We start from the raw sequence: 56,852 nt of genomic DNA on the forward strand, positions 1-56,852 counted from the left end.
TCTCAGCCCTGCAGCAGCCGGTTCAGCTCGCCGTACGGCAGGGAGTCGGCGAGCGGTCCGTACGTGCCGCCGGAGACCAGCTCCTCGGTGGCGCGGCGGACCACGGCGTACGCGGCCGCGGCCACCCCGGATCCCAGGCTGACCCGCGCCACGCCGAGGGCGCCGAGCTCGGTGACCGAGGGGGCGCCGGGCCCGACGAGGACGTTGAGGGGGGCGTCGATGCCCTTGGCGAGCTCGGCCACGGTGGCGGGGTCGGTGACGCCGGGCACGAAGATGCCGGTGGCGCCCGCGCGGAGGTAGGCGGCGGCGCGGGACAGGGTCTCGTCCAGGCGGGCGGAGGGGTCGCCGAGGCCCTGCAGGTATGTGTCCACGCGGGCGTTGACGTACAGCGGGACCCCGGCGGCGTCCGCGGCGGAGCGGGCGGCGGCCACGCGCTCGGCGTGCTCGGCGGGGGAGCGGGCGCCGTCCTCGATGTTGATGCCGACCGCGCCGGCGGCGAGCACCCCGGAGACGGTTTCGGCGACGGCGGCGGCGTCGGTGCCGAAGCCGCTCTCGATGTCGGCGGTGACGGGGACGCGGACGGCGGCGGCCACGCGGGCGATGAGGTCGAGGGCGCGGTCGCGGGCCAGGGCGTCGCCGTCGGGCGACCCGAGGGACCATGCGACGCCGGCGCTGGTCGTCGCGACGGCCGGGGCTCCGGCCGCCTCCACGAGCCGGGCGGAGGCGACGTCCCAGGCGTTGGCGAGGGCGAGGGGCGCGGCCGGTGTGTGCAGGGCGGTGAAGTCGGCGGCCAGGCTGGCGAGGTCGAGGTTGTCGGTCATGGGTCCAGTGGAACAGAGCCGGCAGCCCCGGGCTCGCGGTTTTCCGACGCCGAGCCTTGTGCCCGGGGCGGGCGGCCGGGGATGGGGTGGTCCTCGACCGACCTTCGAGGCGGGGCTCGGCGGGTGCGGGGGCCGGTGCGGGTGCGTGGGGAACGGCCCGCCTCCGGCGTGCGACGGGGCTCCGCCCCGCACCCCGCGCCTCAAACGCCGGCGGGGCTGGATGTGCCGGGGGACGGGGCCCGCCCCCGGCCCCGCGGCTCAAGCGCCGGCGGGGCTGGATGTGCCGGTTCGGGGTCGGGGTCGCTGGGGCCGGCGGGCGGGCCGGGGTGTGCGGAGTGGCGGGGGGCGTGGTTACTTCGGGCCCGCGCCGCACAGGGGGAGGACCGCGGTGCGGCCCCGCAGGGGGTCTTCGGGGGCGAGTGGGCCCACCGCGGCCCAGCAGGCCGCCGCCGTCGGTTCCACCGACAGGCCGCGGCGGGCGAGGTCGGCCTGGGCCTCGCGCAGGCGGTCGTCCGGCACCGTCAGGAAGGTGCCGCCCGTCCTGCGCACCGCCGCCAGGATCTGCCGGGCCCGCGGCGGTGCGGGGATCGCGATGCCCTCGGCGCGGGTGGGCAGTTGCGCGACCGGTACGGCGTCCTCGGCACCCGCCGCGAACGCCGACGCCAGCGGGGCCACCGCCTCCGCCTGGACGGCGATCAGGGCCGGGGGCCGCACCCCGCGCCGGGCCAGCTCCTCCACGGCCAGTGCGGCGCCGAGCAGCAGGGTGCCGTTGCCCACCGGGACCACCAGCACCTCGGGCAGCCGGCCCGCCATGGCCTCCCAGATCTCGTACACGTACGTCTTCGTGCCGTGCAGGAAGTACGGGTTGAACACGTGGCTGGCGTAGAACACCCCCGGCTCGTCCGCCGCGGCCCGCGCCGCCTCGGCCGCCGCCTCCCGGCCGCCCGGAACCACCCGGACCGCCGACCCGTGCGCCCGGATCCGGTCCGTCTTGCGCTGCGAGGTGCCCTCGGGCACGAAAACTTCACAACTCAGACCGGCCCGTGCGCAGTAGGCCGCCACGGACGCCCCGGCGTTGCCGCTGCTGTCCGCCACCACCCGCGGCGGGGCGAGTCGCCGTGCCACCTCGGCGAGCATCACGGCGCCGCGGTCCTTGAACGACAGCGTCGGCATCAGGAAGTCGAGTTTGGCGTGAACCCGCTCCGTCAGGGGCACCACCGGAGTGTTCCCCTCCGCCAGGGACACGGAGAAGGCGCCCGGCAGCGGCAGTGCGGCCGCGTACCGCCACAGCGAGTTCGGGCCGGCGGACGGATCCAGCGCGCTGGCCGGATCCGGTGCGAAGTCGAGGTCCCACGGGCCGGCGCAGAGGGGGCAGCACCAGGGGGCGGTCCGGACGTCCGCGCGCGTCCCGTCCTCTGGGCAGAGGTATCCGGGGAGTGCGTGCGTCATGTGCGGGGCGCCTTTGCTCTTCCATGGCGGGCGTATGGCATGGATGTTACGCGTCGGCCTTCCTCTTGTGGGAGCTGGTGAGGGTGCGTCAGTCTTTTGCGGACGGCAGCTCGTCCGGCCGAATTGCTTGTCATGGGCACGGCAATCCCACGTGCCCGTGCGCCGGCCGGTGCGGCTCCGTAACCCCCCGCAACGCACCACCTATGAGGAGGACCCCTCACATGTCCGTGATGCGTCACACCCGCCGGAAGCTCGCCGGCATCAGTGCGACCGCCGTCGTGGCCCTCGCGCTCGGTACGGCCGCGGCGCTGCCCGCCTCGGCGGCAGACAGCGGCCCGCAGGGCGTCATCGAGAACGCCGGCGTCGCCGGAGCCGTCCCCGGCAGCTACATCGTGACCCTGCACGACAACGCCGCCCGCTCCACCGCGGACAGCGGCAAGGCCGTCGCCAAGCGCTACGGCGCGAAGATCGACCGCACCTACAGCGCCGCCCTCAACGGCTACTCCGTCGAGGTCTCCGAGGCGCAGGCCAGGAAGCTGGCCGCCGACCCGGCGGTCAAGTCGGTCGTCCAGAACCGGGTCTTCACCGTCGACGCGACGCAGCCCAACCCGCCGTCATGGGGCCTGGACCGCATCGACCAGCGGGCGCTCCCGCTGAACCAGAGCTACACCTACCCGGACAAGGCCGGTGAGGGTGTCACCGCCTACATCATCGACACCGGTGTCCGCAAGACGCACCAGGACTTCGGCGGCCGCGCGGCCGACGGCTACGACGCGATCGACAACGACAACACCGCCCAGGACGGCCACGGCCACGGCACGCACGTCGCCGGCACCGTCGGCGGCGGCGCGTACGGCGTGGCCAAGAAGGTCAGGATCGTCGGCGTCCGCGTGCTCAACAACCAGGGCTCCGGCACGACCGCCCAGGTCGTCGCCGGCATCGACTGGGTGACGCAGAACGCCGTGAAGCCGGCCGTGGCCAACATGTCGCTCGGTGGCGGGGCGGACTCCGCGCTCGACACCGCCGTCCGCAACTCCATAGCCTCCGGCATCGCCTACGCGGTCGCGGCGGGCAACGAGTCCACCGACGCCTCCACCAAGTCCCCGGCGCGTGTCGCCGAAGCGATCACGGTCGGCGCCACGACCAACACCGACGCCAAGGCGAGCTACTCCAACTACGGCTCCGTCCTCGACATCTTCGCGCCGGGCTCCTCCATCACCTCCACGTGGGGCACGGGCGACACCGCCACCAACACCATCTCCGGTACCTCCATGGCCTCGCCGCACGTCGCGGGCGCGGCCGCGCTCTACCTCTCGCAGAACCCGGGCAGCACTCCCGCCCAGATCCGGGACGGCCTGGTGAGCGCCTCGACCCCGAACGTGGTGACGGGCCCCGGCACCGGCTCCCCGAACCGGCTGCTGAACGTCGGCGCCGGCGGCACCGTCCCGCCCGGCCCGAAGTTCGAGAACACCGCCGACTACGCGGTCAACGACAACTCCACGGTCGAGTCGCCGATCACGGTCAGCGGGGTCGCCGGCAATGCCCCGGCCGCGCTGAGCGTGCCGGTGGACATCAAGCACACCTACGTCGGTGACCTGGTGGTCGACCTCGTCGCCCCCGACGGCAGCGTGTACAACCTGCACAACCGGACCGGCGGCAGCGCCGACAACATCATCCGCACCTTCACGGTCAACGCCTCGTCCGAGACGGCCAACGGCGTCTGGAAGCTGCGGGTGAGCGACAAGGCGAACATCGACACCGGCAAGATCGACTCCTGGGCGCTGCAGTTCTGAGGCGCCACGGCGATCCGGAGCACCGGAACTGAACGGCCGCGCTGAGCCGCGGTGAACGGGTGGGGGCGACCGACTGGGCGGTCGCCCCCACTGCGTACGATTCGCGCATTCGTTCGCGCACCCGTAAGGGAGTTCCCCCGCCCGTGAGCACCCCGCCGAGCCCTCCTCCCGGACCGGGCCACTCCTGGCCGCCGCCGTCCGCCCATGCGGGGTGGGGGCCGCCGCCCGGTTACGGGCAGCCGCGTGCGGAGCGGGGGCCGGGCGGCTTCGCACTCGCCTCGCTGCTGGTCGGGCTGCTGTGCCTGCCGCCGCTGGGCGCCGTCTTCGGCGTCGTGGCCCTCGTCCAGACCGCCCGGGGACGCCGGCCCGGCCGGGCGCTCGCGATCGTGGGCCTGGTGGTGTCGGTGGTGATGACCGGGGTCATGGTCGTCGCGGCCGACCGGGTCGCGTCGGCCGTGCGGCACCGGATGGACGCGGCGGCCGGGTCCGCCGATGTGCGGGGCGACCTCGACGACCTGCGGGCCGGTGACTGCTTCAACGTCCCGGGCGGGGACCTGATGGCCGACCGGCCGCTGACGTACCGGATCGACTGCGCGGAGCCGCACCACGGCGAGGTGACCGCCTCCCGGCTGCTGGACGGGGGGAGCGTGCCCGAGTCGGCCGAGGCGGACCGGGCGAGCGAGGACGCGTGCTGGCGGGCGCAGGACGCGTACGCGATGGACTCCTGGGCGCTGCCCGACCATGCGGAGATGTTCTACTTCGCACCCTCCCGGCAGTCCTGGCGGCAGGGCGACCGGAGGCTGGTGTGCGTGATCGCCACGACCGGGGAGGAGCGGCGGGGCAGCTTGCGCCAGGACGCGGGGGCGCTGACCCCCGAGCAGTCCGCGTTCCTGCGGGTGGCCAACGAGGTCGAGTTCGTGCTCGGCCGGCCGCCGGCGGGGGACCTGCAGGACACGCTCGCCGCACACCAGGCGTGGGCGCGCACGGTCCATGTGGCGCTTGGCGAGGAGGCGCGGGTCCTGGAGGCCGACGCGTCCCGGCCGGGGCTGCAGAAGGCGGTCCGGGCGCAGCTGGGTGAGATCGCGGCGGCCCGCGCGGCGTGGCAGCGCACCTCCCAGGCGAAGACGGCCGCCGAGTTCGACCGCCAGTGGGACCGGGCGCTGGCCGCCATGTCGGTGGAGACGGAGAAGGCGCTGCGCGGCGCGTACGGGCTGTCGACGACGGTGCCCCCCTGGCTGACGCGGTCGCCGGAGGGGCCCGACGGTGGGCCCGTCCGACCGCCCTCGGCGGAGGCGGCGTGACGTCGACCGGGTAACGCGCGGTAACGGGTTTGGGTGACCAGGCTTCATCACTTCGGGTGAAACTCTGGCCCTTGCTTGCGGTCTACAACCGTCGGTTGCCAGGGTGTAGCTGTCTGTCAACCTGATGGGAGTGGCCAGTGACTTTCGGTGAGCAGCCGGCCTACCTGCGCGTGGCCGGGGATCTGCGGCAGAAGATCGTCGACGGTTCCCTGCCCCCGCACGCCCGGCTCCCCTCGCAGGCCCGCATCCGCGAGGAGTATGGGGTCTCCGACACCGTGGCGCTGGAGGCGCGCAAGGTCCTCATGGCGGAGGGACTGGTCGAGGGCCGGTCCGGATCGGGCACGTACGTACGGGAACAGCCGGTGCCGCGCCGGGTCGCCCGCTCCGGATACCGCACGGGCGGCACCTCGACCCCCTTCCGGCAGGAGCAGGCGGAGTCGGGCGCGCGCGGAACGTGGGAGTCGAACAGCGAGCAGCGGGCCGCGCCGTCGGAGATCGCCAAGCGGCTGGGCATCGAGCCCGGCGAGCGGGTGATGCGGACGCGGTACGTGTTCCGCGACGCGGGTGAGGCGATGATGCTGTCGACGTCGTGGGAGCCGCTGGCGGTGACCGGCCGGACCCCGGTGATGCTGCCCGAGGAGGGCCCGCTGGGAGGCTCCGGGGTGGTCGACCGGATGGCCGCGATCGACATCGTCGTGGACAACGTGGTGGAGGAGGTCGGCGCGCGGCCGGGTCTGGCGGAGGAGATCATGCTGCTCGGCGGCGTGCCGGGGCACGTGGTGCTGGTCATCGGCCGTACCTACTACGCCTCGGGCCGCGCGGTGGAGACGGCCGACGTGGTCGTACCGGCGGACCGCTACCGCTTGGCGTACCACCTGCCGGTGCGCTGACGCCCCCGCCGCGGGCGCCCGCCACGGCAGGCGTCACCCCGGGCGTCACGCGGACCCGCGGCCCGGCTTTCCGGCGCTCCCCCCTTCAGGACCCCGCACCCCCCGCTGAGACGGCGGCGGTTGACGTTCCGTCGGTGCCTGACGGGTGGGACGTCAGCCACATTCCGGCGCCGTCGGCGGGCGCGGGCGCGGGGCCCGGCGCGGGACCCCGGGAGCGCGGCCGCACCCAAGCGCCGTGGTCACCCTGACGGGCCGTCATCCCGCCCTCTGGTACGCCGGTTCGCAACCGGCGCGCACGGCGCACTCGTACGCATGGCCGAATGCGTACGCCCCGGGGTACCTCTTGGTGAAAAACCGTATCCGCTCCGTTAAGTCCGGGCGTAAGCTCCGGCATATGCGCAATGCGGTTTCCCGGGCAGGTACGTCGGCGGAGGGTGAAACGCGATGAACGACAGCGGTGCCCTGCTCCCGTGGCTGGTCATACGTCAGGACGACAACGGCAACCGCTACCGGGTGGGCCGGTACTCCACCCGGGCCGAGGCCCAGAAGGTGGTCGACAGCCTCGACGACCTCGGACACAAGCAGCTCTACTGGGTCGAGCGGATCGGTCAGACCGCCACGATGAACTGAGCGTCCCGTGTTGACATAGGCTCCGCCCATGACTGTACGCGTGGTCGTGGGCGGAGCCCTCTGTCATGAGGGGCGCCTGCTGGCCGCCCGCCGCAGCGCACCCCCCGAGCTGGCCGGACGCTGGGAGCTGCCGGGAGGGAAGGCCGAGCCGGGCGAGTCCGTCCCCGAGGCGCTGGTGCGCGAACTGCGCGAGGAGCTCGGTGTCGAGGCCGAGCCGCTGGAGCGGATCCCGGGGGAGTGGCCGCTGAAGCCGGGCCTCGTCCTGCACGTGTGGACCGCCCGCCTGGTCTCCGGCGAACCGGCGCCGCTGGAGGACCACGACGAGCTGCGCTGGCTCTGGCCCGAGGAGCTCGAGACGGTGGACTGGCTCGACCAGGACCGGCCCGCCGTCGCCGAGGCCGGCCGCCGGCTGCGCGCCGGAGGGCGCCCGGCGCCGCACGACGGGGCGCCCGGGGGCGCATGATGCCCGCTTCCTGGGCCGTCTGCGCCACAGTGCGCCGGTGCCCGGGGGATCGGGTGGTACGACGTCCTGAATATCGGGTATGTCGCTATTAGTCCCTGTCTCGTTCCCCTTTCGTCTCCGACGAACCGGACTGGGGTCGCTGCCGGCCCGGGAAGTGATCGGCGTGATCGACACAGACGGTGAATGCGCCGAGTGGGCCTTTCCCGCTGAGCCCGGCGCCGTGCGAACCGCCCGCCACGCCGTGCGCGGCACGCTTCGGGACTGGGGGCTCGACTGCGTCGGCGATGTGACCGTTCTGCTGGTCAGCGAGCTGGTCACCAACTCCCTGCGGTACGCGTCCGGGCCCATCGGTGTCCGACTGCAACGGCGGATTCCGGCCGCAGGCAGTCCCGTCGGCGGCGCCGCCCTGCTCGTGGAGGTTTCCGATCCGCTTCCGGATCCGCCCCGCGAACGGGTCGCGCACGCGGAGGACGAGGGCGGCCGCGGACTCCACCTCGTCGCCGTCTCCTCGCAGCGCTGGGGGACCCGCCACGGGAAGTCGGGCAAGACTGTGTGGTTCGAGTTGGCTCTTCCTGGTCAGTAACAAGGAGACGGGTGGCCGACCGTCACACGGGGTGGCTCGAAACTAACGGGACCTTTTTGTGATCGTGAACGCCGTGCCGTCCGGGGCCGTGGTGCTGAATACTGCGGTCATGGCCGGTCCGGTTGCGGTGAGCTGGAGGGGACGGTCGCGTGAGCGAGATACCTGCGCAGGCACATCAGACCGGTGTGCCCGGGGAGACATGGCACGACTCCCTGTGGCACAGCAGTCCGCCTGGCTCGATATATGACTACATAAAGGTCGCGTCCTTCTCGATCGGCCCGGACGGGCTCATCGACCAGTGGAGCCTGCGCGCCGAGGAACTCTTCGGCCTGACCGCCGCCCAGGCCGTGGGCCGCGATCCGGTCGACGCCTTCATGCCGCCCGGCCTGCGGTCCGGCGGACACCGCCGGGTCGCCGAGATCCTCGACGGCAAGGAATGGACCGGACTCGTCCCCTTCCGGATCCCCGGTAGCGACGGCGAGCACGGCGTGGCCGAGATCTATGTGATGCCCACCCAGACCGAAGCCGCGGAGCGGGCCGCGCTCTGCGTCGTCGTCGACGTGCGCGCACTGCGGCGCATCGAATCCGATCTGGCGGCCTCACAAGCCATATTCGGCCAATCCCCCTTCGGATTCCTGCTCTTCGGCACGGACCTCACCGTGCAGCGGGCCAACCGCCGCTTCGCCGCCGTGTTCGGGGGCGCCGCCGAGGAGCACCGGGGCCGGACCGTCCACGACTACCTGCCGGCGCACGAGGCCGACCGGATGGCCGAGGCCCTGCGCCGGGTCCTGGAGACCGGGGACTCGGTGACCGACCTCCGCATCACGGGAGCCGCCCCCGGCAGCCGGGAGAACCGCCACTGGTCCATCAACCTCTACCGCGTGCACGGCGGTACGGGCCGGCCCATCGGAGTCGCCGGCATCGGCACCGACGTCACCCGGCGGCACCTCGCCGCCCGCGAGGCCGCCGGGGTCCGGCGCAACCTGGCGCTGCTCAACGAGGCGGGCCACCGCATCGGCAACTCCCTCGACCTGGAGACCACCGCCCGCGAGCTCCTGGACGTCACCGTCCCCGGCTTCTGCGACCTGGCCGCGGTCGACCTCTACCAGGGGCTGCTGCTCGGTGACGACGACCGCCCCGCACGCCCGCTGCGGGTGCCCCCGGCGGGGGCGGGAGGGGGCCCCGGGGTCCTCCCCGTGCCCGGGCAGGGCGCCGGGCGCGTCCCGTCCGCGCCCCTGCGCCGGGTCGCCTTCGCCTCCGCGGTCTCCGACGCCCCGCTGTCGGGGCCGGGCGCGCCGGTCTCCGTCGGCGAGGTGCACCGCTATCCGGCGGCGTCGCCGGGGGCGCTCGCCCTGCGCACGGCACGGCCCCGGCTCATCGAGGGCGGCGGCGCGGACGACCTGGTGCAGTCCACGCTCGTGGTGCCGATGGTCGCCCACGACACGGTGGTCGGGCTCGCCCAGTTCTCCCGTACCAAGGGCAGCGAACCCTTCGGGGAACGGGACCGGGCCGTCGCGGTGGAGCTGGCCGCACGGGCCGCGGTCTGCATCGACAACGCCCGCCTCTACCGGCGCGAGCACGAGCGGGCGCTGATCCTCCAGCGCAGCCTGCTGCCGCCGGGCGACCCGGAGGCGGCCGGCCTGGACATCGCCTGCCGGTACCTGCCCGGCAACGCGGCCACGGAGGTCGGCGGCGACTGGTTCGACGTTATCGAGCTGCCCGGCCACCGCACGGCGCTGGTCGTCGGCGACGTCATGGGCCGGGGGCTGCGGGCCGCCGTCGCGATGGGTGAACTGCGCACCGCGGTGCGGACCCTGGCGCTGCTGGACCTCGAACCGGCGGAGGTGCTGGCCGCGCTCGACGAGATCGCCCGCGGCCTGGGCGCGCCCGGCGGCTCCCAGCAGGCCTCGCGGGCGGCCCTGCACTCGCGGGACGCGGACCGCTCGGAGGTGTACCTCGCCACCTGCGTGTACGCCGTCTACGACCCGGTGACGCGACGCTGCACGATCGCCAACGCGGGCCACATGCCGCCCGTCCTGGTCGAACCCCCGGACGAGACCGGCCGGCCGCGGCCCGCGCTGCTGCTGGAGGTGCCGCCGGGGATGCCGCTGGGGGTGGGCGGGGAGCCGTTCGAGGAGGTCGAGGTGGAACTTCCGGAAGGGGCGCTGCTGGCCCTGTACACCGACGGGCTGGTCGAATCCCGCGACCATCCGCTCGAGGAGGGGCTGCGGGGGCTGCGGGAGGCCCTCGCCGATCCGGTCCGCCCCCTGGAGGACGTCTGCGACCACGTGCTGAACACCCTGGACACCCGGCACGGGGAGGACGACATCGCCCTGCTGATGGCCCGGGTCCAGGGACTGCCGCAGGAGGCGGTGGGGGACTGGCAGCTGCCGCGCGAGGCCCGTTCGGTGGGCCGGGCCCGGGAGCTGGCGCGGGCGAAGCTGCCCGCGTGGGGTCTTGAGGGGCTGCTGGACACCACCGAGCTGCTGGTGAGCGAACTGGTCACCAACGCCCTGCGCTACGGCGAGGGCGAGATCCGGCTGCGGCTGCTGCTGGACCGGACCCTGGTGTGCGAGGTGTGGGACGCGAACCTGGTGCAGCCGCGGCGGCGGCGGGCGCGCGACACGGACGAGGGCGGTCGCGGGCTGCAGCTCGTCGGCCTGCTCTCCGCGGGCTGGGGCACCCGCCGCACCCACCGGGGCAAGACGGTCTGGTTCGAGCTGCCGCTGCCGGGAACGGCGGCGGAGGCCGTGGCCGAGCTCTCGGCGGAGCAGCTGCTGAGCATGTACGGCTGAGGTCCGGTGCGGAGCCCCGCCACGCGGCTGCGCACCCGGCCCGCCGGGAGGGTCAGGCGGCCCGGCCCTGCTTGAGCGCGGCGAGCCTGGCATCGATCTCCGAGGCCGTGCCGAGGTCCTCCAGGGACTCGAACTGCGCGTCCAGGGAGGACGCCGCCAGTTCCTGCCTGCCCAGCGCCATGGCCTCCTCCCGGCGCACCTTCTCCTCGAAGCGGTTCAGATCGCTGGTCGGGTCCATCACGTCGACGTTCTTCACCGCGTCCAGCATCGTGTTCTGCGCCTGCGCGGTCCTCGCCCGCGCCACCAGCTCGTCGCGCTTCGCCCGCAGCTCCGCCAGCTTCTCCTTCATCGAGTCCAGGCCCGACCGGAGCCCGTCGACGACCTTCGTCTGGGCGGCGATCACCGGCTCCGCGGTCTGCGCCTCCTGCTCGGACCGCAGCTGCCGGCCCAGCGCCACCTTCGCCAGGTTGTCGAACCGGTCGGCGTCCGCCGTCGCGCCCGACGCCCGCAGCTCGTCCGCCTTCCGGCTCGCCGCCAGCGCCTTGCCGCCCCACTCGGCGGCCGCCCGTACGTCCTCCTCGTGGTCGGCCTCCAGCATCCGCAGGTTGCCGATCGTCGTCGCGACGGCCTGCTCCGCCTCCGCGATGTTGTTCGTGAAGTCCCGGATCAGCTGGTCCAGCATCTTCTGCGGGTCCTCCGCCTGATCCAGCAGCGCGTTGACGTTCGCCTTCGCGAGCTGGGTGACGCGGCCGAGGATGGTCTGCTTGCTCATGACGGGCCTCTCCTGGATCGGGGGTCTGTGGGGTGCGCACCGGCGTTCAGAAGCGGCCGCCGCCGCCCATCCGGCCGCGGGTCCCGGCGCCGCCGAACGAGCCCGGGCCGCCCCCGCCGCCGAACCCCCCGCCACCGAAGCCTCCGCCGCCCCCGAACCCCCCGCCGCCCCCACCGAAGCCGCCCGAGCCGCCCCGCAGGATCTCGCCGAGGATGATCCCGCCGAGTACGGCGCCGCCGTGGCCGCCGCCCGCCCGCCGCCCCCCGAACGGGTCCTGGTAGGCGCGTACGTCCTGCTCCGCCAGCTGCTGCGCCTGCCGGGCCAGCGCGTCCGCCCGCTGCGCCTCCGCCAGGGCGGCGGCCGGGTCCGAACCCGCCAGGGACGCCGAGCGCTCCATGTGCCGCTGGGCCTCCGCCAGCCGGGTGCGGGCCTGGCTGCCGACCGCGCCCCGGCTGGTGGTCACGTAGTCCGCGGCCGCGCCGATCGCGCTGCGCGCCGTGAGCGCGGCCTGGTCCAGCAGGGCCACCGCCCGCTGCCTGCCCGACTCCCGCTCGCGCGCCGCGGCCAGCGCCGCGTCCAGCGCCGCGTCGGCCTCCTCGACGCGCCGCAGCGCGTCGATCGGGTCGTACCGGCCCGCCGCCTCTTCCCGCCGTACGTCGGCCAGGACCGCCTCGGCGCGGCCGATGCGGCCGCGCAGGTCCGCCGTCGACGCGCCGTCCGCCGTGCCGCTGAGCAGCCCGCCGGCGTCGGCGAGGTCGGTCTCCGTCTCGGTCAGCGCGCCCGGCAGCTTCCCCGCCGCCTCGGCGAGCTCCTGCGCCCGCCGCTCCACCGCGTCCACCAGCGTCGCGGCCTGGTCCACCGCGCCCTCGGCGGCCCGTACGTGCACGGCCGCCCGGCCGTTGTCCCCCGCGTCGACGGCCGTGCGTGCCTCGCCGAGACGGGTGGTGGCGAACAGCAGCCGGTCCTCCGCCCGTTCGGGATGGGCGGCGACGGGCGCGGAGGCGGAGTCCGCGTAGCGCCGCGCCAGAGCGGTGACGGTGGCCGCGGCCGTCGTCGCGCGCCCCGACAGGTCCCGGACGTGCGCCTCCACGGTGGCCAGGGCTTGCGGGGCGTTCCTCTCCAGGTCCCGCAGCCGGTCGAAGTCCGCGCTCTCGGCGTCCAGCCGCCGGTTCGCCTCCGTGCACCGGGTGACGATCTCGTCCAGCATCCGGCGCCGGGCCGCGTCGTCCTCGGGGTGGGCGTCGTCGAGCTGCTGGCGCAGCCGGAAGGCGTGCGTCAGCTCGTCCTTGGCGTACTGTACGGCGGTCGTGAACGGGGCCACCGCCTCGTCGCCGAACTGTGCCTCGGCGAAGCCGAGTTCCTCGGTGCTGGTGCGCACCGAGTCGTCGGTCTCCACCAGCAGCGCCTTGGCCCGGGCGTCCAGCTCCGCCAGCGGGAGCCGGTCGGGCGCCCCCTCGGGCCAGCCCGGCCCGGTCCTCGCCCCCCGGCCCGCGCCCGCGCCGGTCCCGCGCCTGCGGCGGGAGTACGCGTACGCCCCGAGCGCCCCGGCCGCGCCCACCGCGATCACCGGGAGCACGTAGTCCCCGGCCCCGCCCTCCCCGCCGGATCGCCCGCCGGGGTCCGCCGGGCCGGGGGTGACGGCGGGCACGGGCACGGGGCGGCCGCCGAGGACCGCGGCGTAGCCGTCGGCGGCGCCGATGGCGGCGCCCGCCCAGTCGTTCTGCCGCAGCGCGGGTTCGACGGCCGTCCGGGCGACGTCCGCGAGCTGCTCCTCGGTGAACCCGGAGTCGGCGGCGGCGGAGTAGGCGTACTGGCGGGCTCCCGTGCCCACCGCCAGCAGGACGTCGTCCCGGCCCAGGCCGTTCTTCTCCGCGGTGGCGTCGGCCCAGCTCTGCGCCGAGCGCCCGGAGAAGTCGCGTACGTACACCACGAAGAGCTGGATCCGCCGCTCGGCGTACAGCCTGTCCAGGGCCGCGCTCACCGCGGCCGCCCGGTCGCCCAGCGCACCGACCCGGTCGGTGACCTGCCCCTGCTGCGCGAGGGTGACGGGATCCTCGGCCCGGGCGGGCGGCGCCCCGGCCGGGCCCCAGCCGCCGGCGGCCAGCAGCGCGGCGGCAAGGGCGAGCCCGGCCCGTAGGGCCAGGGTGCTTCTCGGCGCGGTCGCAGTCACATCTGGGACGGTAGGGGTGGTTCCGCCCTCCCGCACCCGGAGTCCGCCGAGCCGGCGTCCGGGCCGGAGGGCGTCGCGTACCCCGTACGGGCTACCGGGGGTCGGAACGGCGGCGGATCCTGCTCCCCAGCCACACCAGCGGGTCGTACTTCCGGTCCACCGCCCGCTCCTTCAGCGGGATCAGCGCGTTGTCGGTGATCTTGATGCCCTCGGGGCAGACCTCGGTACAGCACTTGGTGATGTTGCAGTAGCCGAGCCCGTGCTCCTCCTGCGCCGTGCGCCTGCGGTCCAGGCCCTCCTGCGCCGCCGCGTCCAGTGGGTGCATGTCCAGCTCCGCCACCCGCATCAGGAAGCGCGGACCGGCGAAGGCCGTCTTGTTCTCCTCGTGGTCGCGCACCACGTGACAGGTGTCCTGGCACAGGAAGCACTCGATGCACTTGCGGAACTCCTGCGAGCGCTCCACGTCGATCTGCTGCATCCGGTACGCGCCCGGCGCCACCCCCGCCGGCGGGACGAAGGCCGGGACCTCGCGGGCCTTGGCGTAGTTGAAGGAGACGTCCGTGACCAGGTCGCGGACGACCGGGAAGGCGCGCAGCGGGGTGACCGTGATCGTCTCGGACCGCTCGAAGGTCGACATCCGGGTCATGCACATCAGCCGCGGCCGGCCGTTGACCTCCGCGCTGCACGACCCGCACTTGCCCGCCTTGCAGTTCCAGCGCACCGCGAGGTCGGGGGTCTGGGTCGCCTGCAGCCGGTGGACGATGTCCAGGACCACCTCGCCGTCGTGCACCTCCACGGTGAAGTCCCGCAGCTCCCCGCCTTCCGCGTCACCCCGCCAGATCCGGAAGCTCGCGTCGTACGTACTCATTCGTAGAGCTCCTCTTCGGCGAGGTACTTGACCAGCTCTTCCTTCTCGAAGAGCGCGAGCAGGTCGGGACGGATGGGCTCGGTGCGGGTGCGGACCAGGGCGATCCGGTCGGCGGCCGGGTCCGCCGGGGCCGGGTCCACGGGGCGGCACAGCAGGTTCACCGGGCGCCAGTCGCGCTCCATCGCCGGGCAGTCCTCGCGGGTGTGCCCGCCCCGGCTCTCGGTGCGCTCCAGCGCGGCGCGGGCCACGCACTCGCTGACCAGCAGCATGTTCCGCAGGTCCAGCGCCAGGTGCCAGCCCGGGTTGAACTGCCGGTGCCCCTCCACGCCGGCCCGGGCGGCCCGCACGCGCAGCCCCGCCAGCTTCTCCAGGGCCTCGGCCATCTCACCGGCCCGGCGGATGATGCCGACGAGGTCGTTCATGGTGGTCTGGAGCTCCTGGTGGAGGGTGTACGGGTTCTCCGCGCCCTCGGCGGCGTGGAAGGGGGCCAGCGCCTCCGCGGCCGCCGCGTCGACCTCCGACTGCGAGACGTCCGGGCGCGGTCCGGTCCCCGAGGCGTACCGCGCCGCGTGCAGTCCGGCCCGCCGTCCGAAGACCAGCAGGTCGGAGAGGGAGTTGCCGCCGAGCCGGTTCGAGCCGTGCATGCCGCCCGCGACCTCGCCCGCCGCGAAGAGGCCCGGCACCCCGGAGGTCGCGGCGGTTTCCGAGTCGACCGCGATGCCGCCCATCACGTAGTGGCAGGTCGGGCCGACCTCCATCGCCTCGGCCGTGATGTCCACGTCCGCCAGCTCCTTGAACTGGTGGTACATCGAGGGGAGCCGCCGCCTGATCTTCTCCGCGGGCATCCGGGTGGACACGTCCAGGAAGACCCCGCCGTGCGGGGAGCCGCGGCCCGCCTTCACCTCGGAGTTGATGGCCCGGGCCACCTCGTCGCGCGGCAGCAGCTCGGGGGGACGCCGGTTGTGGTCCGGGTCCTCGTACCAGCGGTCGCCCTCCTCCTCCGACTCGGCGTACTTGTCCTTGAAGACGTCGGGGACGTAGTCGAACATGAACCGCTTGCCCTCGCTGTTGCGCAGCACCCCGCCGTCGCCGCGCACCGATTCGGTGACCAGGATGCCCTTGACCGAAGGCGGCCAGACCATGCCCGTCGGGTGGAACTGCACGAACTCCATGTTGAGCAGCGGCGCGCCCGCGAGCAGCGCCAGGGCGTGGCCGTCTCCGGTGTACTCCCAGGAGTTGGAGGTGGTCTTGAACGATTTGCCGATCCCGCCCGTCGCGAGGACGACCGCGGGGGCCTCCAGGACGAAGAACCGCCCCGACTCCCGTTCGTAGCAGAAGGTCCCCGAGACCCTCTCCCCGTCCTTGAGCACCCGGGTGACCGTGCACTCCTGGAAGACCTTCAGGCGCGCCTCGTAGTCCCCGTACTCCTTGAAGTCCTCCTGCTGGAGCTGGACGATCTTCTGCTGCAGGGTGCGGATCAGCTCCAGGCCGGTGCGGTCCCCGACGTGCGCGAGGCGCGGGTACTCGTGGCCGCCGAAGTTGCGCTGGGAGATCTTCCCGTCGGGCGTGCGGTCGAAGAGCGCGCCCCAGGTCTCCAGCTCCCAGACCCGCTCCGGGGCCTCCTTCGCGTGCAGCTCGGCCATCCGCCACTGGTTCAGGAACTTGCCCCCGCGCATGGTGTCGCGGAAGTGGACCTGCCAGTTGTCGCCCTCGTTGACGTTGCCCATGGAGGCGGCGATCCCGCCCTCCGCCATCACCGTGTGGGCTTTGCCGAAGAGCGACTTGCAGATCACGGCCGTGCGGGCGCCGTGCTCGCGCGCCTCGATCGCGGCCCGCAGTCCGGCGCCGCCCGCGCCGACCACGACCACGTCCCACTGCTGCCGTTCCACTTGGGTCATCTAGAAGATCCTCGGGTCGGTGAAGGCGCCGCTGGCCACCAGGTACACGTAGAAGTCGCACAGGGCGACGCTGATCAGGGAGGCCCACGCCAGCTGCATGTGCCGCGCGTTGAGCCGGCTGACCCAGCCCCACAGCCGGTAGCGCACCGGATGCTTCGAGAAGTGCCGCAGACGGCCGCCCATGATGTGCCGGCAGGAGTGGCAGGACAGGGTGTAGGCCCAGATCAGCACGATGTTGACCAGGAAGACGAGGGTGCCCAGGCCCATGTGGCCCCAGGCGTACGTCTCGTCGCGGAAGGTCAGCACGGTGTCGTAGGTGAGGATCCCCGCAACCGGCACCGCCGCGTAGAAGAAGTAGCGGTGCGCGTTCTGCAAAACCAGCGGCAAGCGGGTCTCACCGGTGTACTTCGCGTGCGGTTCGGCGACCGCGCAGGCGGGCGGCGAGGCCCAGAAGCCCCGGTAGTAGGCCTTGCGGTAGTAGTAGCAGGTCAACCGGAAGCCAAGCGGGAACACCAGGATCAGCAGGGCGGGGGACAGGCCCCACCAGCTGCCGAAGAGGTCCCAGTTGGGGCCGCCGCGCATCTCCTGGCAGTTCTCCGCGAGGCACGGGGAGTAGAACGGGGAGACGTAGGGGGCCGCGTAGTAGTCGGCGTTGGCGAAGGCCCGCCACGTCGAGTAGACGATGAAGGCGAGCAGCCCGGCCGCGGTGCCGGCGGGGGCCAGCCACCACCGGTCGGTCCGCAGGTGCGGGGCGGCGATCGCGGCCCGGGAGGCGTCGTGGACGCCGCCGGGCCGCTGCCGGGGTGGTTGTGTGCCTGTGGCCAAAGGAGACTCCGGGGGAGGAGTGAGGGGGCCCGGGAGGCCCGGCCGCCGGGGCGGCCGGGCCGGATGGGTGAAGGGCGTACGGGTGCTCGTGGGGCCGGGGCGTCAGGGCGCGCGGCGGTCGCGCGCGCCCAGGCCCTCGTCGTCGCTGTCCGTCCACAGCGAGCTGTCGTACGGGGTGTCCGGGACCGTCACCATCCCCGGCGGTACCGGCGGGACGGAGCCGGCGCGCGGGGCCGGACCTCCGGCCCGCTGTTCGAGCTGCTCGACCTTGCGGGTCAGCTCGTCCAGGTTGCGCCGTACGGCATTGAGATCGTCTTGCAGGGACATGATTCTTGCCCTCACTTCCGCAGGGTGCGGTGGCAACGCTCATGTGCGCCTGGCAGTGTCGCCCTTCGCGTCCCCGGTTGTGAAGGGACGTGCAGCGATTGCGGGCGCGCAGGCGCGAACTGTGCGCCCCTCCCTGGACCCCATTCTCATCCCCCGCACGGGGGAACGCCTCTTCGGCACGCACACGGCATTGGTCCGCACGGGTGGGGTTCGCGGCGTGGCGCGGGGCGGGTCCGGGGGGTGCGGCGGGCCGTGGATTTCAGTGGGATCCGGCAACCGGTGTGATCAGCTCCATATACCGCCGAACGTGATCATGCTCCCCCACGCCCCGCCCCGGAGGTACCACCCATGTCCCAGAGAAGGCGCAGGTCCTTGGCGCTCCTGACCTCGGGAGTCCTCGCACTGCCGCTGCTCGCGGGCTGCGGTGCGGGCGACGACGAGGGCGGGCCGGTCGCCGCCGGACCGGACATCGCGGCCACCGCGCGCGACAAGGTCGCCGACGGGGGTGTGCTGCGCTGGGCGGTGGACTCCCTGCCGGAGACCCTGAACACCTTCCAGGCCGACGCGGACGCCACCACCCACCGGATCGCCGCGGCCGTGCTGCCGCAGCTGTTCGTCCTGGACGCCAAGGGCCGGCCGGTGGCCAATCCCGACTACCTGGAGAAGGCGCAGGTCGTCGAGCGGGAACCCAAGCAGGTCGTGCTGTACAAGCTGAACCAGCAGGCGGTGTGGAGTGACGGGCGCGAGATCGGCGCACCCGACTTCGTGGCGCAGTGGCGTGCCCTGAACGGCAAGGACTCGGCGTTCTGGACGGCCCGGAACGCCGGCTACGAGCGGATCGAGAAGATCGAGCGGGGCAAGAGCGACCTCGAGGTCAAGGTGACCTTCGGCAAGCCGTACGCCGACTGGCGCTCCCTGTTCAGCCCCCTGTACCCCAAGCAGGTCACCGCCACCCCGGAGGCGTTCAACGAGGGGGCCCGCGGCGCCCTGAAGGCCACGGCCGGACCCTTCGGCCTGGGGGCCGTCGACAAACAGGCCGGCACCGCCTCGCTGACCCGCAACCCGCGCTGGTGGGGCCGGCCGGCCAAGCTGGACTCTCTGGTGCTGACGGCGGTGCCCCGGGCGCAGCGGCCGGCCGCGCTGGCCTCGGGGAAGGTCGACATGGCGGAGATCGACCGGGCCGGTGCCGAGCGGATCGCGCTCGCCCGCAGGGCGGCGGAGCGGGGCGGCAAGGGCGCGGGCGGGGCCCCGGCGCACGGCCCCGGCGCCTCGCTGACCGCTGCGCAGGCCACCTTCTCGTGGGCGGTCGCCTTCGGCGCGGACGAGGAGAAGGCCCAGGCGGAGGCGGAGAACCGCAAGAAGCACGTCGAGTCGGTCCGGCGGTACGCGGACGAGCAGGCGGCCCTGCGCCGCTTCGTCGTCCGCAAGTCCCTGGAGCCGGCCTACACCCAGCTCGCCATGAACGGCTCCGCCGGTCCGCTGGCCGACGAGCGGGTGCGCCGGGCGGTGGCGCGGGCGCTGAACCGCAAGGAGCTGGCCGAGATCGTACTGAAGCCGCTCGGCCTGCCCGCGAAGCCGGTCGGGAGCCATGTGGCGCTGGCCGGGCAGCAGGCGTACGCCGACAACAGCGAGGCGCTCGGAGGCCAGGACACCCAGGCGGCCCAGGCCCTCCTCGCGGACGCCGGCTGGCGCCGCGGCGGCAAGATCACCGAACCCGCGGGTGCGAAGGCGGGGCCGGAGAGCGCGCCGCAGGACGACGGGAAGACCCCCCAGGGCCCGGGGACCGGGAACGACGGGCTCTACATCGTGGGCCAGGACGACGGCGGCAACGGCGACCACGGCGCCGCGCACGACGCCGCCGGTGCCCGCGGCGAGGAGGCGGGCGCCTTCGGGCCGGACGCGGCCGGCGCGGCCCGGGACCGGCCCTCGGCGGTGCTGGCCCCGGCGCCGTTCGCGGCCCGGCAGGCGGCCCTGCTCCGGGTCCAGGCCGCCGCGGCGGCGGCCGCGGCGGACGAGGGCAAGGCCGCCGACGACGCGGCGGACGGCGAGGACGCTTCGGACGACGGCAAGGACGCGGACGGCGCCGAGGACGGCAAGGACGGCGCCGCGGCCGAGTCGGCGGACCCGGCGAAGGGCACCCCGGCCAAGCAGGCCGCCCGCACCTCCGGCGCGATGCTCGCCAAGGACGGCAAGCCGCTCAGCCTGCGCTTCGTGCTCCCGGCCGGTCCCGGATCGGAGCCGCTGCGCGCGGTCGCCGAGCGCATCGCGCAGATGCTGCGGAAGGTCGGGGTGGCCACCGAGGTCAAGAAGGTGGCCGACGAGAGCTTCTTCAAGGACCACATCGCCTCGGGCCAGTACGACCTGGCGCTCTACTCCTGGCCCGCGACCGCCTACCCGGCGACCGACGCCCGGCCGATCTTCGCCAAGCCGGAACCGGCGGCCGACGGCTCGCTCCTCGTCGAGCAGAACTACACCCGGGTCGGCACCGACCACATCGACCAGCTGTTCGATCAGGCGGCCGGGGAACTGGACGAGGAGCAGGCGCGCGAGCTGATGCGCAAGGCCGACGCCCGGATCTGGGCCGCCGCCGGGTCGATCCCGCTCTACCAGCGCCCGGAGCTGGTGGCCGTCAAGCCGTCCCTGGCGAACGCCGGTGCCTTCGGACTCGGGGCGCCCCGCTTCCAGGACATCGGTTGGAAGAAGCCCTCGGGGGCCAAGGGCGGGAAGAAGTAGGACGGCCGGACGGACCCTGGGCGAAGAAGTGGTGACAAAGGGGTTCCTGTCGGGTTGACCGCCGACTTCCAAGCTCAGATGTGACTCAAGTCCCTTGCCCGCCGGAACCCCCGGCGGGCAAGGTCGTGCGTACCCGTTGACCCGCAGATTTCCGGCAGGACAGACGGCCGGTGCCCCCCACCCCGCATCCGGCCGTGCTCATTCGTCCAGCCTCTTGACAGACCCCCCGGCAGCCGGTTCCCGCCGCGCGACGTACCATGGGGTAAGGCCGTGGCAGGTTTTCGCCCGGCCGAGGCGCGCGTGCCAGGCCGTACGTGACGCCATCCACGATCCCGGGAGAAGCGCCGAAGTGCCCACGCGCCACGACATCCGTAACGTCGCCATCGTCGCCCACGTCGACCATGGCAAGACGACCATCGTCGATGCCATGCTCAAGCAGGCCGGTGCCTTCGCCGCCCACCAGCAGCTCGACGACCGCATGATGGACTCGAACGACCTGGAGCGTGAGAAGGGCATCACGATCCTCGCCAAGAACACGGCGGTGAAGTATCACCCCAAGGACGGCGGGGCCCCGATCACGATCAACATCATCGACACCCCCGGCCACGCCGACTTCGGTGGTGAGGTCGAGCGCGGTCTGTCGATGGTGGACGCCGTCGTTCTGCTGGTGGACGCCTCCGAGGGTCCGCTGCCCCAGACCCGCTTCGTCCTGCGCAAGGCCCTGCAGGCGAAGATGCCGGTCATCCTCTGCATCAACAAGACGGACCGCCCGGACTCCCGGATCGACGAGGTCGTCAACGAGACCTACGACCTCTTCCTGGACCTGGACGCGGACGAGGACCAGATCGAGTTCCCGATCGTCTACGCCTGCGGCCGTGACGGCGTCGCCTCGCTGACCAAGCCGGAGGACGGCACCGTCCCCGCGGACAGCGACAGCCTGGAGCCGTTCTTCTCCACCATCCTGGAGCACGTCCCGGCCCCGGTGTACGACGAGGAGGCCCCCCTCCAGGCCCACGTCACGAACCTGGACGCCGACAACTTCCTCGGCCGCATCGCGCTGGTCCGCGTCGAGCAGGGCGAGCTGCGCAAGGGCCAGACCGTCGCGTGGATCAAGCGTGACGGGACCATCTCCAACGTCCGCATCACCGAGCTGATGATGACCGAGGCGCTCACCCGCAAGCCGGCCGAGGTGGCGGGCCCGGGTGACATCTGCGCGGTCGCCGGTTTCCCCGAGATCATGATCGGCGAGACCCTGGCCGACCCGGAGAACCCGATCGCCCTGCCGCTGATCTCGGTCGACGAGCCGGCGATCTCCATGACCATCGGTACGAACACCTCTCCGATGGTCGGCCGCGGCGGCACCGGCAAGGGCGCGGACGCCAAGTCCGCGGTCAAGGACCGCAAGGTCACCGCCCGCCAGGTCAAGGACCGCCTGGACCGCGAGCTGATCGGCAACGTCTCCCTGCGCGTGCTCGACACCGAGCGCCCGGACGCCTGGGAGGTCCAGGGCCGCGGTGAGCTCGCGCTCGCCATCCTGGTCGAGCAGATGCGCCGCGAGGGCTTCGAGCTGACCATCGGCAAGCCGCAGGTGGTCACGCAGGAGATCGACGGCAAGGTGCACGAGCCGGTCGAGCGCATGACGATCGACGTCCCCGAGGAGCACATGGGCGCGGTCACGCAGCTCATGGGCGTCCGCAAGGGCCGCATGGACAACATGTCGAACCACGGCTCCGGCTGGGTCCGCATGGAGTTCGTCGTCCCGTCCCGCGGCCTCATCGGCTTCCGCACGGAGTTCCTGACGGGAACCCGCGGCACCGGTATCGCGCACTCCATCCACGAGGGCTACGAGCCGTGGTTCGGCCCGCTGGTGACCCGTAACAACGGTTCGCTGGTCGCGGACCGCGCGGGTTCGGTCACGCCGTTCGCGATGATCAACCTGCAGGAGCGCGGTGTCCTGTTCACCGACCCCGGCACCGAGGTGTACGAGGGCATGATCGTTGGCGAGAACTCGCGCTCCGACGACATGGACGTGAACATCACCAAGGAGAAGAAGCTCACCAACATGCGTGCGGCGTCCGCGGACAACACGGAGAACGTGATTCCGCCCCGCAAGCTCTCCCTGGAGCAGTCCCTGGAGTTCTGCCGCGACGACGAGTGCGTCGAGGTGACCCCGGAGGCCGTCCGCATCCGCAAGGTCGTCCTGGACCAGAAGGAGCGCTCGCGCACCGCGTCGCGCGCCAAGTCCGCCAAGTAAGGCCCCGGGCCCGCAGCGGCCCACACCCCGGCCCCGCACGGAACTCCCGTGCGGGGCCGGGGTTTTGGCGTGTCCGCTCGGTTTCCGAGCGCGGGTCGCGGGTCAACTCGCCCCCGGGCGGCCGGTGGTGGGTCGACGGAACTGTGTGCAGTTCCCGTTTGTCAAGCGGATTTCTTCGTTCAGGTGTCCGCATACCGACCGTGACACTCCGGAAGTTGAGCTAACCGTCCGTTTCGCACGTGTCTGTCTCCTATCCGTTTGTCCGGATTTCGGGTTTTAGGCATGGAGTGATGTTGTGAAAACGAGACCACTTAAGTGTGGTTTACGGTCTAGGTGTCCCCGAGGATGGCTCCATTGAGCTCGGGTCAATGGGTCACGCGCTGTGGGGAGCGCCGACTCACGAGCACACACGATGGGGCCGGTTTTCGCTGTCAGGGGTGTCAGCGCCGCCGGGCCCTTCACGTATCGACAGTGACTCCTGAGGAGGCAATTACCCATGCGCGGAGCAACGAGCGCCAAGTGGGTCGCGGGTGCCGTCATCGTGGCGATGGCCGCCACGGCTTGCAGCACCAGCAAGGACGACGCCGGCAGCAAGGCCGGTGGCAACATCACCGTGGTCCTCGGCGAGCCGCAGCACGGTCTGGTGGGCCAGAACACCGCTGAATCCGAAGGCGCTGAGGTTCTCAACGCGCTCTTCAGCGGCCTGGTCGAGTACGACAACAAGACCAACGAGCCCAAGCTCGCGGTCGCGGAGTCCATCGAGACCACGGACTCGAAGGTCTGGACGATCAAGCTGAAGGACGGCTACACCTTCCACAACGGCGAGAAGGTCGACGCGCAGTCGTTCGTCCGCGCCTGGAACTGGGGTGCCAACCAGGACAACGCGGCCGAGGGCCTGCCGTTCTACGACAAGATCGAGGGCTCCGAGGAGCTGGCGCCGGGCAAGGACAAGAAGCCCACCGCCACCGAGCTCAAGGGCCTGAAGGTCGTCGACGAGAAGACCTTCACCGTCACGCTGAAGGCTCCGTTCTCCCAGTTCAAGACGATGCTGGGCTACAACGCCTTCTACCCGCTGCCCAAGGCCTTCGAAGCCGACCCGAAGAAGTTCGGCGAGGCCCCGATCGGCAACGGTCCCTTCCAGATGGACGGCGCCTGGGAGCACAACAAGCAGATCAAGATCAAGCGCTTCGACAAGTTCGGTGGCGACAAGGCGAAGCTCGAGGGCGTCACCTTCAAGATCTACGACAACCTGGACACGGCGTACAACGACCTTCGCGCCGACAACATCCAGATCGTCGACAAGCTCCCGATCTCGGCGATGGCCTCCGTCTCCCAGGAGTTCGGCGACCGCTACCTCTACAAGCCGGAGTCGGGCGTCGGCTACATCGGCCTCCCGCTGAAGACGAACGCCGAGGCGTTCGGCAAGGTCGAGATCCGCAAGGCCATCTCGATGGCCATCGACCGGGACGCCATCACGAAGACCATCTTCAACGGCACCCGCAAGCCGGCCGACGACTTCATCAGCCCCATCGTCCCGGGTTACCGCAAGGGCGCCCTGGGTGAGGTCGGCACGTACAACCCGACCAAGGCCAAGGAGCTCTTCACCCAGGCCGGCGGCCTCCCCGGCAACAAGCTGGAGCTCGGCTACAACGCCGACGGCGGCCACAAGGAGTGGATCGAGGCCGTCGCCAACCAGCTGAAGGCGAACCTCGGCATCGAGGTCACCGCCAAGCCGTTCACCAAGTTCGGCGACATGCTGACCGAGCTGGGCGACCAGAAGTACAAGGGCGCCTTCCGCATGGCGTGGTCCATGGACTACCCGGCGGCGGAGAACTACCTCCGTCCGATCTTCTCCAAGATCGCGATCGAGCACGGCTCCAACTACGGCGCCTACGAGAGCGCCGAGTTCGAGGCGCTGATGGACCAGGCCGACAAGACCGCCAACGAGGCGGAGGCCCTCAAGCTGTACCAGCAGGCCGATGACGTGATCATCAAGGACCTGCCGTACATCCCGGTCTTCACGTACATGTCTTCCTCGGCCTACTCCAAGTCCGTGAAGAACGTTGAGATCGACGCCCAGGGCCGCATGGACCTGGCCAAGGTCGAGCTCAACTAACACCCCTCTTCACACCAAGGGGACACCGGGGGCGGGCAGGCGGAATCAGGTTTCCGCCCGCCTGCCCCTTCCCCCTGCTCTTCTGCTGGAGGTCTGATGGGCCGCTACCTCATCCGCCGACTCATACAGGCGATCCCTGTTCTGCTCGGTGCCACGTTCCTGATCTACCTGCTGACCTTCGCCATGCCGGGTGCTGACCCGATCCAGCTTCTGGCAGGTGAGAAGAAGGCAGACCCGCTCGTCGCGGCGATGCTGCGCGAGAAGTACCACCTCGACGACCCGTTCCTGCTGCAGTACTGGAACTACATCACCGGTGTGTTCCAGGGCGACCTCGGCGAGTCCCTCAACGGCCGCAAGGTCCTCGACCAGTTCGCCGAGGCGTTCCCCTACACGGTGAACCTGGCCCTCATGGCCTTCGCCATCGAGGCCGTCGTCGGCGTGCTCGCCGGCGTCATGGCCGCCCTGCGCCGCGGCAAGTTCCTCGACCAGCTGGTCCTGATCTCCACGCTGATGGTCATCTCGATCCCCGTCTTCGTCACCGGCTTCGTGCTGCAGCTGACGCTGGGCGTGCACCTGAAGAACGAGTGGGGCGTCGAGATCTTCACGCCCTCGTTCAACGAGCACGACGGCATGATCGGCTACCTCCTCCCGGCGTTCGTCCTCGCGTCGACCTCCCTGGCGTACGTGGCCCGACTGACCCGTACCAGCCTCATGGAGACGATGCGCGCGGACTACGTGCGCACGGCGACCGCGAAGGGGCTCCCGCGCCGCAAGGTCGTGGTGAACCACGCGCTGCGCAACGCACTCATCCCGATCATCACGTTCCTGGGCGCCGACCTCGGCGCGCTCATGGGCGGTGCGGTCATCACCGAGCGGATCTTCAACATCCACGGCGTCGGCGGTCTGCTCGCCAAGTCCGTGTACCTCAAGGACGGCGCGGTCGTGGTGGGCGGTGTGACCATCCTGGTCCTCGTCTACCTCATCGCGAACCTGCTTGTGGACCTGCTCTACGCCGTGCTCGACCCGAGGATCCGCTATGCGTGACACGACTACGGTGGGGGACTCGATGACCGACACCCAGATAGCCGGAGCCCCCTCCGCCGGCGCCCCGGCCGACCGGCCGGACCCCAAGGAGAAGAAGAGCCGCGAGGCCAGCCTCTGGTCCGACGCCCTGAGCGACTTGCGGCGCAACCCGGTCTTCCTGATCGGTGCCTTCCTCGTCCTGTGCATGCTCGTCATCTCGGCGTTCCCGCAGTGGTTCACCAGCGGCAGCCCGTTCGACGCCGCGGCCTGCAAGCTGGAGGACTCGCTCAAGACGCCGAGCGGCGACCACTGGTTCGGCTTCGACATCCAGGGCTGCGACGTCTACACCCGTACGGTGTGGGCCGCCCGCAACTCCGTGATCGTCGGCATCGTCACCACCGCGCTGGTGATCGTCGTCGGTGGCTCCCTCGGCCTGCTGGCCGGCTGGGTCGGCGGTATCACTGACAGCATCCTGTCCCGCTTCACCGAGATCTTCTTCGCGATCCCGCTGCTGCTCGGCGGCATGCTGATCATGTCGGCCCTGCCGGGCAACGCCTGGACGGTCTCACTGGTGCTGGCCATCCTCGGCTGGCCGCAGATCTTCCGCATCATGCGGTCCTCGGTGCTGCAGAACAAGAACAACGACTACGTGATGGCGGCCCGCGCGCTCGGCGCCGGCACCCTGCGCATCACGATGCGGCACATCCTGCCGAACGCCGTCGCCCCCGTCATCGTGGTCGGCGCGATCAGCCTGGGTGTGTACATCTCCGCCGAGGCCGCCCTGTCGTACCTGGGCATCGGCGTCCAGCCCCCGGAGATCTCCTGGGGCCTCATGGTCAGCGACGCGTCCGTCCGCTGGCTCCAGGCCCCGCACGTACTGCTGTTCCCGTCGGCCGCGCTGAGCGTCACCGTGCTCGCGTTCATCATGGTCGGCGACGCGGTACGCGACGCCCTCGACCCGAAGCTGCGCTGAGGAAGGGCGTACGTTGACCATCATCGACAAGACCTCGAACGTCCCCGCGCCCCGTTCGGCGCCGGAGGGGACCCCCCTGCTCGAAGTGCGCGACCTGCACGTCGAGTTCCACACCCGCGACGGTGTCGCCAAGGCAGTCAACGGCGTCTCGTACTCCGTGAACGCCGGCGAGACCCTCGCCGTCCTCGGCGAGTCCGGCTCCGGCAAGTCCGTGACGGCGCAGGCCATCATGGGCATCCTCGACATGCCCCCCGGCAAGATCCCGTCCGGTGAGATCCTGTTCCAGGGCACCGACCTGCTGAAGCTCCCGGCCGAGGAGTACCGCAAGGTCCGCGGCTCGAAGATCGCCATGATCTTCCAGGACGCGCTGTCCTCGCTGAACCCGGTGCACACCGTCGGCGCCCAGCTCGGCGAGATGTTCCGGGTCCACCGCGGCATGTCCAAGAAGGACGCCACGGCCAAGGCCGTCGAGCTCATGGACCGGGTGAAGATCCCCGCCGCCAAGGCGCGCGTGGGCGACTACCCGCACCAGTTCTCCGGCGGTATGCGCCAGCGCATCATGATCGCGATGGCGATGGCCCTGGAGCCCGACCTGATCATCGCCGACGAGCCCACCACGGCTCTCGACGTGACGGTCCAGGCCCAGGTGATGGACCTGCTCGCGGAGCTCCAGCGCGAGATGAACATGGGCCTCATCCTGATCACCCACGACCTCGGCGTCGTCGCCGACGTCGCGGACAAGATCGCCGTCATGTACGGCGGCCGGATCGTCGAGAACGCCCCGGTCCACGAGATCTACAAGAACCCGGCGCACCCGTACACGCGCGGCCTGCTGGACTCGATCCCGCGCCTGGACCAGAAGGGCCAGGAGCTCTACGCGATCAAGGGCCTGCCGCCGAACCTGCTCAACATCCCCTCGGGCTGCGCCTTCAACCCGCGCTGCCCCAAGGCGCGGGACATCTGCCGCACCGACGTGCCGGTCCTGCACCAGGTGACCGCGCAGGACGGCACCGAGCTGTCCGGCCGCACCAGCGCGTGCCACTTCTGGAAGGAGCAGATCCATGGCTGAGCTCACCAAAAGCGTCACCGAGCGCGAGCCGATCCTCCAGGTCCGCAACCTGGTCAAGCACTTCCCGCTGACCCAGGGCATCCTGTTCAAGAAGCAGGTCGGCGCGGTCAAGGCGGTCGACGGGATCTCCTTCGACCTCTACCGGGGCGAGACCCTCGGCATCGTGGGCGAGTCCGGCTGCGGCAAGTCCACCGTCGCCAAGCTCCTGATGAGCCTGGAGACCGCCACCGCCGGTGAGGTCTTCTACAAGGGCCAGGACATCACCAAGCTGTCGGGCAAGGCCCTCAAGGCCGTGCGCCGCAACATCCAGATGGTGTTCCAGGACCCGTACACCTCGCTGAACCCGCGCATGACGGTCGGCGACATCATCGGGGAGCCCTACGAGATCCACCCCGAGGTGGCTCCGAAGGGCGACCGGCGCCGCAAGGTCCAGGAGCTCCTGGACGTGGTGGGCCTGAACCCGGAGTACATCAACCGCTATCCGCACCAGTTCTCCGGCGGTCAGCGCCAGCGCATCGGCATCGCCCGCGGCCTCGCGCTCAACCCGGAGATCATCATCTGCGACGAGCCGGTCTCCGCGCTCGACGTGTCGGTGCAGGCGCAGGTCATCAACCTGATGGAGAAGCTCCAGGACGAGTTCAACCTGTCCTACCTCTTCATCGCGCACGACCTGTCGATCGTCCGGCACATCTCGGACCGCGTGGGCGTCATGTACCTCGGCAAGATGGCCGAGATCGGCACCGACGCGGAGATCTACGAGCACCCGACGCACCCCTACACCCAGGCGCTGCTGTCGGCGGTCCCGGTGCCGGACCCCGAGGTCCGCGAGCACCGCGAGCGCATCATCCTCACCGGTGACGTCCCGTCCCCGGCCAACCCGCCGTCGGGCTGCCGCTTCCGCACCCGCTGCTGGAAGGCCCAGGACAAGTGCGCCACCGAGGAGCCGCTGCTGGCGATCCCGGAGCGCTTCAAGGGGCAGGACACCTTTGCCGCGCACGAGTCGGCGTGCCACTTCGCGGAGGAGAAGGCCGTCCTGGCCGTCTGATCCCCCGCGCAGCCGTACGGCGTTCAGGGCGCCCGGTACCGGAATCTCCGGTGCCGGGCGCCCTGCCGTTTCCCGCCCCGGCGCGCGGGGTGCGGCGCCGCCGCGGGGGCGCCGCACCCGAGTCCCCGCGCCACTCGGCGGACGGGTGGGACGGGCGGGGCGGGATGGTGCGCGCGCGAAGGGAGTTGCGCCCGTGGTCCGCGCCGCCCGACAGTGACCGGATGACCGACGAGATGCCCGTCCTGACCGGCCTGACCCACCGCCCCGCCGGACCGGGGGACGCGGCCGACATCTGCGCCCTGCTCAACGCCGTCGACATGATCGAGATCGGCCGGCCGGAGACCGATCTCGGCAGCGTCGAAGCCGATCTCAACCGCCCCGACATCGATCTGGCCACCGACTCGTGGCTCGCCTTCCACGGCTCGCGGCTCGTCTGCTACGCGCTGGTCTGGGCGGACGGCGAGCCCGGCCGCGTTGACGGCGACCACTACGTCCTGCCCGGCCACCAGGGAGCCGCCCGGCACCTGCTGGAGCTGATGGAGCTCAGGGCCCGCGAACTGGCCGCCGGGGCAGGGCGGGCTTGGCTGCGGATCCAGCTCAACGTGAAGCCCACCCTCGACCTCTCCCTGCTGACCGGGCGCGGCTACCGCACCGTACGCCGCTACCAGGTGATGACCCGCGGCCTCGACCCCGCCGCCGACCTCCCGCCCACCGCGCCGGCCGGGCTCACCCTGCGCGACTGCTCCGCGGACGGGACCGACCGCCATCGCGCCCACGCCCTGGTCGAGGAGACCTTCGCGGCCCACTTCGGCCATGTGGAGCGCGGCTACGACGCGTGGCTCGACCACCTGGACGCACGCGGGCTCGACTGGTCCCTGGTGTGGATCGCCTCCCTCCCGGGCGAAGGGGACGTCGCCGTCCTGCTCACCCGGGACGACCGCACGAGCATGGCCTGGCTCAGCCACATCGGCGTGCGCGAGGCGCTGCGCGGCCGGGGCATCGGCGGGTACCTGCTCCGCCACGCCTTCGCCGCCTACGCGGCGCGCGGCCGCGACACCCTCGGCCTCGGAGTGGACGTCCACAACGAGACCGGCGCCCTCGCGCTCTACGAGACGCACGGCATGGGCCTGCACTACGCGGTCGACACCTGGGAGCTGGCTTTGCACCCCCAGGGGTGACAGGCGGGGGGCGCGCGGGTGCAATCGGTCGAACCAGGGTGTGCGGGGTCGTACATAGGGTGACATTGGCCCCTAAGCGAGTCTTGGAACCCCTAGGAGGCACTCCATGCGCGGAGCCACCCACGCCCAGTGGGCCGCATGTGCGGTGGCCGTCGCCCTCGCGGCGACGGCCTGCGGCGGTGGAAGCGACGCCGGCGGGGGCGGTCGCGACGGCGCGGGAATCGTCAGTTCCTCGTGGGGTGACCCGCAGAACCCCCTGGAGCCCGCCAACACCAACGAGGTGCAGGGCGGCAAGGTACTGGACATGCTGTTCCGGGGTCTGAAGCGCTACGACCCGAAGACCGGTGAGGCGGTGGACTTCCTCGCCGAGAAGATCGAGACCACCGACAGCCAGAACTTCACGATCACCCTGAAGGACGGCTGGACGTTCAGCAACGGCGAACCCGTCACCGCCCAGTCCTTCGTGGACGCCTGGAACTACGCGGCGGACGTGCGCAACAAGCAGAACAACGCGCCGTTCTTCTCGGACATCGTCGGCTACGAGGACCTGCACCCGGCCAACGGCGAGCCCAAGGCCAAGACGATGAAGGGCCTCGTCGTCAAGGACCCCAAGACCTTCACCGTCGCCCTGCGGGAGAAGTTCTCCACCTGGCCCGAGACCCTCGGCTACCAGGCCTTCTCCCCGCTGCCCAAGTCCTTCTTCACCGACCACGCCGGCTGGCTGGCCAAGCCGGTCGGCAACGGCCCCTACACGGTGGAGTCCTACACCAAGGGCACGGGCATGAAGCTGCGCGCGTGGGACGGCTACCCCGGCGCGGACAAGGCCCAGAACGGCGGCGTCGACCTCAAGGTTTACACGGACAACAACACCGCCTACACCGACCTGATCTCCGGCAACCTCGACCTGGTCGACGACGTGCCGGCGCAGCAGCTGAAGAACGTCGCGAACGACCTCGGCGACCGCTACATCAACCAGCCCGCCCTGATCATCCAGACCCTCACGTTCCCGCTGTACGACCCGCAGTGGAGCAAGGACGGGATGGAGAAGGTCCGCCGCGGCATCTCCATGGCGATCAACCGCGACGAGATCACCAAGCAGATCTTCCGGGACACCCGCACTCCCGCCAAGGACTGGACGTCGCCGGCCCTCGGCGACAAGGGCGGCTTCAAGTCCACCGCCTGCGGCGACGCCTGCACCTTCGATCCCGCCGAGGCCAAGAAGCTCATCCAGGAGGGCGGCGGGCTGCCCGGCGGAAAGGTCACGCTGACCTCGAACGTGGACACCGGCTCGCACCGCGACTGGATGGACGCCGTCTGCAACAGCGTCAACAACGCACTCGGCGAGGGCCCCGTCTGCACCGTCAACCCCATCGGCACCTTCGCCGACTTCCGCAACCAGCAGAGCGGCTTCAAACTGACCGGGCCCTTCCGCTCCGGCTGGCAGGCCGACTACCCGTTGATCCAGAACTTCCTGGAGCCGCTGTACTACACCGGCGCCTCCTCCAACTACGGCAAGTTCAGCAATCCGGAGTTCGACAAGCTCGTCGACACGGCCAACCAGGAGAGCGACCCCGCCAAGGCGGTCGCCACCTTCCAGGACGCCGAGAAGATCCTGGCCGAGCAGATGCCGTCCATCCCGCTCTGGTACCAGAACGGGAGCGCCGGGCACTCCGAGCGGATCACGGACGTGGCGCTCAACCAGTTCAGCGTGCCGGTCTACGACCAGATCAAGGTCAGCTGACCGACCGACGGATCGATCCTGGAGCAGTCCATGGGACGTTATGTGATCCGGCGGCTGCTCCAGATGATCCCGGTGTTCATCGGCAGCACGTTCCTGATCTTCTTCATGGTGTACGCGCTCGGTGACCCGGTCGCGGCCCTCTTCGGCGACAAGGCGCCCGACCCCGCCACCGCCGCGCGCATCCGCAAGGACCTCTACCTCGACCGCCCCCTGTGGGAGCAGTACGTCCACTACATGGGCCAGATCTTCAAGGGCGACTTCGGCACGGCCTTCAACGGCCAGGAGGTCACCGAGCTCATGGCGACGGCCTTCCCCGTCACCCTGCGGCTGACCGTCGTCGCGATCGTCATCGAGATCGTCGTCGGCATCACCCTCGGCGTGGTCAGCGGGCTGCGCCGGGGCAGGGCCGTGGACAGCTCCGTCCTCGTGATGACCCTGGTCGTCATCTCCGTGCCCACGTTCGTGACGGGCTACCTGCTGCAGTTCCTCTTCGGCGTCAAGTGGGGCTGGGTCCGCCCCACCGTCTCCCCGGACGCCCCCTTCGGCGAGCTGATCCTGCCCGGCGTCGTGCTCGCCCTCGTCTCCCTCGCGTACGTGACCCGGCTCTCGCGCACATCCATCGCCGAGAACGTCCGGGCCGACTACGTCCGCACCGCCGTCGCCAAGGGACTGCCGCGCCGCCGGGTCATCACCCGCCACCTGCTGCGCAACTCCCTGATCCCGGTGGTCACCTTCATCGGCACCGACATCGGCGCGCTGATGGGCGGGGCCATCGTCACCGAGCGGATCTTCAACATCCACGGCGTCGGCTACCAGCTCTACCAGGGCATCCTGCGCAACAACTCGCCGACGGTGGTCGGGTTCGTCACGATCCTCGTCATCGTCTTCCTGCTGGCGAACCTGCTCGTCGACCTGCTGTACGCGGTCCTGGACCCGAGGATCCGCTATGCCTGAGTCCGAGCGCCCCGACCCCTACGACCCCGTGGGCCCCGGCCCGCACGAAGCGGTGGCCCCCACCGGGCAAGGCGGTGCCATGGACCTCGCCCTCGAGGAGGGGGAGAGCCTCGAAACCCCCCTCCTCCCCGGACCCGGGGGAGCCACCTCGAAGGACAAGGCCCGCTCGCTGTGGTCCGACGCCTGGCACCAGCTGCGCCGCAACCCCGTCTTCGTCGTCTCGGCGCTGCTGATCCTCTTCCTCGTGGTCATCGCGATCTGGCCCCAGCTCATCGCGAGCGGCGACCCCCTCCAGTGCGACCTGTCCAAGTCCCAGCAGGGCTCCTCCCCGGGCCACCCCTTCGGCTACGACACGCAGGGCTGCGACGTGTACACCCGTACCGTCTACGGCGCCCGCGCCTCGATCACCGTCGGCGTGTGCGCCACCCTCGGCGCCGCCCTGCTCGGTTCCGCGCTCGGCGGGCTCGCCGGCTTCTTCGGCGGCTGGTGGGACGCGCTGCTGTCCCGGATCGCGGACATCTTCTTCGGCATCCCGGTGATCCTCGGCGGCCTGGTCTTCCTGTCCGTCGTCACCAGCACCACCGTGTGGCCCGTGGTGGGCTTCATCGTGCTGCTCGGCTGGCCGCAGCTCGCCCGCATCGCCCGCGGCTCGGTGATCACCGCCAAGCAGAACGACTACGTCCAGGCCGCCCGCGCGCTCGGCGCGGGCCACGGCCGGATGCTGCTGCGGCACGTGGCGCCGAACGCCGTGGCACCCGTCATCGTCGTCGCCACCATCGCGCTCGGCACCTACATCGCCCTGGAGGCCACCTTGTCCTTCCTGGGCGTCGGCCTGCGCCCGCCCACCGTCTCCTGGGGCATCGACATCTCCAACGCGGCCTCGCAGATTCGCAACGCCCCGCACATGCTGCTCTGGCCGGCGGGCGCGCTCAGCGTGACGGTGCTCGCCTTCATCATGCTCGGCGACGCGGTGCGCGACGCCCTCGACCCCAAGCTGCGCTGAGGAGCCCCGCCCATGCTGCTCGAAGTCCGCGACCTGCACGTGGAGTTCACCACGCGCGACGGGGTCGCGAAAGCGGTCAACGGCGTCGACTACTCGGTGGACGAGGGGGAGACCCTCGCCGTGCTCGGTGAGTCGGGCTCCGGCAAGTCGGTGACCGCGCAGGCCGTCATGGGGATTTTGGACATGCCGCCCGGCCGGATCACGGGCGGCGAGATCCTCTTCAAGGGCCGGGACCTGCTGAAGACGAAGGAGGAGGACCGGCGCAGGATCCGGGGCGCCGAGATGGCGATGATCTTCCAGGACGCCCTTTCCTCCCTCAACCCCGTCCTCAGCGTGGGCGCGCAGCTCGGCGAGATGTACGAGGTCCACCGCGGGATGTCCCGCAAGGACGCCCGGGGCATGGCCGTCGAGCTGATGGACCGGGTGCGGATCCCCGCGGCCAAGCAGCGCGTGGGCGACTTCCCCCACCAGTTCTCCGGGGGCATGCGCCAGCGCATCATGATCGCGATGGCGCTGGCCCTGGAACCGTCCCTGATCATCGCGGACGAGCCGACCACCGCCCTCGACGTCACCGTCCAGGCCCAGGTGATGGACCTGCTGGCCGAGCTCCAGCGCGAACTGCACATGGGCCTCATCCTGATCACCCACGACCTGGGCGTGGTCGCGGACGTCGCCGACAAGATCGCCGTCATGTACGCGGGCCGGATCGTCGAGGCCGCCCCGGTCCACGAGATCTACCGGGCGCCCGCGCACCCGTACACGCGCGGCCTGCTGGATTCGATCCCGCGCCTGGACCAGAAGGGCCAGGAGCTGTACGCGATCAAGGGCCTGCCCCCGAACCTGCTGGCCATCCCGCCCGGCTGCGCGTTCAACCCGCGCTGCCCGATGGCGCGGCCGGTGTGCCGCACCGACGTCCCGCCGCTGTACGAGGTGACCGAGTCGCCGGTGGAGCGGACCAGCGCCTGCCACTTCTGGACGGAGTGCCTCCATGGCTGAGTCCCTGCTGGAAGTGAAGGACCTGGTCAAGCACTACCCGCTCACCCAGGGCATCGTCTTCCGCAAGAGGATCGGCGCGGTCAGGGCGGTCGACGGGGTCTCCTTCGACCTGCACGCGGGCGAGACGCTCGGCATCGTGGGCGAGTCCGGCTGCGGCAAGTCGACCGTGGCCAAGATGCTGGTCAACCTGGAGCGGCCGACGGCCGGCGCGATCTCGTACAAGGGCGAGGACATCACCAAGCTGTCGGGCAAGGCCCTCAAGGCCGTGCGCCGCAACATCCAGATGGTGTTCCAGGACCCGTACACCTCACTGAACCCGCGCATGACGGTCGGCGACATCATCGGGGAGCCCTACGAGATCCACCCCGAGGTGGCTCCGAGGGGCGACCGGCGCCGCAAGGTCCAGGAGCTCCTGGACGTGGTGGGCCTGAACCCGGAGTACATCAACCGCTATCCCCACCAGTTCTCCGGCGGTCAGCGCCAGCGCATCGGCATCGCCCGCGGTCTGGCCCTGCGGCCCGAGGTCATCGTCGCCGACGAGCCGGTCTCCGCGCTCGACGTGTCCGTGCAGGCGCAGGTGATCAACCTGTTGGCGAAGCTCCAGGACGAGTTCGACCTGTCGTACGTGTTCATCGCGCACGACCTGTCGATCGTCCGGCACATCTCGGACCGGGTCGGCGTCATGTACCTGGGCCGGATCGTGGAGATCGGCACCGACACCCAGATCTACGACCACCCCACCCACCCCTACACGCAGGCCCTGCTGTCCGCGGTCCCCGTTCCCGACCCGGAGGCCCGCGCGCGCCGGGAGCGCATCATCCTCTCCGGCGACGTGCCCTCCCCGGCCAACCCGCCGTCGGGCTGCCGCTTCCGCACCCGCTGCTGGAAGGCGCGGGACAAGTGCGCCGTCGACGTGCCCCTGCTGGCGGTTCCCGAGGTCTTCCCATCGGGTCCGGCGGCGCATCCGTCGGCCTGTCACTTCGCGGCGGAGAAGCACGTGGTGCCCTCGCCCCCGCCGGCCGGCGGGGCGCGGTAGCCGGGGCGCCGCTTCGGCCCCCGGTCCGATCATTTCCGGCCACCCCTCGGACGCCGCTCGCAGCGGCCCGGCCCTCCCGCCAACACCCGTTCACACACGGGCAACTTGGCCGTTTCCGCCCCGAGATCCGGGCCGTGCAGCCTGGACGGCGTGCGGCCGTGCGGGCGCCGACGGCCGGCCCGAGGGCGTACGACCCCTCGGGCCGGCCTCCCGTGTGCCCCGCGCCGTGCGCGCCGTGCGCCCCTCGTGCTGCCGGAATTCGATCGATGCGCTGGTACGGATAGTTATGATCCGTAGCGCACGGTGGGTATGACTCCTGTCGAGCACTGATACGCGAACCGATGTCCGCTCGACGTGGAGGTGAAACGCCGTGGCACTCTCGATCTCGGCCGTGGTGCTGCTGGCGATCGTCGTATTCCTGCTGGTCCGGAAGTCGGGCCTGAAGGCGGGACACGCGGTGGTCTGTGTGCTGCTCGGTTTCTACCTGGCGAGTTCCACCATCGCCCCGACCCTCAACCAGCTCACTTCGAACGTGGCCAGCATGATCAGTGGCCTCAAGTTCTGAGCCCCGCCTCGTAGGCTGGGCCCATGAACGGTCTCCCCGCCCGCCGTCTGCTCCTGGTGCACGCGCACCCGGACGACGAGTCGATCAACAACGGCGTCACCATGGCCAAGTACGCGGCCGAGGGTGCGCACGTCACCCTGGTGACCTGCACCCTCGGCGAGGAGGGGGAGGTCATCCCGCCCGGCCTCGCCCACCTGGCGGCCGACCGCGACGACGGCCTCGGCAGCCACCGGGTCGGTGAACTCGCCGCCGCCATGGCGGAGCTGGGCGTCACCGACCACCGGTTCCTCGGCGGCGCCGGGCGCTACCGGGACTCCGGGATGATGGGCGCCCCGCAGAACCACCGCCCCGAGGCCTTCTGGTCGGCGGACGTGGACGAGGCCGCCGCGCACCTGGTGGCGGTGGTCCGGGAGGTACGGCCGCAGGTGCTGGTCACCTACGACCCGGACGGCGGCTACGGCCACCCCGACCACATCCAGGCCCACCGCGTCGCCATGCGCGCCGCCGAACTGGCCGCCGAGACCGCCTACCGGCGGGATCTGGGCGAGCCGCACGGCATCGGGAAGATCTACTGGAACCGCGTGCCCCGCTCGGTGGTCGAGGAGGGATTCGCCAACCTGCGCGCGGCCGTCGGCATCAAGGCGCCCTTCCCGGGCATGGCCTCGCCCGAGGACGTGCCCGGGGTCGTCGACGACGAGAGGATCACCGCCGAGATCGAGGCCGCCGAGGAGCTGGTGGCGGCGAAGGCGGCGGCCATGCGGGCCCACGCCACCCAGATCGCCGTGGACGGACCCTTCTTCGCCCTCTCCAACGACCTGGCGCAGCCGCTGTTCACCCGGGAGTACTACGAACTCGTCGCGGGCCGGTCCGGAGTGCCGGCGGGCGAGCGCGAGCGCGACCTGTTCGCGGGGGTGCCGGCATGACCGGGACGCTGACCCCGGCGCGCATCGCCGGCGGCCTGGGCATGGTGGCGCTGGGCGTACTGACCGGCCTGGCCGGCTGGCTGGTGGTGGACCTGTGGTTCCCCGGCGGCCTGCTGCTCGCGCTGGCGGCGGCCTTCGGGCTGTTCCTCGGTGGCCGGATCGCGCTCGGCACGGGCATCGGGGTGGGTGGCGCCGCCGTCGGCTGGTTCCTGGCGTACGTGCTGCTCGGTCTCCCGCGCCCCGAGGGGGACTTCCTGCTGAGTTCGTCCGGAATCGGCATGTACGTCTGCCTTTTGGGTGGAACGGCCTTCGCTGTGATGTGCGCCACGATGCGCGCTCCGCTGGACAGGCCGGTTTCGGCCGCCCGGCCTGCCAAGTGACGTGGTGTCGGACTCTTTAGAGGTCGCCGGTCCGGGCCGCGCGCGGCGGTCCGCGGGCCGGTTCACGGTGGTTTGGCGGGCGCTATGAGGAACCCCTGATTCCTGCGGGTCAGTTGCGCGAGGGCGGCGGCCAGTATGGTGGACGGGCCGCCGAGCTGCCCGCGCACGGTATGACGGGCGGCGGAGCCAACCGGGAGAACCTGCCTTGAGTCGTGAAACCGACAGTTCGTCCTCCGGGCCCACAGGGCACGGTGGAGCCGCCTACCCCTCGGGTACACCGCCGTATGGAACCGGCCAGTATCCGTCCACGGCTGTGCCCGGGCCAGGCGCGGCGAATGCCCCGGAGGAGAACCCTGTGACCTCGAAGCCGTCCACGCCCGACTCGGACGGGCCCAAGACCGAGACCACCCTGACGACCCGGATCCGGATCAACATCCCGGGTTCGCGGCCGATCCCGCCGGTGGTCGTGCGCAAGGCGATGGGGCCCGGCGCCGACGCGGCCGACACCGCGTCGCCGGCGTCCCGGGCGCCCGAGCCCGCATCCGGCCGGCCGGCGGAGCCGCCGCTCCCGCAGCGGCCCCAGCCCGTGCCGACCAGGATCGAGGCCGAGCGGGAGCCCGCGCGCCCCGCCCAGGGCCAGGCCGCGGGAGCCGAGGAGCCGGCCAGCAACTGGTTCGCTCCGCGCAAGGCGCCCAGCCCGGCGCCCGGCCCCGCCGCACCGGCGCCCGCACCCGCTCCGGCCCCCGGTCCGGCGCCCACCGCGCCGGCCGGCCCCGCCGCGGGCCGCGCACCGGCCCCTGCGCCGCACCCGGCACCCGCGCCGCACGCGCCGCATCCGGCCCCGGCGCCGCGTCCCCAGCCGCCGGCAGGGCCGGACGCCGGCTTCGCGCCGCCGCGCACCCCGCCCCCGCCGGTCGCGGACTACGGCCCGCCCGCGGACGGCCCGGGCGCCGCCCCGACCCAGGGCTTCCCGGCGTACGGCGCCGGCCAGGACGACACCGGCCCGGTCACCGAGGCGTTCCCCGCCTACGGCAGCCACGGCGACGGCTTCCCCGCCGGCCCCACCGGGGGGCCGAGCTACGGCAGCGGCCCCGGCGGCGCCCCCGTGGCCCCGAGCTGGCCCGGACCCGAGCTGGACCCCACGCCGGCCCCGACCCCGGTACCGGCCCCCGCGCCCGCCGCCCCGCGTTCCGCGCCGCAGCAGAAGGCCCCCGCCAAGGCCGCGAAGCCCGCCGGCAAGGGCCGCTCCAAGCTGGTCGCGTTCGGCGGCGGCCTCGTGCTCCTGCTCGGCGTGGCCTACGGCGCCGGGCTGCTGCTCAACCACTCCGACGTGCCCAAGGGCACCACCGTCCTCGGCGTCGACATCAGCGGCAGCCGCGACGAGGCCGTCACCAAGCTCCAGACGGCTTTCGGCACCCGCGCCTCCGCCCCGCTCCAGCTGAGCGTCGGCGGAAAGCAGGTCGAGCTGAAGCCCGAGAAGGCCGGCCTGACCCTGGACAGCCAGACCACCGTCCGCAACGCCGCCGGCAGCGACTACAACCCGATCACCGTCATCGGCTCCCTGCTCGGCAACGAGCGCGAGGCCGACGCGGTGATGCCGGTCGACGAGGAGAAGCTCCAGGTCGCGCTCCAGGAGCTCGCGGGCACCGCCGGCACGGCCACCGAGGGCACCATCACCTTCGACACCGGCAAGGCGGTGGCCGTCCCGGGCACCCCCGGCTCCACCCTTGACGTGGACGCCTCCGTCGACCAGGTCACCAAGGCCTTCCGCCAGATGGTCGCCACCGGCAACGCGGCGGTGGCGGAGCTGCCCGTGACGACCAAGGCGCCGGTCATCGACGAGGCCGAACTCAACCGCGCCATGAAGGAGTTCGCCGAACCGGCGATGTCCGCCAACGCCACGGTCAAGATCGGCCCCAAGTCCATCGCCTTCGGAGCCAAGTCCCTGCCCAAGATCCTGAGCATGCAGCCGGTCGACGGCCACCTGGTCGAGAAGTTCGACCTGGAGGCCCTCAAGGAGACCTACGGGAACACCTTCGACGGCGTCACGATCATGCGGGGCACCGGCACCAGGACCGCCGTCACCCCGCAGGACGTCGCCGGAGCCCTCGGCAAGGCCCTGCGCGGCAAGACGGCGGCCGAGCGCACCGTCGTCGTCGACACCAACGCGGGCTGACCCGCCCCCCCTCGGCGCCCCCGCCCCCACCGGGCGGGGGCGCCGCCCGGTGTGATCCGAACGGCCCGGCCTAGTTCAGCAGGGCCCGGGCGGCGGCGGCCTCACCGCGTACGCGGGCCGCCGCGTCGGTGTCCACAGCGGCCACCACCTCCGCGTACGCCTCCAGCTCCGCCGCGCCGTCCCGGAACGCCCCCCGTTCCACCAGCAGCCGCGCCCGCTCGTAGCGCAGCGACGCCGGGTGCGAGGGCAGCAGCAGCGACAGGTCCAGCGCCCACAGCGCCACTCCCGACTGCTCCGGCCGCGTCGAGGCCCAGGCCCGGATGTTGTTCAGGATCCGCAACACGATGTCCAGCGTGCGCGCCGGGGTCCGCGGGCCCTGCGCCAGCTCCGCCGGGCCCGCCCCCAGGGACGCGCCGCCCGCGAACGGGTCGACCACCACCCCCTCCTCCGGGTCCCCGAAGCCCACCACGAAGTGCCCCGGCAGACCCAGCCCGTACACCGGCGCCCCCGCCCTGCGCGCGACCTCCAGCCAGACCACCGACAGCAGGATCGGCAGCCCCCGGCGCCGCCGCAGCACCTCGTGCAGCAGCGAGGACGACAGCCGCTCGTAGTCCGCCGGAGTGCCGTGGAAGCCGAGGCGGCCGCCGAGCAGTTCCGTCACCGCCGACGCCCAGGCGCGTCCGCCCCGCAGGCCGTACGGCAGCATCCCGGCCAGCCGGTCCAGCTCGATCTGCGCCCAGTCCAGGGCCCGTTCGTCCAGCTCCGGGTCGGCCTCCGCCGCCAGCAGCAGGCACATCAGCGCCAGGTCCGGGCGCTCCGAGCGGGCCTCCGCGGCGAACTGCTCGCGCCGGTCCGCCGGGGTCACCGCGCCGCCCGGTAGTGGTGGTAGGTGTGGTGCGTGACGAAGCCCAGCCCGTCGTAGAGGGCCGACGCTCCGGCGCTGTCCGGCCCCGTCTCCACCTGGAGCCAGGCCGCCGAGGCGCCCTCCTCCAGCGCCCGCCGCGCCAGCGCCGCCATCACCGCCGTCGCCAGGCCCTGCCGCCGGTGCGCCGGGTCGACCGCCACGGCGGAGAAGCCGGCCCACCGCCCGTCCACCACGCACCGCCCGATCGCCCGCCCCCCGGGCAACGCCGCGAACCACACCGACGGGCCCTGCACCAGCAGCCGCCGGGCGACCTCGGGGTCGCGGACCCTGCCGTAGCGCCCGAGCCAGTCCTCGTCGGGAGTACGGGTCAGGCGTACGTCCCCGGCGGCCGGCGCGTCCACGTCTCCGACGGGCGCCAGCGCCCCGATCCGCACCCGCGCCGACACCTCCGCCGCCCAGCCGCGCCGTTCCAGCTCCGCGATCAGCAGTTCCTGGGTCCCGGCGGCGCCCGTCGCGGCCTGCACGTACGCCGGAAGGGCGCGGCGGGCGTACCAGGAGGTCACCCGGGCGAGTGCATCGTCGAGGGGTATGCCCGGATCGCCGAGCGGCAGCACCGAGTTGGCCCGCCGGGTGAAGCCGGCGGCGGCCCGCAGCGTCCACCCGCCGAGCGGCTCGCTCTCCAGCGGCTGCCAGGCCCGCGCCGAGACCCTCGAAAGCTCCTCGAAAGAGGCGGCGGGACCCCTCCGGCGGGCCGGCGCTGCGGGCACGATCTTGCCTGCGACCAGCGAGGATTCCGCGATGCGGACGGACTTTCCGTTCTTTTGTGTGATCAGCAGCACACCCTGGTCCCAGGATGTGAGAACCCCTACGGCGTCCGCATACACCGGGGCCCCGCTCGACCCGTACTCCACCCGTCGTACAGAGACACGTTTACCCACGTCAGCCGGGGTGATACGGACCTCCAGCAATCCACCGGCAGTGATTTCCACAGCTCTGTCCGCCCCTCCTGTTCGGATCGTGCCCGGGAACGGAGATACTAGGTGCGGGCATCGACGACGCCGCGCTCCCGCGCGATATGGAAAGCCCTACCGAGGAGGAACGAGAGCGTGACCTACGTCATCGCGGAGCCTTGTGTCGACGTCAAGGACAAGGCATGCATCGAAGAGTGCCCCGTCGACTGCATCTACGAGGGCCAGCGGTCCTTGTACATCCACCCGGACGAGTGCGTCGACTGTGGTGCGTGTGAGCCGGTCTGCCCGGTCGAGGCCATCTTCTACGAGGACGACACTCCGGAGGAGTGGAAGGACTACTACAAGGCGAACGTGGAGTTCTTCGACGAGCTCGGTTCGCCCGGTGGTGCCTCGAAGCTGGGCCTGATCGAGCGCGACCACCCCTTCATCGCGGCGCTCCCCGCCGACATCAACCCCTCTCACTGAGGGTTCACGGCACGAGCGCCACTCGGTCCCGTACGGCCTGCCGCCGCACGGGACCGAGGTGTTTGCCGGCCTTCGCGTCCAGCACCGAGAGAGAGCAGAGAGCACCGTGGCCGCAGTATCCGACCGTCTTCCCGCCTTCCCCTGGGACAAGCTGGAGCCGTACAAGAAGACGGCGGCGGCCCACGCGGACGGCATCGTCGACCTGTCGGTCGGCACGCCCGTGGACCCGGTGCCCGAGCTGATCCGGCACGCCCTGGTCGACGCCGCGGACTCCCCGGGCTACCCGACGGTCTGGGGCACCCCCGCCCTGCGCGACGCGATCACCGGCTGGCTGCGCGGCCGCCTCGGGGCGAGCGCCGCCGAGCACCGCAACGTGCTCCCCGTGGTCGGCTCCAAGGAACTGGTGGCCTGGCTGCCGACCCAGCTGGGCCTCGGCGCGGGCGACAAGGTCGCCTACCCCCGGCTCGCCTACCCGACGTACGAGGTCGGCGCGCGGCTGTGCGGCGCCGAGGCCGTGGTCTACGACGACCCGACCGCGCTCGACCCGGCCGGGGTGAAGCTGCTGTGGCTCAACTCCCCGTCCAACCCGACCGGCAAGGTCATCGCCAAGGACGAGCTGGTCCGGATCGTGGCCTGGGCCCGCGAGCACGGGATCCTGCTCTTCAGCGACGAGTGCTACCTGGAGCTGGGCTGGGAGGCCGAGCCCGTCTCCGTGCTCCACGACGACGTGTGCGGTGGCTCGTACGAGGGCATCGTCGCCGTCCACTCGCTCTCCAAGCGCTCCAACCTGGCCGGCTACCGGGCCGCGTTCGTCGCCGGCGATGCGGACGTGCTCGGGGAGCTGCTGGAGATCCGCAAGCACGGCGGCATGATGACCCCCGCCCCGGTGCAGGCCGCCACGGTCGCCGCGCTCGGCGACGACCGCCATGTCGAGGAGCAGCGCGCCCGCTACGCGGCCCGCCGCGCGGCCCTGCGCGCGGCCCTCGAGGCGCACGGCTTCCGCGTCGAGCACAGCGAGGCCAGCCTCTACCTGTGGGTGACCCGCGACGAGCCCTGCTGGGACACCGTCGCGCATCTCGCCGAGCTGGGCATCCTGGTCGCGCCGGGGGACTTCTACGGGGAGGCGGGCGCGCGGTTCGTGCGGGTGGCCTTCACCGCCACCGACGAGCGCGTCGAGGCCGCGGTCAAGCGCCTGGGCTGATCCGCCGCCGGACAGCCGGAAGGGGCCGGGAGTTCGTGCTCCCGGCCCCTTCGGCATGCGGCCCGTCAGCCCAGCGGCAGGCCGCCGGGCAGGCCGCCCGCGAGGCCACCGGGCAGCCCGCCCGTCAGGCCGCCGGGCAGCTCGCCGGCCGCCGGCAGCTGCTGGGTGGCGGGCAGACCGCCGAGCAGGCCGCTCGCGGTCTCGCTCACACCGGCGGCGGGGACCGCCGCCGGAACGGCCTCGACGGCCGTGCTCGCCGTGTCCGTGGCCGCCGCCGTGGTCGCGGCCGCGGCGTCGGGGGCGTCCGCGGCGCTGGCCGCGCCGGCCGCACCGACCACGGGGGCTGCCCCGGCTGCCAGGAGCAGCGCGGCGCGGGCGATCCGGCGGGTCAGGGGGAGGGACATGATGCTCCTAAGCGGTAGCGGCTGAGTACGCCGTGTACAACCGCTCGTGGGGCGGGTGGAGTTGCGGGGCCCCCGGGTAAAAGATCGGTAACGCATCGTTTTATCGGCTTCCGCGACAAACGCATCGGACACGCGCCCACCAGGGCTTCTGTCCGCCCGTGACGCTCCGGCCGGCGCTCCGGCCACCCCCGGAGGAGTGACACCCCGCACGCGCGAGCGGGCGCCCGGAGCGCTGCCGCCGGCGCGGCTCAGCGGGCGATGAGGATCCGGAGCTCGGGGGCGGCGGCGTCCTGCGGAGCGCCGCCGCCCGACGCGCCGGGCCCGCCCTTGCCCTGCCACAGGCCCCGGGCCTTCCCGCCGACCCAGCCGCTGCCCCGGTACGAGACCCGGGCGATGCCCAGCTCGTGCGACCGGGCCACCGCCCAGTGGGCCATCGCCCGGCCCCGGCGCTCCTCGGCCGGTCCGCCGTCGCGCTTCAGCCGCAGACTGATCTCGGGCTGCGCCCCCGCGCCCGGTTGCGTCGGCGCGGCCTCGGCGCCGCCCGCACCACCCCCGCCGCCCGCCAGCGCGTCCTTGCCGAACGCGCGCACCAACTCCGCCCGCACCTTATCCGGATCGCCCTTCAGCGGGGCCGGTCCCGAGCAGGACAGCACCCCGCCCTCGCCGAAGGCCGCCGTCAGGACCGTCGCGTCCGTCTCGTGCTTGGCGTACGCCTGCGGGTAGCCGCTGCGCTGCACCTTCTGAGCCGCCACCGTCAGCGGCAGCCGCGAGTAGCCGGGAACGTCGACGAGGTGGTCGTAGAAGATGCCGGCCGAGTACACCGGGTCGGTGATCTGCTCCGGGGTGCCCCAGCCCATCGAGGGCCGCTGCTGGAACAACCCCAGCGAGTCCCGGTCGCCGTGGTCGAGGTTGCGCAGCGCCGACTCCTGCATGGCCGTCGCCAGCGCGATGGTCACCGCCCGGTCCGGCAGGCCCTTGGAGATGCCGACGGCCGCTATCGTCGCCGCGTTGGCGGCCTGCTCGGGCGTCATCTCGTACTTCTGCCCGCCGCCGGCGGCCGCGGTGGCCGTGCAGTAGGGTGCGCCGGCGCCGCCGTTGGAGTACCGCTGGACGGCGAAATAGCCGATCACCGCGAAGAGGACGAGCAGACCTGTGGCCACACGGAGCGGCCTGCGGCGACGGGGACGTGGATCACGGGATGCGGACACGCGGCCCACCGTACTTGAGGCATATGACGTGTCCATCGGCCGGACGACGAGGTGGCCGCCCGAGTGGGGGCGTTAGGGTCGGTTCATGCCCGAATCCGAGCTGGACCTCACCCAGGACGCCGCCGAGCTGACCGCCCGGCTCGTCGACATCCCCTCCGTGAGCGGCGACGAGAAGGTGCTCGCCGACCTCGTGGAACGTGCGCTGCGGGCCCTGCCGCACCTCACCGTGGACCGCCTCGGCAACAACGTCGTCGCCCGCACCCACCTCGGCCGCGCCGAGCGCGTCCTGCTCGCCGGCCACCTCGACACCGTGCCGATCGCCGGCAACGTCCCCTCCCGCCTCGACGCGGACGGCGTCCTGTGGGGCTGCGGCACGACCGACATGAAGTCGGGCGTCGCCGTGCAGCTGCGCATCGCCGCGACCGTCCCCGAGCCGAACCGGGACCTCACCTTCGTCTTCTACGACCAGGAGGAGGTCGCGGCCCACCTCAACGGCCTGGGCAAGGTCGCAGAGGCGCACCCCGACTGGCTCACCGGCGACTTCGCGGTGCTGCTCGAACCCTCGAACGCCGAGGTCGAGGGCGGCTGCCAGGGCACCCTGCGGGTGCTGCTGTGCACCGCGGGCGAGCGCGCCCACTCGGCGCGCAGCTGGATGGGCTCCAACGCGATCCACTCCGCGGCCCCGATCCTGGCCCGGCTGGCCGCCTACGAGCCGCGCAGGCCGGTGATCGACGGCCTGGAGTACCACGAGGGCCTCAACGCCGTCCGCATCGAGGGCGGCGTTGCCAACAACGTCATCCCCGACGCGTGCACGGTGACGGTCAACTTCCGCTACGCCCCCGACCGCAGCGAGGCCGAGGCGATCGCCCACGTGCGGGAGGTCTTCGCGGACTGCGGCGTCGCCGAGTTCGTGGTCGACGACTCCTCGGGCGGCGCCCTGCCCGGCCTCTCCCACCCGGCGGCGGCGGCCTTCATGGAGGCGGTCGGCGGCCGCGCCATGCCGAAGTTCGGCTGGACGGACGTGTCCCGCTTCAGCGCGCTCGGCGTACCGGCGGTCAACTACGGGCCCGGCGACGCGCTGGTGGCCCACAAGGTCGACGAGCGGGTGGAGACGAAGGCGGTCCTGCACTGCGAAGAGCGACTGCGCGCCTGGCTGACCTCCTGAATTCCGCTTCCTGTCACCTTTGTGCGCCTACCCTGATCCAACGATCAGCAGGAGGGAGCACATCATGGGCAACCGCGCCAATCCCGACGGGGACGCTCGTCGTCGGCCCGAGGAGCAGCAGCTCGGACCGGTGCTGAGGAGGCGGAGCCAGGTCAAGGCGGGCAGTACGACGGACCAGCGGCTGCTGGACTCCGCCGGGCCCTCCGAGTGGGTGCACACCGATCCCTGGCGGGTCCTGCGCATCCAGTCGGAGTTCATCGAGGGCTTCGGCACGCTCGCCGAGCTGCCGCCCGCGATCAGCGTGTTCGGATCGGCCCGCACCCCGGCGGGGACGCCGGAGTACGAGGCGGGCGTGCGGATCGGCCGCGCCCTGGTCGACGCCGGGTTCGCGGTGATCACCGGCGGTGGGCCGGGCGCGATGGAGGCGGCCAACAAGGGGGCCCGCGAGGGGGACGGCATCTCGGTGGGCCTCGGCATCGAGCTGCCCTTCGAGCAGGGGCTCAACCAGCACGTCGACCTCGGGCTGAACTTCCGGTACTTCTTCGTCCGCAAGACGATGTTCGTGAAGTACAGCCAGGGCTTCGTGGTGCTGCCGGGCGGCCTCGGCACGCTGGACGAGCTCTTCGAGGCACTGACCCTGGTCCAGACCCAGAAGATCACCCGCTTCCCGATCGTGCTGTTCGGCACGGAGTACTGGAGCGGCCTGATCGACTGGCTGAAGGGCACGGTCATCGCCCAGGGCAAGGCCTCGGAGAAGGACCTGTACCTCTTCCACGTCACGGACGACGTGGACGAGGCGATCGCCCTGGTGACGAAGGAAGTCGGCAAGTAGCACCGGCACCGCGGGACCGGGCCCCCAGGCCCTGTCGTCAACGTCCCGCCGGGCCCACGGCGCCCGGCACCGCACCTCGCCGCGTGGTCGGGGCGCCCGAGTACGTCCAGTACACGGGCGCCCCTCCGCCGTGCGATGCACGGCACCGGACGCCGCGGGCCCGACCGGCGCTCCTTCGACGACAGGACCTCGCGGTCCGGCCCCGCCGGTGGCTCAGGCGAGCCCGCGCCGGGCGACCGCCGGCGGCCGGTGGCCCTGGATCGAGCGGACCATCTCCAGGATCTGCCGGGTCTCGGCGACCTCGTGCACGCGGTAGACCTGCGCCCCCAGCCAGGCGGAGACCGCCGTGGTGGCCAGGGTGCCCAGCAGGCGCTCCTTGACCGGCTTGTCGAGGGTCTCGCCGACGAAGTCCTTGTTGGACAGCGAGACCAGCACCGGCCAGCCCGTCCGCGTCATCTCGCCCAGCCGGCGCGTGGCCTCCAGCGAGTGCCGGGTGTTCTTCCCGAAGTCGTGGCCGGGGTCGATCATGATCGCGTCCCGCCGGACGCCCAGGGACGCCGCCCGCTCGGCGAGCCCGACCGTGACGCGCAGGATGTCCTCCATGACGTCCTCGTACGAGGTCCGGTGCGGCCTGGTCCGCGGTTCGACCCCGCCCGCGTGGGTGCAGACCAGCCCGGCCCCGTGGCGCGCCGCGACCTCGGCCAGCCGGGGGTCCACCCCGCCCCACGCGTCGTTGAGGAGATCGGCGCCGGCCTCGCACACGGCCTCGCCGACCTCGTGCCGCCAGGTGTCCACGCTGATCACCACGTCCGGGTGGCGGCGGCGGACCTCGGCCACGAAGCCCACCGTCCGCCGGGCCTCCTCGGCCGCGTCCACGTGCTCGCCGGGGCCGGCCTTGACCCCGCCGATGTCGATGATCGCGGCGCCCTCTGCGACCGCCTGCTCGACCCGGTCGAGCGCCGGCTCGTCGCGGAACGTCGCGCCCTGGTCGTAGAAGGAGTCCGGAGTCCGGTTCACGATGGCCATGACCACCGGCTCGTGGGTGTCGAACTCGCGCCTGCCCAGTCGCAGCATCCTGCTCTTTCCTCCTTCGGCGGCCCATGCGCCTCGCGTGCGACCTTAACCTGGTGGCCGGAGTCTCTCAGGGGAGTTGATCGTGTTCTTCTTCTTGATGATCGCGCTGGTCGTGGTCGTGGCAGCGGTCACCCTGGCGGTGATCGGCGGCGGCTCGGAGGCCGTCCTGCCGGAAGCGGAGCCGGACCGGGTGGCCGACGGGCTGCCGGAGACCCGGCCCGTCGTCCGGGCGGACATCGACGCCCTGCGGCTGCCGGTCGCGCCGCGCGGCTACCGGATGGCCGAGGTGGACGACGTACTGGAGCGGCTGGCGGCCGAACTGGCCGAACGCGACGCGCGGATCGCGCAGCTGACGGCGGCGGCGACGGCCCCCGCCCCGCCGGCCCCGGCCGGCACGGTCACCTCGGCCGCCCAGGCCGCCCCGGCCCCCGAGGACCGGGTCGACCTCGGCAAGGACGAGCGGTGAGCGGAAGCGGGCCGGTGCCCGGTCCGGACGGTGCCCCGCGCTGCCCCTGGGGTCTGTCCACCGAGGACTACGTCGTCTACCACGACACCGAATGGGGCAGGCCGGTCCACGGGGACGACGCCCTGTACGAGCGGCTGAGCCTGGAGGCCTTCCAGTCCGGGCTGTCCTGGATCACCATCCTGCGGCGGCGCGAGGGCTTCCGCCGGGCCTTCGCGAAGTTCGAGATCGCGGCGGTCGCGGAGTTCGGGCCGGCCGACGCCGAGCGGCTGCTGGCCGACGAGGGGATCATCCGCAACCGGTCCAAGATCGAGGCCACCCTCGCCAACGCCCGGGTGCTGGCCGGGTGGCGGCCCGGGGAGCTGGACGAGCTGGTCTGGTCGCACGTCCCGAAGCGGCCGGGCCGGGCCCCGCGCAGCACCGCCGACGTGCCGGCGGTCACCCCGGAGTCCACGGCCCTGGCCAAGGCCCTGAAGAAGGCCGGCATCCGCTTCGTCGGCCCCACCACGGCCTACGCCCTGATGCAGGCCTGCGGCCTGGTCAACGACCACCTCGCGGGCTGCGTCTCCCGCGAGGTGTAGGGCGTCGCGAAGGCGGTCAGCGCCCGAGGTACTCCGGCGGCTGCTTGGCGAGGAACGCCTGGACGGCGATGGAGTGGTCCTGCGAGGCCCCGGCGCGGGTCTGGAGGACGTCCTCCCGCTCCAGCGCCTCCTCGAGCGAGTGGGAGGCCCCGTAGGCCAGGGACTCCTTCAGGGCCGCGTAGGCGACCGTCGGGCCGGAGGCCAGCGCGCGGGCCACGGCCTCGGCCTCGGCGTGCAGGGACTCGGCCGGCACCAGGCGGTTGGCGATGCCGAGCTCGAACGCCTCCCGGGCCTTGACCGAGCGCGGGAAGAGCAGCAGGTCGCAGGCGCGGGAGGCGCCGATCAGGCGCGGCAGGGTCCACGAGACGCCGGAGTCGGCGGTCAGCGCCACCCCGGCGAACGAGGTGTTGAAGGACGCCGTTTCGGCGACGACCCGGAAGTCCGCCGCGAGCGCGAAGCCGAAGCCCGCACCGGCCGCCACGCCGTTGACCCCGGCCACCACCGGCTTCGGCATCCGGGTCAGCGCGCGGACGATCGGGTTGTAGTGCTCGGCGACCGTGCTCATCGTGAGGGAGGAGCCGTCCTCGCGGTCCGCCGCCAGGCTCCCGATGTGCTCCTTGAGGTCCTGGCCCACGCAGAAGGCGCGGGTGCCGGCCGCGGTCAGCAGCACGGCCCGCACCGCGTCGTCCGCGGCCGCCGCGAGGACCGCGTCGCGCAGCGCGACCTTGGCCTCCGTGTTCATGGCGTTCATCGCGTCCGGGCGGTTGATCGTGATGGTCGCGAGTCCGTCGCTCACTTCGTAGAGCACGCTGTCGGCCATGGCGGGGGGTCCCCCTTCGTCGCGGGATGGCTACCGGCCGGTACCGGCCGGTGCAGAGGCCAGCATGGCGGACCGGACGGCACGCGCACATGTGATGTGCGTCAAAGAAAGCCGACGCGGTTCCCCGGCAGCGCGGGCGAAGTATCGCAGGCGGATCCCCGAAATGAGTGGTTTTGGCCGAGCGCGTTGCCCAAGCGTTCCCGGCCGATGTTGGTCATCGGGTCCTGACATGCGGGATAATGGCTGGGAAGCAATGTGTTCGATGCCGGGTATTAGGCGCCTGAATGGGGCCGTCGGCGGACGATGAGCTGGTTTCAGGAAGGGGAACGAGCATGGCGGCCATGAAGCCGCGGACGGGCGACGGCCCGCTCGAGGTCACCAAGGAGGGGCGGGGCATCGTCATGCGCGTACCGCTCGAGGGCGGCGGTCGGCTCGTCGTCGAGCTGACCCCGGACGAGGCGGACGCCCTGGGTGACGCCCTGAAGAAGGTCGTCGGCTGACCTTTCGGCACCATCTGCATTCTGCGTTCTCTGCACTGCCCCGATCGCGACGAGCGGTCGGGGCAGTGTTGTGTGTCCAGGGCCGTGTGCGCCCCCCGGGCTCAGGCGGCCTCCGGGCGGCGACCGGCGAGGTGCGGTGCCGGTCGTCGCGGGCCAGGCGGGACTTCGCCGACAGGGCCTAGCGCCGTACCGCGCAGAGCAGCCCGTCGCCCACCGGGAGCAGCGCGGCCTCCAGGGCGGGGCTCTCCCGGACGCTGCGCAGCAGCTCGCGGACGCGCAGCACCTCCACCGGCTGGGCCGAGGAGTCGACCGTACGGCCGTCGGAGAAGACCCCCTCGAAGCACACCAGCCCGCCCGGGCGCAGCAGGCGCAACGATTCGGCGAGGTAGTCGAGGGACTCGGTGGGATCGCCGTCGCAGAAGACCAGGTCGTACCCGCCGTCGGCGAGGCGCGGGAGCACGTCCAGCGCCCGGCCGGGGATGAAGCGCGCGCGGTTGCCCGCGAAGCCGGCCGCGCGGAAGGCCTGGCGGGCGAACGCCTGCCGGTCGGCTTCGGGGTCGACCGTGGTCAGCACCCCGTCCGGGCGCATCCCGTGGAGCAGGTGGATGCCGGAGACCCCGGTCCCGGTGCCGATCTCGGCGACCGCCTTGGCGTCCGCGGTGGCGGCGAGCAGACGCAGCGCGGCCCCGGTGCCGGGGGAGACCGAGCGCAGGCCCGCTTCCCTGGACCGGTCGCGGGCCCATCGCAGAGCGTCGTCCTCGGCGACAAACGCGTCGGCGAACGCCCAGCTCGTCTGCCGGTTGCCGGTAATGACCCTCTCCTGTCCCCATAGTTGGCGCAACGGTGACTGTATCCGTTGACGTCGGGAACCCGCAGATGGGACCGGGCGTTGAGTGGGTGTGGGCGGGATCAGAAGGGACGGGGCCGGGCAGATCGCCGGTCCGCACCGTTCCGGGGCCCGCGAGCCATGCAAAGTTAGTGCAAAAACGCTTATCCGGAGCTGACGGAGGGGGTGGCTATGGTAGGGACTCCGCTGGACACCACCAGAGCCGATAGGGGAGGTGCGGCTGCGCCTGTGGATCGTGGAGGCGCGCTGAGGCGTCTCCTCTGGCCGGTGGGCGAGCCGAAATCCGTGACCGACACCGCTGACCGCTTCCACACCGCAGCCGCCGGGGCCACCGCGACCTTCGCCGCCGATGCGGGCTCCCAGGCGTGGACCCCTCCTTCCTGGGAGGAGATCGTCAGCACGCACAGTGCGCGGGTCTACCGTCTCGCCTACCGTCTGACGGGCAACCAGCACGACGCCGAGGACCTGACGCAGGAGGTCTTCGTCCGCGTCTTCCGCTCGCTGTCCACGTACACGCCCGGCACCTTCGAGGGCTGGCTGCACCGCATCACCACCAACCTGTTCCTGGACATGGTCCGCCGCAAGCAGCGCATCCGCTTCGACGCGCTCGCCGACGACGCCGCCGAGCGGCTGCCCAGCCGCGAACCGTCCCCGCAGCAGGTCCTGCACGACACGCACTTCGACGCCGACGTCCAGCAGGCGCTGGACACCCTCGCGCCCGAGTTCCGCGCGGCCGTGGTGCTGTGCGACATCGAGGGCTTGTCGTACGAGGAGATCGCCGCCACGCTCGGCGTGAAGCTCGGCACCGTGCGCAGCCGCATCCACCGCGGCCGATCGCACCTGCGCAAGGCGCTCAAGCACCGGTCCCCGCAGGCCCGCGCCGAGCAGCGCGCGCTGGCCGGTGCGGCCGTGGGCGCGCCGGGCGCCGGGGGAGAGGGCGGAACCGAGTGAGCGGCGTCAGTCCGTCCGCCGCCGAACAGCACCTGGGCGACCGGCTCGCCGCCCTGGTGGACGGCGAGCTGAACCACGACGCGCGCGAGCGCGTCCTCGCCCACCTGGCCACCTGCGCCAAGTGCAAGGCCGAGGCCGATGCCCAGCGCCGCCTGAAGAGCATGTTCGTGGAGAGCGCGCCGCCGCCGCTGTCCGCCGGGCTGCTGGCCCGCCTGCAGGGGCTGCCGGGCGGCGGCTTCGACGGCCCGCCCGGCCCCGGGAGCCCGCCCGGCGCGGATCCGCTCGCCACCTTCGCCTACGCGCTGCCCCCGGCCCCCCGGCCGCAGCGGGAGGGCTTCCCGATCCACGAGGTGGGCCGCCCGCGCCGCCGGTTCGCCTTCGCCGCCGCCGGAGCGGTGTCCCTCGCCGCGCTCGCGCTGGGCGGGGCGATGCCGCTGGAGACGCTGGAGCCCGGCCTGCGGGGCGAGTCCCCCGCGCCCGCCTCCCGGCCCGGCCCCGCCATGTCCGCCAACGGGACGACGGCGAACGGGGTGACGGTGAACGACGCGACGGTGGCCGACGCCTTCGTCCGCGGTCGCATGCCCACCCCGGCCGCGGTGCCGACGCTCGTGTCGACCACCCCGCCCCCGCTGCCGCCGCTCCACCCGTCCCCGCCGCACTCGGCCCGCCCGGTCTCCCTGCTGCGCTGACCGGGACCTGCCCGCGACCCGCCCGGTACCTGGTTGAATCGGCGGCACATGCGCACGAGCACGCGGGGAGCGCCGATGGCAGACAGCCGGCAGACCGACCCGGCTCCACAGTGGTGGAGCCGGCCCGAAGGCACACCGGCGGGCGCCCGCCCCGAAGGGGTCCCGGCCCCGCGGCCGGGGGGCGGTGCGCAAGCGCAGGCCCCGGCGCCGGTCCGCCAGGTGCGCTACGACCCGTGGGGCGAGCAGCCCCTGCAGGTCGTGGACCGGGGCCGGGCGGGGCGCGGCTTCCGGCTGTGGCAGGTGGCCGCCCTCGCCGCCGGGACGGCCCTGCTCGCCGGCGGGACCGGCGGCTACCTCGGCGTCCTCGCGGAGCGCCAGAGCAGCACCCGCCTCGAGCTGCCCCAGGCCGCCGTCGCGGCCGGCGAGGGCCGAGCCCCGGACAGCGTCGCGGGCATCGCCGCCACCGCCCTGCCCGGCGTGGTCACCCTCCACGTGCGGGGCACGGCCGGCGGCGGCACCGGTACCGGCTTCGTCCTCGACGGGCAGGGCCACATCCTGACCAACCACCACGTCGTCGCCGGCGCCAAGGAGATGACGGTCACCTTCAGCAGCGGTGAGAGCGTCACCGCCGAGCTGGTCGGCCGCGACTCGGGCTACGACCTGGCCGTGGTCAAGGTCAGCGGCGTGCGCGGCCTGAAGCCGCTGACCCTGGGCAACTCCGAGAACGTCCGGGTCGGCGATCCGGTCGTGGCGATCGGCGCCCCCTTCGACCTGTCCAACACCGTCACCGCGGGCATCATCAGCGCCACCGGCAGGCCGGTCACCGCCGGCCGCGACAAGGGCGACGGCAGCGACATCAGCTACGTCGACGCGCTCCAGACCGACGCCCCCATCAACCCCGGGAACTCCGGCGGCCCCCTCCTGGACGCCAAGGCCCACGTGGTCGGCATCAACAGCGCCATCCGCGGCGCCGACAAGGACGACCCCACCCGCCAGGGCGGCTCCATCGGACTGGGCTTCGCCATCCCGATCAACCAGGGCAAGCGCGTCGCGGAGGAGCTCATCCGCACCGGCCGCGCCACGCACCCCGTCATCGGTGTCACCCTCGACATGGAGTACGCGGGCGCCGGGGCCCGGGTCGGGGACAAGGGCGAGGACGGCAAGCCGGCCGTGGTCGCGGGCGGCCCGGCCGCCCGCGCCGGGATCAAGCCCGGCGATGTGATCACCCGGGTGAACGGCCAGCTCGTACGCGGCGGCGACGAGCTGATCATCAAGATCCGGGCGCACCGGCCGGGCGACCCGCTGACCCTCACCGTGCTGCGTGACGGCCGGGAGCGCACGCTGGAACTGGTCCTCGGGTCGGCGAACGGCTCATGAGCGGTGGATGACGTCCGGGCGAAACCGGTAACGGGCCGGTATGCAGGTAGGGGCCCGGCGGGAGAGCCGGGTACCGTGTGCGGGGGCCCGCAGTGACAGAGAGCCGAGGAGCGGCACAGTGTTCAACGACATAGGCGCACTCGAACTCGTCACGATCGTGGTACTCGCCATCCTCGTCTTCGGCCCGGAAAAGCTGCCGAAGGTCATCCAGGACGTCAGCGGCGTCATCCGGAAGATCCGCGCGTTCTCCGACAGCGCCAAGCAGGACATCAGGTCCGAACTCGGCCCGGAGTTCAAGGACTTCGAGTTCGAGGACCTGAACCCGAAGACCTTCATCCGCAAGCAGCTGACCGAGAACGAGGACCTCAAGGAGATCCGCACGAGCTTCGACCTCCGCAAGGAGCTGAACGAGGTCACCGACGCGGTGAACAGCAGGGAGACGGATTCCGCGGCGCCCGCCGCCGGCCCGTCCGCCACGCCGGCCGCCGCCCCCGCGGACCTGCTGAAGAAGCCCGACGCTCCGGCCGCGGACCAGCGCGCGCGCTTCGACGCCGACGCCACCTGAGCTCAGCCTGCCCGGTGATCCGTGGTCGGATGGCTATCCTCCATCTGTTGTCCGGACCCAGGACGCCCGAGGGGGGCTGGCCGTTCCGGGCCCCACGGAACGAGAGGCCGGTCAGATGGAGACGACGAGCAGCAGCAGGGTGGGCGCGCAGACCGCCGCCGCACCCGCTCAGGAACCGCAGACCACCGAGCATCCGCCGGAGGGCGCCGCACCCGTCCCCGCGGCCCGCCGGACCGCCGAGGGCTTCCTCGCGGCGGACTTCCCCTGGTACGGGCTGGACGAGGCCTTCACCGGGCCCCGCTGGCTGATGCAGGTGGGCACGGCCGCCGACGGCACCGTCGAGCACGGGTCCACCGGCCACGGCGACGAGCCGTCCGCGCGCGGAGAGATCGCCACCGGCGAGAAGGAGCGCTTCGCGGTGGTGGTCACCGTCGCCAGCAACCCGATGCGCCGCAGCGGCGACGGCACCGGCACCCTGGAGGCCACCTCGGTCTCCACCGCCGCCTGGCTGGCGGGCTCCGGCCTGCTGGCCTACAGCTGGCCCGGCCAGATGGACCACACCCTGCGCAGCGACTGGCTCGACCAGCAGACCGAGGCCGCCTGGGAGCTCGCGGACGACCTCGACGGCGAGGACTGGTCCACGCTGTCGCTGCCCGTGGACGGGGAGCCGACGCCGTTCCACTACCGCGAGTCCGAGTTCGGATGGGTACTCGCCGGTTCCACCGGCAGCGGGGTGCACCTGGGTGCCTACGGGCGCGGGATGAGTGCCTACGGGCTGGGGTTCTCGGCGATCGCGGACCTCGGCACCTACGAGTAGGCGTCCGGCGTACGGCGAAGGGCACCGCCGGCCGGCGGTGCCCTTCACGTCGTCGCGGCGCGTCCGCGGGGCCGAGGGGGCCGCGGACCCGCGGGTCAGAACTTGTTGCGGGGGGTGATGCCCAGCGACATGCCGGACAGGCCGCGGGAGCGGCCCCCCAGCTTGCCCGCGATGGCGCGCAGCGCCGCACCGGCCGGGGAGTCCGGGGCGGCCAGGACGACCGGCTTGCCGTCGTCGCCGCCCTCGCGCAGGCGCACGTCGATCGGGATGGAGCCGAGCACCGGGACGGTCGCGCCGACCGTCTTGGTGAGGCCGTCGGCGACCTTCTGGCCACCGCCGGAGCCGAAGACGTCCACCATCTCGTCGCAGTGCGGGCACGGCAGGCCCGACATGTTCTCGACGACGCCGACGATCTTCTGGTGGGTCTGCACGGCGATCGAGCCGGCCCGCTCCGCCACCTCGGCCGCGGCCTGCTGCGGGGTGGTGACGACCAGGATCTCCGCGTTCGGCACCAGCTGCGCCACGGAGATCGCGATGTCACCGGTGCCCGGCGGCAGGTCCAGCAGCAGCACGTCCAGGTCGCCCCAGAACACGTCCGCCAGGAACTGCTGGAGCGCGCGGTGCAGCATCGGACCGCGCCACACCACGGGCGCGTTGCCCGGGGTGAACATGCCGATGGAGATGACCTTCACGCCGTTCGCCGACGGCGGCATGATCATGTTCTCGACCTGGGTGGGACGGCCCTCCACGCCCAGCATCCGCGGCACGCTGTGGCCGTAGATGTCCGCGTCGACCACGCCGACCTTCAGGCCGTCCGCGGCCATCGCCGCGGCCAGGTTGACGGTGACCGAGGACTTGCCCACGCCGCCCTTGCCGGAGGCGACCGCGTACACCCGGGTCAGCGAGCCGGGCTTGGCGAAGGGGACCTCGCGCTCGGCGGTGCCGCCGCGCAGCGTGGCGGCCAGCTCCTTGCGCTGCTCGTCGCTCATCACGTCCAGCGAGACCGCGACCGAGGTGACGCCCGCGACCCGCTCGACGGCCTCGGTGACGTTCTTGGTGATGGTCTCGCGCATGGGGCAGCCCGACACCGTCAGGTAGACCGTGACGGCGACCGCGCCGCCGTCGCCGATCTCCACCGATTTCACCATGCCGAGCTCGGTGATCGGCCGGTGGATCTCGGGGTCGTTCACCGTCGCCAGCGCGTCCAGGATCGCGTCCTGCTCGGGCAGGGCGGCGGAGCTTGTGTCGGTAGCCATGCCCCGATGGTACGGCTCGGTAGCACGGCTCGGGAAAGCCCGTCAGCGGTC

General features: G+C 72.3%; 53 protein-coding genes (1 of these 53 cut by a window edge). 36 read left to right on the forward strand and 17 right to left on the reverse strand.

Annotated features, from left to right (window positions below):
- Positions 1-2: 2 nt before the first annotated feature.
- Positions 3-821 (reverse strand): isocitrate lyase/PEP mutase family protein, encoded by an 819-nt coding sequence (locus tag AC07FY_RS07205; protein ID WP_479001771.1) that lies wholly within the window; start codon positions 819-821, stop codon positions 3-5.
- Positions 822-1,172: 351 nt separating this feature from the next.
- Positions 1,173-2,270, reverse strand: coding sequence for a threonine synthase (locus AC07FY_RS07210; RefSeq protein ID WP_479001774.1), 1,098 nt, complete (start codon positions 2,268-2,270; stop codon positions 1,173-1,175).
- A 221-nt stretch (positions 2,271-2,491) separates the two neighbouring features.
- On the opposite strand from AC07FY_RS07210, the gene AC07FY_RS07215 reads away from it, so the two are divergent.
- From AC07FY_RS07215 to AC07FY_RS07245, 7 genes are all read left to right on the forward strand, one after another.
- The gene (locus AC07FY_RS07215; protein ID WP_479001777.1) at positions 2,492-4,063 is read left to right on the forward strand and encodes a S8 family peptidase; all 1,572 of its coding nucleotides are present in this window, start codon (positions 2,492-2,494) and stop codon (positions 4,061-4,063) included.
- 143 nt (positions 4,064-4,206) lie between these two features.
- Entirely contained in the window at positions 4,207-5,364 is a 1,158-nt protein-coding gene (locus AC07FY_RS07220) for a DUF4190 domain-containing protein (RefSeq protein ID WP_479001780.1), read from the forward strand.
- A 137-nt stretch (positions 5,365-5,501) separates the two neighbouring features.
- Positions 5,502-6,254: a GntR family transcriptional regulator gene (locus AC07FY_RS07225; RefSeq protein ID WP_479001783.1), complete on the forward strand. Its 753-nt coding sequence runs from the start codon at positions 5,502-5,504 to the stop codon at positions 6,252-6,254.
- Between the two features lie 444 nt (positions 6,255-6,698).
- Positions 6,699-6,884, forward strand: coding sequence for an SPOR domain-containing protein (locus AC07FY_RS07230; protein WP_479001785.1), 186 nt, complete (start codon positions 6,699-6,701; stop codon positions 6,882-6,884).
- A gap of 28 nt (positions 6,885-6,912) precedes the next feature.
- The gene (locus AC07FY_RS07235) at positions 6,913-7,347 is read left to right on the forward strand and encodes a (deoxy)nucleoside triphosphate pyrophosphohydrolase (RefSeq protein WP_479001788.1); all 435 of its coding nucleotides are present in this window, start codon (positions 6,913-6,915) and stop codon (positions 7,345-7,347) included.
- A gap of 154 nt (positions 7,348-7,501) precedes the next feature.
- Positions 7,502-7,930: an ATP-binding protein gene (locus tag AC07FY_RS07240; RefSeq protein WP_479001791.1), complete on the forward strand. Its 429-nt coding sequence runs from the start codon at positions 7,502-7,504 to the stop codon at positions 7,928-7,930.
- A gap of 149 nt (positions 7,931-8,079) precedes the next feature.
- The gene (locus AC07FY_RS07245) at positions 8,080-10,725 is read left to right on the forward strand and encodes a SpoIIE family protein phosphatase (protein ID WP_479001794.1); all 2,646 of its coding nucleotides are present in this window, start codon (positions 8,080-8,082) and stop codon (positions 10,723-10,725) included.
- A 52-nt stretch (positions 10,726-10,777) separates the two neighbouring features.
- Here the strand turns inward: AC07FY_RS07245 and AC07FY_RS07250 are convergent, their stop codons facing one another.
- The 6 genes from AC07FY_RS07250 to AC07FY_RS07275 form a co-directional block, all read right to left on the reverse strand.
- A complete protein-coding gene (locus AC07FY_RS07250) occupies positions 10,778-11,497 on the reverse strand; it encodes a PspA/IM30 family protein (protein ID WP_479001797.1) in 720 nt (239 codons plus the stop codon).
- Positions 11,498-11,543: 46 nt separating this feature from the next.
- Positions 11,544-13,667: a TPM domain-containing protein gene (locus AC07FY_RS07255; RefSeq protein WP_479001800.1), complete on the reverse strand. Its 2,124-nt coding sequence runs from the start codon at positions 13,665-13,667 to the stop codon at positions 11,544-11,546.
- A gap of 91 nt (positions 13,668-13,758) precedes the next feature.
- Positions 13,759-14,535 (reverse strand): succinate dehydrogenase/fumarate reductase iron-sulfur subunit, encoded by a 777-nt coding sequence (locus tag AC07FY_RS07260; protein ID WP_479001803.1) that lies wholly within the window; start codon positions 14,533-14,535, stop codon positions 13,759-13,761.
- Positions 14,532-16,433 (reverse strand): fumarate reductase/succinate dehydrogenase flavoprotein subunit, encoded by a 1,902-nt coding sequence (locus AC07FY_RS07265; protein WP_479001806.1) that lies wholly within the window; start codon positions 16,431-16,433, stop codon positions 14,532-14,534. The genes AC07FY_RS07260 and AC07FY_RS07265 overlap by 4 nt, the downstream gene beginning before the upstream one ends.
- Positions 16,434-17,258 carry a hypothetical protein gene (locus tag AC07FY_RS07270; protein ID WP_479001809.1) on the reverse strand — a complete coding sequence of 275 codons (825 nt, stop codon included), beginning with the start codon at positions 17,256-17,258 and terminating at the stop codon, positions 16,434-16,436.
- Between the two features lie 102 nt (positions 17,259-17,360).
- Positions 17,361-17,585, reverse strand: coding sequence for a hypothetical protein (locus AC07FY_RS07275; RefSeq protein ID WP_479001812.1), 225 nt, complete (start codon positions 17,583-17,585; stop codon positions 17,361-17,363).
- A 348-nt stretch (positions 17,586-17,933) separates the two neighbouring features.
- On the opposite strand from AC07FY_RS07275, the gene AC07FY_RS07280 reads away from it, so the two are divergent.
- The 17 genes from AC07FY_RS07280 to AC07FY_RS07360 all read left to right on the forward strand — a co-directional run bounded on the left by AC07FY_RS07280 (position 17,934) and on the right by AC07FY_RS07360 (position 39,750).
- Positions 17,934-20,318: an ABC transporter family substrate-binding protein gene (locus AC07FY_RS07280; protein WP_479001815.1), complete on the forward strand. Its 2,385-nt coding sequence runs from the start codon at positions 17,934-17,936 to the stop codon at positions 20,316-20,318.
- A 349-nt stretch (positions 20,319-20,667) separates the two neighbouring features.
- Entirely contained in the window at positions 20,668-22,572 is a 1,905-nt protein-coding gene (gene typA / locus AC07FY_RS07285; RefSeq protein WP_479001818.1) for a translational GTPase TypA, read from the forward strand.
- A gap of 496 nt (positions 22,573-23,068) precedes the next feature.
- Positions 23,069-24,688, forward strand: coding sequence for a peptide ABC transporter substrate-binding protein (locus AC07FY_RS07290; RefSeq protein ID WP_479001821.1), 1,620 nt, complete (start codon positions 23,069-23,071; stop codon positions 24,686-24,688).
- Between the two features lie 96 nt (positions 24,689-24,784).
- Positions 24,785-25,732 (forward strand): ABC transporter permease, encoded by a 948-nt coding sequence (locus AC07FY_RS07295; RefSeq protein WP_479001824.1) that lies wholly within the window; start codon positions 24,785-24,787, stop codon positions 25,730-25,732.
- The gene (locus AC07FY_RS07300) at positions 25,725-26,684 is read left to right on the forward strand and encodes an ABC transporter permease (RefSeq protein WP_479001827.1); all 960 of its coding nucleotides are present in this window, start codon (positions 25,725-25,727) and stop codon (positions 26,682-26,684) included. Before AC07FY_RS07295 ends, AC07FY_RS07300 begins: the two co-directional genes overlap by 8 nt.
- 13 nt (positions 26,685-26,697) lie before the next feature.
- Positions 26,698-27,753 carry an ABC transporter ATP-binding protein gene (locus AC07FY_RS07305; protein WP_479001830.1) on the forward strand — a complete coding sequence of 352 codons (1,056 nt, stop codon included), beginning with the start codon at positions 26,698-26,700 and terminating at the stop codon, positions 27,751-27,753.
- Positions 27,746-28,798, forward strand: a complete 1,053-nt coding sequence (locus tag AC07FY_RS07310) for an ABC transporter ATP-binding protein (RefSeq protein WP_479001833.1) — start codon at positions 27,746-27,748, stop codon at positions 28,796-28,798. Before AC07FY_RS07305 ends, AC07FY_RS07310 begins: the two co-directional genes overlap by 8 nt.
- 221 nt (positions 28,799-29,019) lie before the next feature.
- Complete coding sequence (locus AC07FY_RS07315; protein ID WP_479001836.1) at positions 29,020-29,976, forward strand: GNAT family N-acetyltransferase; 957 nt, start codon at positions 29,020-29,022, stop codon at positions 29,974-29,976.
- 106 nt (positions 29,977-30,082) lie between these two features.
- Positions 30,083-31,717: a peptide ABC transporter substrate-binding protein gene (locus AC07FY_RS07320; RefSeq protein WP_479001839.1), complete on the forward strand. Its 1,635-nt coding sequence runs from the start codon at positions 30,083-30,085 to the stop codon at positions 31,715-31,717.
- Between the two features lie 30 nt (positions 31,718-31,747).
- A complete protein-coding gene (locus AC07FY_RS07325) occupies positions 31,748-32,671 on the forward strand; it encodes an ABC transporter permease (protein WP_479001842.1) in 924 nt (307 codons plus the stop codon).
- Positions 32,664-33,674, forward strand: a complete 1,011-nt coding sequence (locus AC07FY_RS07330) for an ABC transporter permease (RefSeq protein WP_479001845.1) — start codon at positions 32,664-32,666, stop codon at positions 33,672-33,674. Before AC07FY_RS07325 ends, AC07FY_RS07330 begins: the two co-directional genes overlap by 8 nt.
- Positions 33,675-33,686: 12 nt before the next feature.
- Positions 33,687-34,670 carry an ABC transporter ATP-binding protein gene (locus tag AC07FY_RS07335; protein WP_479001848.1) on the forward strand — a complete coding sequence of 328 codons (984 nt, stop codon included), beginning with the start codon at positions 33,687-33,689 and terminating at the stop codon, positions 34,668-34,670.
- A complete protein-coding gene (locus tag AC07FY_RS07340; RefSeq protein ID WP_479001851.1) occupies positions 34,663-35,706 on the forward strand; it encodes an ABC transporter ATP-binding protein in 1,044 nt (347 codons plus the stop codon). Before AC07FY_RS07335 ends, AC07FY_RS07340 begins: the two co-directional genes overlap by 8 nt.
- A 370-nt stretch (positions 35,707-36,076) precedes the next feature.
- A complete protein-coding gene (locus AC07FY_RS07345) occupies positions 36,077-36,271 on the forward strand; it encodes a hypothetical protein (protein WP_069921796.1) in 195 nt (64 codons plus the stop codon).
- A 23-nt stretch (positions 36,272-36,294) separates the two neighbouring features.
- A complete protein-coding gene (mshB, locus tag AC07FY_RS07350; RefSeq protein WP_479001854.1) occupies positions 36,295-37,194 on the forward strand; it encodes an N-acetyl-1-D-myo-inositol-2-amino-2-deoxy-alpha-D-glucopyranoside deacetylase in 900 nt (299 codons plus the stop codon).
- Positions 37,191-37,574, forward strand: coding sequence for a DUF6113 family protein (locus AC07FY_RS07355; protein ID WP_479001857.1), 384 nt, complete (start codon positions 37,191-37,193; stop codon positions 37,572-37,574). Before mshB ends, AC07FY_RS07355 begins: the two co-directional genes overlap by 4 nt.
- A gap of 205 nt (positions 37,575-37,779) precedes the next feature.
- Positions 37,780-39,750, forward strand: a complete 1,971-nt coding sequence (locus tag AC07FY_RS07360) for a peptidoglycan binding domain-containing protein (protein ID WP_479001860.1) — start codon at positions 37,780-37,782, stop codon at positions 39,748-39,750.
- A 70-nt stretch (positions 39,751-39,820) separates the two neighbouring features.
- Here AC07FY_RS07360 and AC07FY_RS07365 read toward each other — a convergent pair whose 3' ends face one another.
- Together AC07FY_RS07365 and AC07FY_RS07370 are read right to left on the reverse strand one after the other, a co-directional pair.
- Complete coding sequence (locus AC07FY_RS07365; protein WP_479003128.1) at positions 39,821-40,546, reverse strand: transglutaminase family protein; 726 nt, start codon at positions 40,544-40,546, stop codon at positions 39,821-39,823.
- 65 nt (positions 40,547-40,611) lie between these two features.
- Positions 40,612-41,604 (reverse strand): GNAT family N-acetyltransferase, encoded by a 993-nt coding sequence (locus AC07FY_RS07370; protein WP_479001863.1) that lies wholly within the window; start codon positions 41,602-41,604, stop codon positions 40,612-40,614.
- Positions 41,605-41,721: 117 nt separating this feature from the next.
- Here AC07FY_RS07370 and fdxA point away from each other — a divergent pair, with 117 nt between their 5' ends.
- Both fdxA and dapC read left to right on the forward strand, forming a co-directional pair.
- The gene (gene fdxA / locus AC07FY_RS07375) at positions 41,722-42,051 is read left to right on the forward strand and encodes a ferredoxin (protein WP_030868357.1); all 330 of its coding nucleotides are present in this window, start codon (positions 41,722-41,724) and stop codon (positions 42,049-42,051) included.
- Positions 42,052-42,157: 106 nt separating this feature from the next.
- Positions 42,158-43,252: a succinyldiaminopimelate transaminase gene (gene dapC / locus AC07FY_RS07380; RefSeq protein ID WP_479001866.1), complete on the forward strand. Its 1,095-nt coding sequence runs from the start codon at positions 42,158-42,160 to the stop codon at positions 43,250-43,252.
- Positions 43,253-43,317: 65 nt separating this feature from the next.
- Here the strand turns inward: dapC and AC07FY_RS07385 are convergent, their stop codons facing one another.
- Positions 43,318-43,656, reverse strand: coding sequence for an ATP-binding protein (locus tag AC07FY_RS07385; RefSeq protein ID WP_479001869.1), 339 nt, complete (start codon positions 43,654-43,656; stop codon positions 43,318-43,320).
- 248 nt (positions 43,657-43,904) lie between these two features.
- Entirely contained in the window at positions 43,905-44,900 is a 996-nt protein-coding gene (locus tag AC07FY_RS07390; RefSeq protein ID WP_479001872.1) for a hypothetical protein, read from the reverse strand.
- A 49-nt stretch (positions 44,901-44,949) separates the two neighbouring features.
- Here AC07FY_RS07390 and dapE point away from each other — a divergent pair, with 49 nt between their 5' ends.
- Together dapE and AC07FY_RS07400 are read left to right on the forward strand one after the other, a co-directional pair.
- The gene (gene dapE, locus AC07FY_RS07395; RefSeq protein WP_479001875.1) at positions 44,950-46,029 is read left to right on the forward strand and encodes a succinyl-diaminopimelate desuccinylase; all 1,080 of its coding nucleotides are present in this window, start codon (positions 44,950-44,952) and stop codon (positions 46,027-46,029) included.
- A gap of 64 nt (positions 46,030-46,093) precedes the next feature.
- Complete coding sequence (locus tag AC07FY_RS07400) at positions 46,094-46,861, forward strand: LOG family protein (RefSeq protein ID WP_479001877.1); 768 nt, start codon at positions 46,094-46,096, stop codon at positions 46,859-46,861.
- A gap of 213 nt (positions 46,862-47,074) precedes the next feature.
- Here AC07FY_RS07400 and folP read toward each other — a convergent pair whose 3' ends face one another.
- Positions 47,075-47,935 carry a dihydropteroate synthase gene (folP, locus tag AC07FY_RS07405; RefSeq protein ID WP_479001880.1) on the reverse strand — a complete coding sequence of 287 codons (861 nt, stop codon included), beginning with the start codon at positions 47,933-47,935 and terminating at the stop codon, positions 47,075-47,077.
- A gap of 76 nt (positions 47,936-48,011) precedes the next feature.
- Between folP and AC07FY_RS07410 the strand changes: the two genes are divergently transcribed.
- A complete protein-coding gene (locus AC07FY_RS07410) occupies positions 48,012-48,401 on the forward strand; it encodes a DivIVA domain-containing protein (RefSeq protein WP_479001883.1) in 390 nt (129 codons plus the stop codon).
- Positions 48,398-48,979 (forward strand): DNA-3-methyladenine glycosylase I, encoded by a 582-nt coding sequence (locus AC07FY_RS07415; RefSeq protein WP_479001885.1) that lies wholly within the window; start codon positions 48,398-48,400, stop codon positions 48,977-48,979. Before AC07FY_RS07410 ends, AC07FY_RS07415 begins: the two co-directional genes overlap by 4 nt.
- A 16-nt stretch (positions 48,980-48,995) precedes the next feature.
- Here the strand turns inward: AC07FY_RS07415 and chcB are convergent, their stop codons facing one another.
- On the reverse strand, positions 48,996-49,799 hold the full coding sequence (gene chcB, locus AC07FY_RS07420; protein ID WP_479001888.1) for a 2-cyclohexenylcarbonyl CoA isomerase: 804 nt from the start codon (positions 49,797-49,799) through the stop codon (positions 48,996-48,998).
- 332 nt (positions 49,800-50,131) lie between these two features.
- Between chcB and AC07FY_RS07425 the strand changes: the two genes are divergently transcribed.
- The gene (locus tag AC07FY_RS07425) at positions 50,132-50,299 is read left to right on the forward strand and encodes a DUF3117 domain-containing protein (protein WP_003966491.1); all 168 of its coding nucleotides are present in this window, start codon (positions 50,132-50,134) and stop codon (positions 50,297-50,299) included.
- Between the two features lie 178 nt (positions 50,300-50,477).
- Here the strand turns inward: AC07FY_RS07425 and AC07FY_RS07430 are convergent, their stop codons facing one another.
- Positions 50,478-51,140 (reverse strand): O-methyltransferase, encoded by a 663-nt coding sequence (locus tag AC07FY_RS07430; protein ID WP_479001891.1) that lies wholly within the window; start codon positions 51,138-51,140, stop codon positions 50,478-50,480.
- A 177-nt stretch (positions 51,141-51,317) separates the two neighbouring features.
- Between AC07FY_RS07430 and sigE the strand changes: the two genes are divergently transcribed.
- From sigE to AC07FY_RS07455, 5 genes are all read left to right on the forward strand, one after another.
- Entirely contained in the window at positions 51,318-52,097 is a 780-nt protein-coding gene (gene sigE / locus AC07FY_RS07435) for an RNA polymerase sigma factor SigE (RefSeq protein WP_479001894.1), read from the forward strand.
- Positions 52,094-52,786 (forward strand): zf-HC2 domain-containing protein, encoded by a 693-nt coding sequence (locus AC07FY_RS07440; protein ID WP_479001897.1) that lies wholly within the window; start codon positions 52,094-52,096, stop codon positions 52,784-52,786. The genes sigE and AC07FY_RS07440 overlap by 4 nt, the downstream gene beginning before the upstream one ends.
- 75 nt (positions 52,787-52,861) lie before the next feature.
- The gene (locus AC07FY_RS07445; RefSeq protein WP_479001900.1) at positions 52,862-54,163 is read left to right on the forward strand and encodes a S1C family serine protease; all 1,302 of its coding nucleotides are present in this window, start codon (positions 52,862-52,864) and stop codon (positions 54,161-54,163) included.
- A 118-nt stretch (positions 54,164-54,281) separates the two neighbouring features.
- On the forward strand, positions 54,282-54,728 hold the full coding sequence (locus AC07FY_RS07450; protein ID WP_479001903.1) for a sec-independent translocase: 447 nt from the start codon (positions 54,282-54,284) through the stop codon (positions 54,726-54,728).
- A gap of 115 nt (positions 54,729-54,843) precedes the next feature.
- Positions 54,844-55,545, forward strand: a complete 702-nt coding sequence (locus AC07FY_RS07455) for a hypothetical protein (protein ID WP_479001906.1) — start codon at positions 54,844-54,846, stop codon at positions 55,543-55,545.
- Between the two features lie 95 nt (positions 55,546-55,640).
- On the opposite strand, the gene AC07FY_RS07460 is transcribed toward AC07FY_RS07455, so the two are convergent.
- Positions 55,641-56,801, reverse strand: coding sequence for an Mrp/NBP35 family ATP-binding protein (locus tag AC07FY_RS07460; RefSeq protein WP_479001908.1), 1,161 nt, complete (start codon positions 56,799-56,801; stop codon positions 55,641-55,643).
- Between the two features lie 42 nt (positions 56,802-56,843).
- A protein-coding gene (locus AC07FY_RS07465) for a DUF1003 domain-containing protein (protein ID WP_479001911.1) crosses the window boundary here: on the reverse strand, positions 56,844-56,852 show its end. It continues 687 nt past the right edge of the window; the window shows 9 of its 696 coding nt (coding positions 688-696); the start codon falls outside the window, past its right edge; the stop codon is at positions 56,844-56,846.

This window comes from Streptomyces sp. NPDC045967 (assembly GCF_056430495.1).

Coding starts and splice junctions, on each gene's coding strand:
- AC07FY_RS07205 (WP_479001771.1), bottom strand. CDS start 821: ATGACCGACAACCTCGACCTCGCCAGCCTGGCCGCCGACTTCACCGCC.
- AC07FY_RS07210 (WP_479001774.1), bottom strand. CDS start 2,270: ATGACGCACGCACTCCCCGGATACCTCTGCCCAGAGGACGGGACGCGC.
- AC07FY_RS07215 (WP_479001777.1), top strand. CDS start 2,492: ATGTCCGTGATGCGTCACACCCGCCGGAAGCTCGCCGGCATCAGTGCG.
- AC07FY_RS07230 (WP_479001785.1), top strand. CDS start 6,699: ATGAACGACAGCGGTGCCCTGCTCCCGTGGCTGGTCATACGTCAGGAC.
- AC07FY_RS07235 (WP_479001788.1), top strand. CDS start 6,913: ATGACTGTACGCGTGGTCGTGGGCGGAGCCCTCTGTCATGAGGGGCGC.
- AC07FY_RS07250 (WP_479001797.1), bottom strand. CDS start 11,497: ATGAGCAAGCAGACCATCCTCGGCCGCGTCACCCAGCTCGCGAAGGCG.
- AC07FY_RS07260 (WP_479001803.1), bottom strand. CDS start 14,535: ATGAGTACGTACGACGCGAGCTTCCGGATCTGGCGGGGTGACGCGGAA.
- AC07FY_RS07265 (WP_479001806.1), bottom strand. CDS start 16,433: ATGACCCAAGTGGAACGGCAGCAGTGGGACGTGGTCGTGGTCGGCGCG.
- AC07FY_RS07275 (WP_479001812.1), bottom strand. CDS start 17,585: ATGTCCCTGCAAGACGATCTCAATGCCGTACGGCGCAACCTGGACGAG.
- AC07FY_RS07280 (WP_479001815.1), top strand. CDS start 17,934: ATGTCCCAGAGAAGGCGCAGGTCCTTGGCGCTCCTGACCTCGGGAGTC.
- AC07FY_RS07290 (WP_479001821.1), top strand. CDS start 23,069: ATGCGCGGAGCAACGAGCGCCAAGTGGGTCGCGGGTGCCGTCATCGTG.
- AC07FY_RS07295 (WP_479001824.1), top strand. CDS start 24,785: ATGGGCCGCTACCTCATCCGCCGACTCATACAGGCGATCCCTGTTCTG.
- AC07FY_RS07300 (WP_479001827.1), top strand. CDS start 25,725: ATGCGTGACACGACTACGGTGGGGGACTCGATGACCGACACCCAGATA.
- AC07FY_RS07310 (WP_479001833.1), top strand. CDS start 27,746: ATGGCTGAGCTCACCAAAAGCGTCACCGAGCGCGAGCCGATCCTCCAG.
- AC07FY_RS07315 (WP_479001836.1), top strand. CDS start 29,020: ATGACCGACGAGATGCCCGTCCTGACCGGCCTGACCCACCGCCCCGCC.
- AC07FY_RS07320 (WP_479001839.1), top strand. CDS start 30,083: ATGCGCGGAGCCACCCACGCCCAGTGGGCCGCATGTGCGGTGGCCGTC.
- AC07FY_RS07325 (WP_479001842.1), top strand. CDS start 31,748: ATGGGACGTTATGTGATCCGGCGGCTGCTCCAGATGATCCCGGTGTTC.
- AC07FY_RS07330 (WP_479001845.1), top strand. CDS start 32,664: ATGCCTGAGTCCGAGCGCCCCGACCCCTACGACCCCGTGGGCCCCGGC.
- AC07FY_RS07335 (WP_479001848.1), top strand. CDS start 33,687: ATGCTGCTCGAAGTCCGCGACCTGCACGTGGAGTTCACCACGCGCGAC.
- AC07FY_RS07340 (WP_479001851.1), top strand. CDS start 34,663: ATGGCTGAGTCCCTGCTGGAAGTGAAGGACCTGGTCAAGCACTACCCG.
- mshB (WP_479001854.1), top strand. CDS start 36,295: ATGAACGGTCTCCCCGCCCGCCGTCTGCTCCTGGTGCACGCGCACCCG.
- AC07FY_RS07355 (WP_479001857.1), top strand. CDS start 37,191: ATGACCGGGACGCTGACCCCGGCGCGCATCGCCGGCGGCCTGGGCATG.
- AC07FY_RS07365 (WP_479003128.1), bottom strand. CDS start 40,546: ATGTGCCTGCTGCTGGCGGCGGAGGCCGACCCGGAGCTGGACGAACGG.
- AC07FY_RS07385 (WP_479001869.1), bottom strand. CDS start 43,656: ATGTCCCTCCCCCTGACCCGCCGGATCGCCCGCGCCGCGCTGCTCCTG.
- AC07FY_RS07390 (WP_479001872.1), bottom strand. CDS start 44,900: ATGGACACGTCATATGCCTCAAGTACGGTGGGCCGCGTGTCCGCATCC.
- dapE (WP_479001875.1), top strand. CDS start 44,950: ATGCCCGAATCCGAGCTGGACCTCACCCAGGACGCCGCCGAGCTGACC.
- AC07FY_RS07400 (WP_479001877.1), top strand. CDS start 46,094: ATGGGCAACCGCGCCAATCCCGACGGGGACGCTCGTCGTCGGCCCGAG.
- folP (WP_479001880.1), bottom strand. CDS start 47,935: ATGCTGCGACTGGGCAGGCGCGAGTTCGACACCCACGAGCCGGTGGTC.
- chcB (WP_479001888.1), bottom strand. CDS start 49,799: ATGGCCGACAGCGTGCTCTACGAAGTGAGCGACGGACTCGCGACCATC.
- AC07FY_RS07425 (WP_003966491.1), top strand. CDS start 50,132: ATGGCGGCCATGAAGCCGCGGACGGGCGACGGCCCGCTCGAGGTCACC.
- sigE (WP_479001894.1), top strand. CDS start 51,318: ATGGTAGGGACTCCGCTGGACACCACCAGAGCCGATAGGGGAGGTGCG.
- AC07FY_RS07445 (WP_479001900.1), top strand. CDS start 52,862: ATGGCAGACAGCCGGCAGACCGACCCGGCTCCACAGTGGTGGAGCCGG.
- AC07FY_RS07455 (WP_479001906.1), top strand. CDS start 54,844: ATGGAGACGACGAGCAGCAGCAGGGTGGGCGCGCAGACCGCCGCCGCA.
- AC07FY_RS07460 (WP_479001908.1), bottom strand. CDS start 56,801: ATGGCTACCGACACAAGCTCCGCCGCCCTGCCCGAGCAGGACGCGATC.